The organism is Anaerovirgula multivorans (assembly GCF_900188145.1).
Classification (GTDB): Bacteria; Bacillota; Clostridia; order Peptostreptococcales; family Natronincolaceae; genus Anaerovirgula; species Anaerovirgula multivorans.
In genome coordinates this window covers 1-57,671 of sequence record NZ_FZOJ01000017.1, presented here as the reverse complement: position 1 = coordinate 57,671, position 57,671 = coordinate 1, and the positions used below count along the sequence as shown (strand labels likewise).

Genomic DNA, 57,671 nt, shown 5'->3' with positions numbered 1-57,671 from the left:
GTTTTTCTTTAAGAGTCCCATACCTGCTGCTTTAGCAAGAAAATTTGGAAGTGCACTACTTACCTGTGCTATGAGTAAAAGGCATGAAATAAAGTTTGCATCCTATGACAGATTTTTTCCAAATCAGGATACCATGCCAAAGGGTGGTTTGGGGAACTTAATTGCTTTGCCTTTGCAAAAAGCTGCAAGAGAGAATAATAACAGTGAGTTTATCGATGAAAATTATCAACCGTATCCCGATCAATGGGCATTTTTAGGAGCTATTCCAAAACTCTCTGAAGATAATATTGAAATACTGATATCAAAACTATGTCATGGAAACGAACTTGGCGTATTAATAAAAGATGAAGAAGACCAAAAACCATGGGAAATAAGCAAATCTAAATTATTGAAAAATGATTTCCCTAAGACTGTTGAAATTGTAAAAGCCAATATGATTTTTGTTCCGAAAGCAGGTATTTCTCAAAGAGCGCTAAATTATTTTAAGCGTTTAGCAGCCTTTAAAAATCCCGAATTTTATAAAGCACAAGCCATGAGATTATCAGTAAAAAAGCTACCAAGAATTATCTCGTGTTCTGACGAAACTGCAGAATATTTATGTCTGCCAAGAGGATGCGAAGCTGATTTAAAAGATGTATTTAAAGAACTGAATATAGATGCTGATTTTATAGATAAAACGAACTATGGCAAAAGTATTGACATTGAATTCAATGGGACTTTGAGAGATGAGCAGTTTCTGGCAATGGACAAGCTATTGAAATATGACAACGGAATACTTTCCGGAACAACGGCTTTTGGTAAAACCGTTGTAGCGATAAAGCTGATTGCTGAAAGAAAAGTTAATACACTTATTATCGTTGACAAAATCAATCTGGTCTCACAATGGAAAAAAAGACTAATGGAGTTTCTTACTATAAATGAAACTTTGCCAGATACAGATGCCGGAAAAAAGAGAGGAAGAAAAAAGGCAAAGAGCATCATAGGACAATTAGGTGCAGGGAAAGACAACTTGAGTGGGATCATTGATATAGCTGTAATGCAATCGTTAAATAGAATGGGTGAAGTAAAGGATTGTGTAAAAAATTACGGTATGGTTATTGTAGATGAATGTCATCATGTTTCAGCATTTAGCTTTGAAAAGATACTAAAAAGTGTAAATGCAAGATATGTTTATGGACTAACCGCAACACCAACAAGGAAAGATGGACACCATCCTATTATTTTTATGCAGTGCGGTCCTATACGGTATAGAGATGATGCAAAAAAACAAGCAGAAAAAAGACCTTTTGAGCATTATATTATACCAAGATTTACATCTCTACGAGCTCCCCTGGATAAAGATGAGAAAGATATCTCTATCCAGGAGTTATATGCCGAAATCGTTATGAACGAAATGCGCAATCAGCAGATTATAGATGATGTAGTAAAAAGTTATGAGAATGGTAGGAACTGCATTGTTCTGACAGAAAGAACTGCACATGTCAAATTACTTACAAAGAAACTGAATGAGAGAATTCCTGACGTGATATCCCTTATGGGTGGAATGGGTGCAAAGAATACCAGAGAAATTCTCGAGCGAATAGCAAATACACCTATAGATAGGCAGTTGACTTTAGTGGCTACGGGTAAATATATAGGGGAAGGGTTTGATGAACCACGTCTTGACACATTATTCTTAGCCATGCCCATATCATGGAAAGGTACTTTGCAACAATATGCAGGACGCCTTCACAGACTATTTGAAAATAAAAATGAAGTACAAATCTACGATTATGTAGATATTCATGTAAGGATGCTTGAAAAGATGTATAATAAACGGCTTACCGGATATGCTTCAATTGGATATAAAGCGAAAGGTGAAAGTATTGCAACAGAGTCAGTAGATATTATTTTTGACAAAAGCAACTTTTTACCAGTATATACAAATGATATTGTGAATGCAGCGAGAGAAGTTTTGATTGTAAGTCCTTTTATTACGAAGAAGCGTACTTTACAGATGATGCAATACCTGGGAGTTGTATTAGGAAATAAGGTGAAAGCTATCGTAGTGACCAGACCGCCTGAGGATTTTAAGGACAAAGATATGACTGTTCTGCAATCTATGATTGAATTGTTGCAAGATGCTGGAGTCATTATGGTTTTCAGATCAAATATCCACCAGAAATTCGCAGTTATTGATCAAAGAATCATATGGTATGGTAGTATCAATCTATTAAGTTTTGGTAGTGCAGAAGAAAGCATTATGAGACTTGAAAGTCCTAATATTGCAAATGAGTTGATAAAGAGTATAGAAAAATAATTATTTTCAATGAGCTTACCATTTTCTTTGAGAAGTTTCTTTAAAAATATCAAGCTTTGTTAGTTGACAATAGGGCTTGGAAAGAAGAGAGATGAGAAAAGCAATGAATTATAATGAATTTATGAAAGCAGTTGATGAAAAACTATCGTCTATGTCTGAAATGGAAAAAACTGAATGGATACATAATATGGCTCGAACTACGAAAGAAAATCAGAGAATTATATTTTTAAACTCCTTAACCATAAAACAAGATTATTGTCCGGATACTTCTATAAAAAAGGAGATAAAAGAGCTAGAAGACTGGTGTAGAAAAATAGAAGATGCAGAAATCTATTTTGAGTGCAGCGGTTATGAAGAGTATGGAGAAAGCTATTGGGGTAGCGATTATACTTATGAGTATTCTGATATTTTTGAAATAGGAAAAGAACTTTCTAGAGCATTTCAGATTGCGGAAGACTTATTACACCAAAAAGAATATCAGCAGGCGGCAGCATTATATGATTTACTTTGCAGTATAACTTTTTCGGCATTGGATAGGGATATTGAAGAGTTGAGTGAGCTGGAGCTGGAGGAGCTTGTAGAAGAAAAATTGGTAATTCTAGATTTAAAGCGTATTGCTCTAAATATGATGTATGCAAAATATCAGGTTACTGAAGGGGGAGAAAGAGCAGCTGCACTGTACCGGTATCTTTCATGGAACATGTGTAAAAACATAAAAGTAGAAGAAATGCTTACGATAGGACCGGAAGAACTTAAAGGGATAGACAGATTTATGGAGGATTGGATTTCTTTTCTTAAAAATACAGATGGCGACCTGGCGGGAGGTTTTCTGTCGGAGGCATGTATATATCAGGGGGGTATCAGCCGTCTATGTGAAGCAGCCAGAGAAGTATGGGCGAGGCATCCGGTTTTATATCAACATGCTTGCAAGTATTTGCTAAATGAAAAAAAGGAGTTTGAGTGTGTGAAGCTGGGAATGGAGGCTATCAGTGTATTGCCTGAAAAGCTGATTATTCGGGGAAGCATTGCAGATCTAGCTGCAAAAGCTGCTGCACAGTTGGAAAACACTGATATAATTAATCAATGCTATGAAGCCGCTTTTTATTCTGAATCAACGCTGTACCATTATTTACGGTTATTTGAGCTTTCGGATTACCAGAATATAGCGGATAGAGCGGTGCAGCATGCAAAAACACTACCTGAGAATTCTATGTGGGAAGGATATCATAAAAATAAACAGATGATGTTGAATAGTCTTCCAAAGGAACATAAAGAGCTTCTACGGTTTTTTAATAGAGAATTTGATTATATTTATGAAGATTGTAAAAAAGATAGAACGACATTAGGTTGGAGCAGCAATTTTAAAGGAACTATAGTACCACTTTTTATTTTGTTATTAGACAAGAATAAAAAGCTTACAAAAGCTGGTCAACGATTGATAGATGGAATAGAATACAGACTGCGGTTCACTGAAGAACATACAAAAAGCTTCACGGATCAATTTTTAGACTGGAAAGAAAAAGTAGTTCTAAGAAATGAACAATATGAAAAGTATATTGCGTGGCTGAAAGAAGAAGTAGATAGAAGGACTGAGGCTGTTGTAGGGGGAAATCACCGGAAAAGCTATTATAAGGCAGCTGTACTGATAACAGCATTAGGCGAAACATTGGAGTCAAATGGGAAGTTACATGGAAGAATGCTTACGATAGAACACTATAAAAAAATATATCCCAGAAAAAGGGCATTTAAAGCAGAATTTGAGCAATTAAATGAGGAATAAACGAATAAATGGTTATTCCGCTGCATAAAGGAGAGATTTGAAATGGATAAAACTAACCCAGAAAAAGCAATTAAAGAATTGACTATACTGCTGATGTATTTAACAAGATTTAATGAAGGAGACCGTTTTGGCTTGAGCTTGGATATGGCTTGGAAGGGATATGATTTTGATATTATTAATGAACTGGATAAGGAAGATTATATCCGGCAGGGCAGCCATCGATCCAAGTCTGTAGCAATTACAGAAGAGGGGATGAAATTAGCAAAGGAATTATTACATAAATACAACATATTGGATTGGAAGTAGAAAAAAATATAGAGATTGGTATCGAAACAATAAAAATATGAAAAGTAAAAAATCTCGCTAAAGTGCATCCGCACCAAAGTCATAACGCATGGTCGTCGCGAGTGTTGAGAAGGTGAAAGCTGATGATTAGAGGGTTTGGAGCAATTTGTCAAGAAGAGAATGATAGACAACCCTAAGTACACGGATATCTTATGTTATAATGCTAATAAGGAGTATATGGAAAAGTATCGGATACTTATTGAGACCATAAAAGAGTCTATACAACTGACAAGAGAGCAAGAAGAATTTTATCTAAAAGGTGTGAGGATGAAATAGGGCACAGGGGTAGCTATCATAAAGCAGCAGGATTGCTGATCAATGGGTGAGACCTTAGCAAACAGGAAAAAAAGCAGGAGGGGATGGTTTTAATAGAGATATATAAAAGTAAATATCCGCGGCATACTGCTTTTAAAAGCGGGGTTACCCAGGCATTACAAACGTCCGGATTATTTGCCAAAAGCATACCGCGAAAAGGGGTAAGGTAAAAAAATGAATAACATTAAATTAAAGCAAAAGGTACATTCAGTAGCGTATGATATTCTTAAAGAAAAAATTTATATAGCACCTGTTGATATGCTGATGGGTATCGGTGTATTATCTGCAAAGGATTATGAAAACTGGCAGTTCGGTCGTGTACCGTACCTGGAGAAAGTGTGTAAAACCAGCTTGAGCAAGCTGGCATTAATAATAAAAGGACTTAGAGCATTCGCACGGCAGAATCATTTAAAGCCCTCCTGAACAGCATATAATCGGTGGGGCGTAAAAGGCAAAAATATTCCTTTGCGCTTTAGTAAATCTGGAGTTTCAAGCATAGAAGAGGCGTATGCTACACATTATGTTGTCAGCACCAAAAGAGATATAGAAGTTGATTGCAGCAAGGAAAAACCTGAAGATAAGGGGTATGGACAGATACATGAGGAAAGATAACAAGCTAAAATATTTGAGAGGCTGAAGAAACAATATAGAGATGAATTTGAGGATTATAAAGTTGAAGGAAATATGGGGAAATGAACATGAATATAAAGACGAGTATGACGACATGGAAGAATGGGAAGCTGAGGCTGATTTCTTTGACAAGAGAGATTGGAAGGGTTTGGTAGAATACAGGCGTCAGAAAGCTGAAAATCATTCAGATGCCCCTGATTATCAGTGGAGTCTTGGAGAGGCGTATGTGCGAAATAAAGAATATGAGAAAGCAATAAGCTTTTTAGGTGATTTGCATAAAAAATATCCTGATGATCTGAATATTCAGCACAGTTTGTTGGATGCTTTATTTGCAATTGGAAAAGATGAAACAGTCGTAAACTGGATATTAAGCCTAATATTCTGAGACTTGACAAGGATACTTTAAATTATTGCCATAATTTTTGAAGAAAAAGAGAAAACCAAGAACTGTTCATAGTTATACCTGGAATTTTATATCGAGGGTTACCTGACATTTAATGATAACCAGCTGATGGCTTTATTACATTCTGATAATAGATTTTCGCTTACGGTGAGCAATGTCGACAGCTACGACAGCTTTATAAGTGTTAACAGGAAAAAGTGATAAGCAATGAAAAGAGGTCATTACTATCCATGTGGTGAAAATCGACAATACTGATTAAATGACACGGATGCCGTAGTGGGATATGTGGAAAGACAAAATGCAATTCATCAATTCGAAAAGAAAAAATGATCTACTCTCATGAAACTATATTGTTTTTGCATGATTTACCGAGTCGTGACCTTGTAGCTTATTGTGTGACTGTGCCAATAGGATATAATACAAGTAAATTAAACCAGGATGGATGGATTGTGCATACCATTAAAAAAGAACTTTTTATCTCGGTATCTATACCAGACAGACCGCTTTTAGGAATGACATTAAAATATATGATATGGAGCGTACAATTTGCGATATTTTGAGGGATAGAAATAATCAGGACATTGTGGTAGTATCGAATGCACTCAAAAAATACACTAGCAGACAAGATAAAGTTATAAATAAGCTGATGAAATATGCTGGGCTTTGCAGGGTTGAGAAAATTTTAAAAAACTATCTTGAGGTATTGCTGTGAATATATAAACCATATCGAATTCGATAGGTTTAAAAAGAAGCCGAATATAATGCTTATGTACTATCGAAAAGTCGAATGGAGGTATCCGGCATGAAAGAAAATGATAAAAAAAAGAAGAATTCTTTACAGATAAGGAATAGCACGGCTGAGTTTTTAATATTTACTTCACAAGCCAACGAGAATACAATAGAGGTTCGTGTTGAAGATGAAACGGTTTGGCTTACACAGAAGTTGATTGCCGAGCTTTTTGGTGTGGATGTAAGAACAATAAATGAGCACCTTAAAAATATCTATGCTGAAGGTGAATTAACAGAAGAAGCAACTATCCGGAAAAACCGGATAGTTCAAAAAGAGGGAACCAGAGAAGTAAACAGAGATGTTCTGTTTTATAATCTTGATGCCATCATATCCGTTGGCTACCGTGTGAATTCATTGAGAGCAACGCAGTTTAGACAATGGGCAACAGGCGTGCTGCGAAATTTTGCAATCCGGGGATATGTGCTGGATAAAGAGCGGCTAAAAAACGGTACTTTCTTAAACGAGGATTATTTTGAACATTTGCTTGAAGAAATCAGAGAGATTCGGGCAAGTGAAAGAAGGTTCTATCAGAAGATCACGGATATTTATGCCACCGCTGTTGATTATAATCCGCAAACAGAAATAACAAAGGATTTTTTTAAGACTGTTCAGAATAAGCTACATTTTGCAATTCACGGTAACACAGCTGCGGAGATTATATATAATAGAGCCGACAGTACCAGGGAGCATATGGGACTGACAACATGGAAGAATGCTCCACATGGTAAAATTGTTAAAAGCGATGTTTCTATTGCAAAGAACTATCTGACAGAAAAAGAAATCAAATCCTTAGATCGATTTGTGACGATGTATCTTGATTATGCAGAAAGCCAAGCTGAAAGAAATATCCCTATGACAATGGAAGATTGGGCTAAGAAGCTAAACGCATTCTTGCAATTCAATGAAAAGGATATATTAGAGAACGCAGGAAAGGTGATGGCTGCAATTGCAAAGGAATTTGCAGAGAGTGAGTTTGAAAAATACCGTATCATTCAGGACAGGCTCTTTCAGTCTGATTTTGACAGATTACCAAATAGCATTAAGAATGATGAAGAGTAATAATTGACTATTTATATTATAAAAACATCTGTATAACATATACAACGCATACAGAGATCTGCTGCCTTCTTAAACGTGTATAAAGCGTTGCAAATAAAGGAATTATGGCACATTTACAGTCGCTATAAGTCGTGAGACCCTTGAGGAGATAAAAAAGATGACATAGCTTCTAAACAAAGAGAGACAAACTCATATTTCTAATTATTCATTCGGGAGCTGACGGAACAGATATTGCAGATATGGGAACGGGTGTTCATATCAAAGGTTGCTTCTTCCATTTCCATAGATGTCATTATCTTCAAACTTCATACTTAATTCAAAACCAAGGGGACGTTTTGTTCAAAACCAAGGAAACCAAGGGGACGTTTTGTTTGCCATGCACGATGCCATAACGTCAAAAATGGCAGAACAGGGCATCTTTTTCAAAACCAGTTTAAAAATGAACCACAGTCAATACAGACAAATATTTTCTTGTAGTACTGCAATATATTCATCAAAATCCAATAAATGCAGGAATAGCAAAAGAATAGAAGACTATAGGTGCTTAAAAATATAAAAGAGACAACGGGAGCAAGCAATAGGCAATTATCAAGGGTACTAAAAATAGGAAGAGGCCTATTAGATAAGATCAAATAATCTAAGGCAAACAAAACGTCCCCTTGGCTTCTTGTTGGTAATACCAGCTTACCTTGCTAAAGGATTAGAATTTGATGTGGTGCTTATATATAATGCAGGAGATGAAAATTATGCTTGTGAAGAAGAACGGCTGCTGCTTTATACAGCCTGTACCAGAGCGCTTCATGTTTTATGCATATATTTTTCAGGGGAGATCACACCATTGTTGAAGGAAGTAGAACAAACGGGAATGAAGGATATGTAGAAATTCTGGACTAGAGACGATAGACATTTCTTCTTATACCAAATGTGAAGATTAAAGGCCAATCGTTCAGGGGGATTTCTCATACTGAAAAGAATTGAGGTATTATATTCATGGGAAAAGATAAGAAAACTTTAAATACAAATCTTCTGCTACTATTACTTGGAAGATTTGTATCCGATACAGGGAGCGGCCTGCAAAAGGTAATCATGCCACTGTATATCATCGACGTTGGAGGTTTGGCAGCCACTGTCGGTCTATTTTCTTTCCATCTTTAATGCCAGCGCTAATGGTCTACCCCTTGGTTTTTTGCCTACTATTTCCTTCTTATAATCTTTGGTGAATTTTTTATTATTACTCATGCTGTAACACGTCCTTTCTAAGTTTATAAACTGACGTAGCTAAAGATATAGGTGTTTTTACCCCCATAAGTATTAGAAGATGGATAAAGCACATGGAGAAGAGGGCTTCTCTTTATATAGAAACCCTGGTATAACTCTAAAAGAAGTCATAGTAGTTTAGACTATATGTCACCTATAGAATATGAGCACTATCATAGACAAAAGTAAGCTCTAGAAGTTGGATCTTCGCTTCTAGCAATCCATAGGATTGAATTAAATATGGGACGATTATCTATAGTATTTTTTAACTTCTGCTTTCTTTATCTGGGTTTAATTAAAATGTTCGGCCAAAAATTTCAGTGTTGACTCCCAAGCAATTTTGTTAGCATGTGCAGCATTTTGTGCTGTGACTGATGGAGTATCAATCATAGGGGGTATATTAGGGAGAAAGAAAGCATGCCCCATATTGTTAAAATAAAGGTGTTTTGATTGATAAGGATTGTTATGTGCTTCTAAAGTTTGGATCATATCTCTACACATTTCTGAAGATGGCCAAGTAGCATCTCTTTCTCCAGAAATTAGAAGAATAGGACATTCTATATTCTCGATAGGAATACGAGCACATTCTAATTGTTTAGAAGTAGCTGTATTTAATGCATTATCATGAATTTTACGTATGTCAATGGGATTCATATTTTTTGAGAATTTTGAATCTACTGGGTATTGTACAAAGTCTATTGGGTTGTTTTTATAAGTCCATGATGATTTTATTTGATGTTTTCCCATTGAAATTCCTTCAAATACATGGGAAGAAGGAACGTAAGCAATTATGGAAGTTAAATGCTTAGAAAAATATGAACCAAATAATAATGATAGCTCACCACCTTTAGAAATTCCCATCATACTTATATTATTTTTGTCAATTTCGGATTTGTTTTTAAGCCAATCAAGTGCTTTCTTAAAGTATTCTATTTTAATTTCAATGAGTTCAGTTGGTAAATTGTCATTTTGCATATCAAAATAATTTAAAGCAAGAGCTGCATATCCTTTTGTACTCAGTAAAGCTGCTATTTGTTCTGACCAAAAGAGGCCTCCAGTAGAACCTCCAACAATGATTACAGCTGGTAGATTATTATTTCCTTTAGGTTTAAAGAGTTTTCCTACTATTGAATTTTGAACAACAATTTGTTCAGTATCAGAATTAGTAAAGTTAATTTGTACTTCTCTTTTATCTTTTACTTCATCTTCTATTATCAAATAAAAACTCACCTTATGAGATTGAGTACTCATTTTTAAAAATATTGGAGGAAAAGGATTATTACTGTCCTTTATCTGCATAGACCACAATAAACCATTAGGGTCACAGTTGGTGTAAGAGCCTTCTTGAGGTGCTGTTGTATCTAAATCAATCTTTCCTTCGCAATCAGCTGTGAAGGTTGCACAGGAATGCCATGTTCTTTCTACATCGTCCTGCATTTCTGCTTGTATCTTTACCAGTTGGTTAGGTTTTAATCCTGTAATTTGAAGCTTTAGACTTTGGTCAATTACCTGATTTGTTGATGATAAAGTTATTTTAGGATTCATAGTTTTTTTCTCCTTTTTCTATTTTGTTTAATGGAGGTAAGTGAACCTCAAATGACTCTTTAGATAACAGCTCCTTTATTTCTTTTAAAAATTCTATGTTTACTTCTATATGGGTACAACCATTTTTAAGCAGAGCTTTCATATAATTAGGTAATGTTTTTGATTGTACTTTTTCCTTTGCTTTTTCAGCAGCTTTCCAACTTTTCAACTCTTTTTCCAGATTATTAATATGAACATCAATCGCTTTTTTTGCTTTTTCATAGGGTAATTCTCCTAAAAAAGTGACAGCAGTGTATAAGGAATTAGGAAAATTAAGGTCAACTTCACTAAGAGTATCTTCTAGTTTTCTTTCAAAAAAGTGTTCTCCTTTTTCGGTAATCGAATAAATTGTTCGTGAACGATTTCCAATATTTTCAATAGATTCAACCTTTATTAATTCATTTTCTTCCATTTTATTGAGGGCATAATAGATTGAGCCTATTTTAATACCTGCCCAGCTTTCTGCATGACTTAAGTTCAAATATTGTATTATTTCATAACCCGTTAAATTTCTTTGTTGTAATAAACCTAGTAGCATTAATTTTATCAAGTTTCTCACTCCTTAATAATATTCAAATTTAAATATTCAAATTTGAATAAATTCTATCACGACTAAAATCAAATGTCAATTGTATTTACCAAAATGAAACTTTCTCACGACCTCCCACAGACTTTAGGGGAGTTCCTGCGGTATTGGTACGATAACACACATAAGGGACATTTTATCGCTCCGACGGTGCAATGCTCGTGATTGCAAAGGCTCTATACATATCGTTTTGATTCCTTTCTTGCAAGAGCATTGCAACGATACAAAATAAACACGACGATACCTCCTCGATACCGTCGTGTCCTAAAAAATGGGCGCCTTAATACACCCTCCGGAATTCATTTTTTTTTTCAGAAAAACGGCGGTTTTGATTGTTGATTTCAAAACCGCCGCATGGCCACATTTTGGCCGCAAAACATCATTTGCCACAACTACGTTTTTTTCTATTACCGCAGGGTAGCATTCATTTGTAATTTACATTACTTCTGTAGGATGGATTCTGTATTTTCAATGTCTAAATCGCTTTCGGGACGATTGCAAACCACTTTAACTAGATTTTTTTGATTTTCTATCAAACAAATATTGGTTTTGAATCAAGTCATATCATCCCGAAGCGCGTCAATGATATTTTCTTTTTTTATCTTGCTAATGGCATACAGCATTGTAATAAATACAATAAAGAGTACACCAAACACGCTGATTGCCATACTTCCCCACGGAAACACAAAATCGATATTTTCCGCCCCGCCGACGACCATACCCTTATAAATCAGACAGGAAAGGATTCCTGAGAGGGGCAGACCCCAAAGCATCGTCCGCGCTCCATAAAGAGTGCATTCAAAGCGCATCATCTTATTGAAGTCCCGGTCGGACATCCCTACAGAACGAAGCATAGCAAATTCTCGTCTGCGCAGCTTGATATTGGTGGAAATCGTGTTGAAGACGTTCGCAACCGCGATCAGTGAAATCATCGTGATAAAAACAACCGAGAACAGATTGACAATGAATGTAATATTACGGCTTTGCTCCAGTATCTCATAGAGATTGTACAGATGATAGTCGGCGGTAATGCTGGCTCCATCAATCATCGTCTGCATCGCAGCTGTTGACTGACCGGGATTTTCTGACTCGAAGGTCATGCCCAGCTTAGTAGGCTTTACAGTCGCACCTAGTGCGTCAAACTGCGGCTTTACCTCGTAAGGGGCTATCACCATAAGAGAGTACCCGGGCCAGTCACCCGGCTCCGAGGGCAGCAGGTCTGGGTAGTCTTTTACAAAGGTTGCACGGATTGTTTTCGTCTGGTCTCCGGTCTTGGAGCGGAGCGTAAATTCCATAGGCTGTTCCTGCGTATACCAACGCCCGGGCAGTATTCCTGCCATGATCATTTTTTTGTCCTGTCCGGTGTATTCCTCTGGGGACAGGCCGAGGCCTTCGAGCAGGTTCTGATAGACACTGTCCTCAACAAACTGAATATTGAGCTGCACTTCCACCGTTTTACTTGCCCCATCATAACCGATGAGCTCACCGTACTCATCCAAAAAATGACTTGACAAATCACTTGTATTGAGCACGCAGGAATAGGTCGAAAGTGCCTGATAAGAGCTTTCGGTAACGCCGACGGCGGTTTTCAGCTCATCATAAAGCTGAAACAGCTCACTTTCCTCCATGTCTCGTGTATCGAAAGAGATGTCATATTCTTCAACTACCACAGATGAATTCTCCGCGATCTTATTCAGATAGGTTCCGAAAGAGCTTGACGACACAAACAATACGACGCTTAATGTAAGCGACAGGATAATACTGCGGTAACGCCGCCTGTTTCTCTTAAAGTTTTTTAACGCAAGTGTTTCCTCTAAACCGTAAAGGCGTTCCGACAGCTTTGAGGTTCTCATCGCTTTAGCTTCCACCTTGACCTCGTTTGTCTGGCGGATACACTCCATCACGGGCGTACTGGCGGCCTTCCTTGCCGGAATATAGGCCGAAATCAGAATGGTGATCATACTGATAATCGCCGCAGCAACAAGAGCAGGAACAGACACCACCAAAGTCAACGGTACATTGTCATACATAACATTTGCGAAATTCTTTGCCACAAGAGTAAGCACAAGCTTGATGCTTGGTATCCCGACCAAAATGCCGATCGGAATGCCGATTGTACCGATGCAAAGCCCCTCAAACAGCACAGAATTGCGAAGCTGTTTTTCCGTGGCACCTACCGACATGAGAATTCCGAACTGGTGTGTGCGTTCATTCAATGAGATATTGAATGAATTATAAATCAGAAACACCGAGCCGAGCATAACCAGGGCAATCAAAATGCCGCCAATCGAGTACAGGAGAACTGTAAGCATCTTTTCCCCTGAAAGTCCCATAAAACGCAGTACATAATCGTTCAAAACGTAGCTGTTATTGTCTGATATGCTGTCTGCATAAGAATGAACCTGATATGGGTTTTTCAGCGTGATAAATACGGTAAGACTGTCCACTGCGGCTGTATCCTCTGTTGTGATTAAAGTGTATCCCGGTGCAGCATACTCCTCGATTGCCGGTCGCTGGCAGATGCCGACAACTGTATAGGTTTTCTCTGTCATGGGTACAAGGGTTTCCTCCCCGGAACGATACGAATCGTGCTGGCTCAGCTTCTGATCGCCGCTCATGCGGCTGCCGACCGAGAGAGTAAGTATGTCGCCCACCGAAATTTTCACGCCGCCGTTTGCCGCAATATGAGCCGGTATCACGACCTCACTGTTGTTCTCCGGTAGTCTGCCGGAAAGCAGCTTGATGGGCAGAGCATCCAAGGCTTCCTCGTTCCATCCGGTAATAAAAAGATATGGCTTGTCGGGATTTTGTCCGCCTTCCAGTGGGGCATAGCCGATGTTCTGTAGCACTACAGCATTTCCCACTCGGCTGTCCTCTGCCTGTTCCAGCACAAAGGAGGAATCTGTGTCTGGGATTTCAATATGCCAATCACCATATTTGGCAGCAGCACCGTTTATCATATAGCTTTGCAGGGACACGGCAAAGGTAGCGACTGCCGTAATCATGGCGGCGGACAGAACCACTCCGATCACCGTAACAATTGTTCGGGTACGGCTTTTTTTCAAGCTTTGCAGAGTGACTTTGTTAAAAATGTTCATGGCCGCACCCTCTCGTCTCTCGCTACTTTACCGTCTGATATGCCGATAATGCGGTCTGCTTGCAGGGCGATATTTTCGTCATGGGTGACGAGGATCAGGGTCTGCCCATATTTTTTATTGCTTTCTTTCAGCAGTTTGATGATTTCATGTCCATTTCGGCTGTCCAAGCTGCCCGTGGGTTCGTCGGCAAGCATGACCGCCGGGGCGTTCATCAAAGCACGTCCTATGGAAACGCGCTGTTGCTGACCGCCCGAAAGCTGATTGGGTAAATGGGTTTTGCGGTCTTTTAATCCAATCATTTCGAGCAGGTCATTTAGCCGCTCCTCGTTAACCTTGCGCTTGTCCATCAGGATAGGCAAGGTGATGTTTTCCACCACATTCAGAGTGGGAATGAGGTTGTGAAACTGGTAAATCAGTCCAACCTGCCGCCTGCGGAAAATGGCGAGTTTTTCGTTGCTTTGGCCATATACATCCTGCCCCTCCAAATACACCTTTCCGCTTGTCGGCAAGTCTACGCCGCCGATGCTGTGAAGCAATGTGGATTTGCCCGAGCCAGAGGAACCGATGATTGCGGTAAACTCCCCCTTTTCGATAGTAAGCGAAACATGGTCAAGTGCGGTAACTTGATTTTCACCCTTGCCGTAGATCTTACATAAATTTTCAATTTTTAAAAACTCCATTATGTGAGTCTCCTTTCTTATGTTTTACTCATATAATAGAACTTTAATCTTACATCTCGGTGACTTTTAGGTGAGAGATTCGTCACTTTGGGAAACGAAGGGCAAATATCGCGCCGCCCTGCGGGTGATTTTTTGCGGTAATCGTCCCGCCCTGCCGTGTTATAATCATCTTGCAGAGAGCCAATCCAATCCCGTATCCTGTAGCGTTTGTTTTTTTCCCACGATAAAATCGGTCAAACAGGCAGGGTAAATCTTCTTTTTCAAAACCTACGCCGCTGTCGTGGATGGTAATCTCAGTAAACAGTGGGTTGTCTGTGCAGACAATCTCAATTTTCCCATTATCGCCTGCGCTTTCCATGCAATTCTTGAGGATGTTTTGAATGGCTTCCGAAAGCCAATCAGAATCACCCTGAATGATTATCCCTTTCGGCACGTCTATCTGCACGACAATATCGTGCAGTTCCATTGGGATTAGGAACGGGCGAAGCGCGGCGCAAATCAAAGTGGTTACATCTATCTGCTCCCTTTGGAACACCACAATGCCCGCGTCCAGTCGGGATAATTTTAGTAGGGAAGTAAGCAGCCAATCCATCCGCACAAGCAATTCCTCTGTTTCCCGTACAAATGCTTTCCGCTCATTTTCATCAGGGTTATTCTCTAACAATGACAGAATGAGGTTTGCAGATGTGAGTGGGGTTCGGAGTTGGTGGGCTATGTCGGTCAGCGAATCGGCGAGATGTTCTTTTTCTTTTTTCAGCGCGTCGTTTTGCTCCCGAATACGCAGCAGCATTTTTGATATCTCACTGTGCAGAATGGAAAGCTCGCCCTCGTCCGACTCACCAATATATAGATGGTCAGCATTATGAAGGACAAGGTCTATTTGATGTGAAATCTGTGCAATGCTTTTGTATCGGGCTTTGGTAAACACGAAAAATGCTGTGCCAAATCCGGCGGCAGAAAAAGTGGCAAGGATTCCTGCCACCGCATTGATTGCAAATCCCAGTATTACAGTGGTGGCGGCCAGTAAGGAGAACAAAATGGCAAACTGCCGAATCTCTCTATTCCGAAGCATACTCGCCCCCCAATCTATACCCCGTCCCACGGACGGTCAGAATGATTTGCGGGCTTGCCGGATCATCCTCTATCTTTTCCCGCAGACGTCTGATGTACACGGTCAATGTATTGTCATTGACAAACTCGCCCGCCGCGTCCCACAATTCGTCAAGCAGCCTGCCCCTCGTGATAATACTTTTTGGGTTGCTGATAAACACCAGCAACAAGCGGTATTCTAATGCTGAAAGAAAAACCTCGTTGCCGTTTTTTTTTACAATGCCGCTTGCCGTATTGATATGAAGCCCGCAGATTTCAAAAGCCGATTGAGAACGCCCGCTTTTTCGCAGGGCGGTTCCAATTCGCGCAATCAATTCACGCGGACGAAAAGGCTTGGTGATATAGTCGTCCGCGCCCATGTTCAGCCCGGTAACAACACTCGCCTCATCGCCGGAAGCCGTCAGAAAGATAACGGGAACATCCCCTGTTTCTTTGATTTCCGTGCAAACCGTAAAGCCATTTCCGTCAGGCAAAGAAATATCAATCAACGCCAAGTCAAATTTATTCCCGGCAAGCGCGTCAAGGGCTTCACTCCGCGTAGGGGCGTGAGTGACTGTAAATCCCTCCGAGCGGAGCAGAAGCACAAGGTTTCTGGCGATTGCCTTATCGTCCTCAACTAAAAATATCCGTTTCATTTATTTTCACCATCCTTTACTTTACTGCTCCTATATCGTCTATCAGCCGGTTTTTCAGCGTCAACTGGAACAAGCCATGTATTTCCCATTTTTTTAGCTCCCTTAATCCGTCCAGCAGAGCAATGGTACACTACCATTCTGTCTGTGATTCCCCAATTTTTCGCTGCTTCTTTTGTCGTTATATAATCCATGCTCAATCCCTCCAATGCTCTTATTATATTTCTTTTATCAGAAATATACAACTAATTATTATGACTTATTTCTATCATGTGTATGAGCTGTGTAATCATATCTAAAAGAAAAGGTGAACGGTAAAATGTAGTAGGGTGAATTATTTATGAAAAGAGAAGTTGTAAAATACGATTTTAAGGCTTTCGGCCAAGCCATAAGAACAGCAAGAAAAGCAAAGGGATTATCGAGAAATCAGTTAGCAGACCAAATGGGTATTGCCCCTCGGTATATTGCGTCCATTGAAAACAGCGGATAGCATCCAAGTCTGCAAATCTTTTATGAGCTTGTCACTCTTTTAGACGTATCGGTAGACCAATTCTTTTTTCCACACAAGGAAACAGACAAATCTACGCAGCGCAGACAGCTTGAAAGTCTGCTTGACGATATGAGCGATAAAGGATTGCGAGTAGTCACCGCTACGGCGAAAGAGATTAAGGAAGTCGAAGAAACGGGGGAAGCGTAAGAGTGCGGCCCTCGTTTTTTTCATGGAAACGCACTAGCCGGGGAGGGGAACGCTCCGACAAAACAATGTCGGCAAGCAGGGCAAGGTGGTACACACCTTGCGATTTTGCTCAAAATTCCCTAACGGGATTTTTGGCAAATCTGCTTGTTGGGAAGTATCCCCAATTCCCATCGAACACACAATAAATTGTGTGGCTACGCCTCCTGCGGAGGCTGATGAAATCGCAGGACAGATTATCTCTGCTCCTGTGATTTTTCTTTTTCCCGATGAGCCATATCTTTTCGAGTGTTTTGTGACATGATTTGTTGTAATCGGAGGTGTATGGAATGCAAGATGCTATGATTCGCATAAAAGAAGCTGAACTTTTTAATATAAAAAATGTTGAATATGGAAAAATTGATTTTCCAAATGATAATCCATCATCAAATAAATTAATTCGCTCAGAGATCATTGGAATATACGGTCAGAATGGCTCAGGAAAAACAGCGTTTGTCGATGCTATGTGGCTTATTAAACACCTTATAAGTGGAAAAGAGTTACCTAAAAATGCAGGCGACTATATATTTGAAAATGAAGAGACTGCCACGATAAAACTCGTTTATCATTTCAATCAGGGCGCTCATGAGTATCAGATTTTTTACGAAGTAGAGGTCGAAAGAACAGATGAAAGTAAAGCCAAAGTGATTCGTGAAAATTTGCCGTACAAAGAGCTTGTTGATGGTGCTTGGAAAAGTAAAGCCGGAATTATTGATTATCACGTGAGAAACAAAGAATACGTTTTTAAACCGGTAAAAAACTATCGCTTGCTAACGTCAAATAATGCAGATATTCAAATTGATCTGGGTGTTGCTAAAAAAATGTCCGAAAAAAACGGCACTTCTTTTGTTTTCAGCAGTGAGTTAGAGGAAATTATTAAGAAAAATGATGCCTTTAAAAGCTATACAGGCATCATTCTAACTTTGAAGCATCATGCAAATGTTAATCTATTCATTATAAAGAATCATCATTCAGGAATGATTAACATGAATGTGTTAATCCCCTTTAGTTTCAGGTTGTTGGATGAGAAAAAAGTGACACAGGGGGATTTGCCAATCGGTCTTTTGAAGCCCTCGGTTGTTCCCGAAGAAGTATATAATGTTGTGGTCAAAATCATCGACCAGATGAACATTGTCCTTGAAACCATTGTCCCAGGTCTCAATATTGGTCTGAAAAATCATGGCAAGCAACTTAGAGATGATGGCAATGAAGGCATTCGGATTGAATTAATATCCATAAGGGATGATATAAAAGTGCCTTTAAAGTATGAGTCCGACGGTATCAAGAAAATCATATCCATATTGAGCACTTTGATAACAATGTTTAACAACCCTACAGTCTGTATGGTTGTTGATGAATTGGATGTCGGTATTTTTGAATATTTACTCGGTGAGATTCTTCAGATTGTCAGTGAAAATGGAAAAGGACAACTGATTTTTACTTCTCATAATTTAAGACCGCTAGAAATGCTGGATACAAGTTCGATCATATTTACAACAACAAATCCTAAGAATCGATATATGCGGTTTGCAAATGTGAAGAGCAATAATAATATGAGAAACTTGTATTATCGAAGCATCAATCTTGGAGGACAAAAAGAGGAAATCTACAAAGGGACCAACAGCTTTGATATCAGTCGTGCTTTCAGAATTGCTGGGAGGGTGATTGATGAGAACTAAAAAGGTCATTCTATTTATTGTAGAAGGTGTCACAGATAAAACATCTTTAGGCAGAATTATTGATAAATTGGTTTCATCGAACTTGAACAGAATATTTTGAATTTACTGCCGAATGGCAATGAAGTTGGCATTCTTTATATGGGAGACGCCAGAGAATGCTGCTGTGCCTATATGGCGGAAGCTGAAACCACTGGAAATACACAAGTGGAGGGATATGTTTCTTATACACTCCCACACCATATGAATAATACACTGATTGTTTATTATTCGCTTTTTCAAAACACAGTGAATTTAGCGTTAAAAATAGCAATCCAGACTGGTGGCACTATAAGAGAATTAGTTCCTGATAAGAATTATTCTTTTGATTATAATACTGCCGCTAAAGAAGTAAGGAATCAGATTGCTCGAGGATTTTGCCCCATACTAATATCTGGAAGTGAGTCAATAGAGGATTATCGAACAGTATTTATAGGTACACCTAATTGGTTTAAAACATTAGCCCCACCAGTTATGAGTTTTCTAAGACAACATGATTTCACAGGGAAAACAATAATTCCCTTCTGCACTCATGGAGGAGGTGGATTTTGCCAAATTGAAAATGATATAGCCAGAGAGTGTTCAAAATCCACCATTCTACCTGGTATTACTGTAAATGGGACTGTTTCATCTGAAGAAATCGCAAATTGGCTTGAAATAATTGGATACGAATTATCATAAATTATATTTACTGATAAAATTTCTTAAAAAATTTTAGAAATTTCTTAAGAAGAAAATATTTGACTATACAGATAGGAGATAAGGATTTTGGAATGAAGAAACAATTATTAACCGTTAAAGACATCGTTCAGATAACAGGGATAACTCCAAGAACATTACATTATTACGATAAAATAAATGGATGAAATAAATGAGTCATGTTGAAGCCGTAACACTGCTTACAAAGTAAGTAGATGTACGCCTCATGCAAAATTTTCCCGAGAGTAGCAAAGCTACGATTGGTAGAAAAGGACTGCGGAGTGTGTGGTGTTGATAGAGAAGAAATAGGTTAGTATCAAAGAATCATAAGGATTTGAAGTAAATATTGAAATGTCAATTAGGTTCTCCTAGACGAGTGTTTTGGAGATTTTTCTTTCAAGGGGGAAGAAATTCCGAAGAATAAGTTTATTGTACGAAATCGTAATGGGTTTAAAATTTAAGATAGATTTATCAGTTTTAAATTTTTACATCAGAATAAAAAACTACCTTTTCACGAATAGCATCGCTTTTTACTGTTTTATCCAAGAGCCGGAAGGAATAATAAACAAAATCTCGAATAGATTAACTTAGAGAATAATGGTACTGCGTAGTAGTGGAGTAATTTTATTGGGAGTGATAATATGTCAAAAAAAACACTCATGCTAACTAGTATTGTCGTACTTGTGGTTGCATTTACAGTTACCTCATCCATAGCAAGTTTTCTATTTAAACGAAATGTAGAACAGGAAGTTAAAATGCTTTTTAGCAAGGTGGAAGACAAAGAAAAGATTGTGACTGCGGAGGATATAGAAGGCTTACCCCAAAATGTTCAAAGGTGGCTTGAGTACACTGGGGTTATCGGAAGGGAAAAAATAGTAGCTGTTCGTTTAAAACAAAAAGCAGATATGAGATTGGGAGAGGGTAAACCATGGATGCCAGTGGAAGCAGAACAATACTTTACCTCAGAGGAGCCAGGGTTTATTTGGAGAGCAAATATTAAAGTAGCTCCGTTAATTCACATTGCAGGAAGAGACAAATATCAGGATGGAAAAGGAAACATGCTTATTAAAGCTCTTTCATTATTTTCCGTTGCTGATTCAGAAGGAAAAGAAATCGATCAAGGCACTTTGTTAAGATATCTTGCCGAGACGATGTGGTTTCCATCTGCAGTTTTGAAGGAATATATAACATGGGAAGAAATAGATGAGGATAATGCTAAAGCAACTATGACCTATGGAGGTATAACGGCCTCAGGAATATTCACATTTAATGATAAGGGAGAAGCTATTAAATTCGAGGCTGAACGATATGGCGAATTTAATGGAAAGTTTAGTTTAGAGACATGGTCGGTTCCAGTGAGGGATTATAAAGAATTTGAAGGAATAAGAGTTCCTACAAAAGGAGATATCACTTGGAAATTAGATGATGGAGACTTTAACTGGTTTAATTTTGAAATTACTGAAATCGAATATAATAAACCAATATCATATTAGTTAATAAACCTCATTAAATTATAGTACATCAACTTGCCGAAAATCCTCCTAAGCCCATCGTTACGCTAGAATCAAATGCTGATGATGTTGCAGCAATGATTATATGTAGAAAAAATAATAATAGCAGTTTTATTGACAATAATCTCAATTCTTATGATGATCCATGGAAATATCGGATAAGTTCTATTGATTGATTTTAATATATGCTATGTCGAATATTTATACAGGATATCGACAAAATATGCAAAAATCTATTGCAACCCTCTACAGTCTATGTTATTTTAGAAAGTGTGTATTGAATAGAATAGAATATGACGTATCAATGACAGACCGATGAATTTGCCTGTTGCAAGATATTGTCATATTTCTATAAAAATACATATGGAGCGTGTTGTGTTGATACAGCGGTTTAGAGTATTTTGTATGTTCCCTCAGACTAATAAGTTTGGGGGAATTTTTCTTTAGTAGGACGAATCTTTACACAGAACTAAGGCTATGTACACCCCCCCTAATTCTATTATATCAGCTGTATTTATGTCTGCTATAAATGCTTCAACATGGATCAATGAAAAAATGGAGGCATGGCTAAGTGAAAAAAACGTAGCAGACACCCTTTCTCAATCTGTACAAAACAATATTACTTCAGAAATGGGTCTGGCGCTATTGGACGTTGCGGATGTGATTCGGCCTTATTCAGAAGTAATTGATTATTTACAACATGTAAAAGACGATAACTTTTTGGATGAACTGGTTAAGGAAAGACTTTTGATGTACAATCGGTGGAAGTCGTATCTCCAAAGCTTCATAATATTCGAAACTCAGATAAGAGTAAGCTTAGAAAATATATAAAGGTAGAGGATGATGGATTAACAATTAATACAGAGGCTGGGGGTGCTAAACGAACCGAAAAAGCAGTTCCTATAGAAATAACTCATCATGAATATGAAAATGCTCCCATGGTTTATATGCAGAGAAAAGGAATTATCAGTAAAAGAACCAAGGAAGATGAGAATACTGAAGAGATTCAAATTGACTCACCAGATCAAGTGACCACTGCTGATGTAGGTGGAATAGATCTATTAACAGGGTTAGAGTTTGTGCCAATACAAGAAACGGTGGAAAAGTATGATGGAGATATCAAAGAATTTATTGAGATTTTAAGCGCACTTAACAAGCATTATTCTGATATTTCAGTTAGTTATATCGTTGATAATTTACCGGAAGGATTAAAGGGAAAAAAGTTTTCTAAATTAGATGACGGATTAACGCCTAGAAGATATGTCTTAGCCAAGATAAGTGTATCCGGCAAAGGGATTATTAACGTGATTGAAATAGAAAGGCAAGGGAAGTCTCTTTCAACGCTTGCGCTTACTACTCCAAAGAATTATCTAAGCATACGTTGAGAAAAAGTAATTCAGATGATATTAGTGGGGCTTGTTAATAATAACGGAACATGGGATAATAATGTTATGGAAAAATTGGGCAAACAAGAAATTTACAATTATAGATTAAAGCATACATATGCTATTAGAAGTGTATGGGAATTGGCAGATAGGTTATATGAAAAGATAGTTTGTTTATAAATTTTCCACTTAATTTTCGAAGGTGTTAAATAATAGAGTAAATTTCATAATTTTTAGATATTGATATTACTAGGGTTTAAAAAGGTATAAAAAAATAGTTTACCCCAATCCGATAAATAATCTGTCTAACAATCCATAGAAAGGAATAAAATTTGTACGACTTATGAATCGGCAAATAGCGTATTTTACTTTAGAACAAATTATAAAAATTCAACCGATGACTGAGCTGCAAGCAGTATTAACTTTTATTGATTATTCAATTTTACAGGAAAATGCTGTAGAATGCTTTTTCGGAGAAGGTAAAGAAAACTATGCTTTAAACAATTTACGGGTAACAGGTCTTAATAAAGCAGTTTAATCATTAAATTATCAAAGAACAAGAGGAACATTCATATATTTATTAAACCAAATACTGTGGGTAACTCAATTTCATAGGCATTTTCTACTCTTTTTTCTGTGGATTTTGCTAATCTCAGTGCTTTTTATCCATAATTTGAATTTTTGAATTGTGAAATATCCCTCAAGTAGTAAGTGCTTAGTGTTTGAACATGATTATATTCTTCTTTTTCCTACAGTTAATTAATACTATCGATTGCAGCTTATTCCTTGATTTTTAAAGATAGTGCCAATATACTAGAAAATAGTATAGAATCCAAAAAAGTGTTTAATATTTTAATTCAAACATTTTTTTAACATTTGACTGCTATAATTATTATATTCGCAGTAGAAAGGAGTTTTTTTATGGTTAACATACTTGTTGTAGAAGATGATATAAAGCTCAATCAAATCGTGTGCGCCTATCTACGCAATAACGGATATGCCGCTAAAGGATGTTTGAACCCACGAGAGGCGTATGATTTGATGTATAATAATCCATACGATCTGATAATTTCAGACATCATGATGCCGGAGATTGATGGCTATGAATTTGCTGAAACAGTGCGGGAAATCAACAAAACTATTCCTATCCTTTTCATGACAGCACGCGAAGATATTAAATCCAAACAGAAAGGTTTTCAGGCAGGTATCGACGACTATATGGTCAAACCTATTAATATGGATGAACTGATTCTTCGAGTAGGAGCTCTAATCCGTCGTGCTAACATCATGAATGAGAAGAAGCTGACAGTAGGAAACCTTATCATGGACGCAGATGCCACCACGGTGGCAGTAAATGGTGAGGAAATCCCTGTGACGGTGCGGGAGTTCAATATTTTGTATAAGCTGCTGTCTTATCCAAAGCATACTTTTTCACGTGCGCAGCTCATGGACGAATTCTGGGGAATCGAAAGCGAAACCAGCCTGCGTGCTGTTGATGTTTATATTACAAAGCTTCGAGATAAGCTTTCCGGCTGTGATGGCTTCAAGATCATCACCGTGTATGGCTTGGGTTATAAGGCGGTGCTGCAGTGAAAAAGAAGCAGGTTGAGATGGACAGCAGGGTCAAAGCTAGGCATTACACCTGGAAGGAGTATGTGCTGACATATTTTATATTACTTGTGCTGTCTGCAGGACAGTGGATGATTCTTAACGAGTATGTGCATTTTGGCAGTATCCCGCTAGAATTTATTGTGAGTATGCACGGGTATTGGGCGATTGTTACGGCAATATTTGTCCTTGTTACAAACCGTCAAAAGGTTCGTGCCTTTGATAAGCCCATGAGAAAACTCAGTGAAGCTGCTAAGAAAGTGGCCGAAGGTGATTTTTCGGTATATCTGAAGCCTGTCCATACAGCCGATAAACTGGATTATGTTGATGTTATGTTTGAGGATTTCAATAAGATGGTGGAGGAATTGGGTAGCATCGAAACATTAAAGAACGATTTCATCGCTAACGTGTCCCACGAGATCAAAACGCCACTGTCTGTGATCCAAAGTTATGCTATGGCGCTGCAAGAAGAGGATCTCACAGTCGAACAGCGGAAAGAATACACAAATACTATTATTACAGCATCCCAAAGGCTGACAGCGCTTGTGACAAACATCCTGAAACTCAATAAAATTGAAAATCAGGAGATCAGGCCGGTAGTAGAAGCATACGATCTCTGCCGGCAGCTCTGTGACTGCGCGCTGAATTTTGAAGACTTGTGGGAAAAGAAAAACATCGAATTTGTAGCGGATTTGGAAGAACGGGCTATAATCTGCGCCGACGAGAGTATGTTGGAAATTGTTTGGAATAACCTGCTATCCAATGCGCTCAAATTCACCGAGTCAGGCGGCATTGTCACATTGAGGCAAACATCTGACGATGATATTGTAACAGTGATAGTATCTGATACTGGCTGCGGCATGAGCGAGAAAACCATGCAGCACATCTTTGATAAATTCTACCAGGGGGACACTTCTCATTCGCAAGAAGGAAACGGGTTGGGTCTTCCCCTTGTACTTAAGGTAATTGAGCTGTCGGGCGGTACAATTTCGGTCTCAAGTGGGCTGGGCAAAGGCACTACATTTACGGTTAAGCTCAAAATCAAATAAATACTCGGATACTTTTAATCAGAGGTAGTAATATCATTTTCCTTTTTGTTCAAGAAGTAGAACAGTTTTCCCGAATGGGAAGACTGTTTTTTTGTTTTAATATTTCTCAAACATTTCATAAGCAATTTGTAAACATTTCAACAGTAGAATTGTTACATCAAATGAATCAGAAAAGATCTGCTAAATGAGTTTTTTAACATGAAGGAGCATTCGCCATGAGTGAAATAATGAAAAATGAAAATAATTCTATTGGCTATGAATACAAGGATATTATGGTAAAGCGCAACATGGTGTCGATGTATGCAGACGGTTATCAGAATTTTGGCTGGAAACTTGAGGGAACTGATTCAACGATAAGCAGCTCTTTTTCTATGGTTATGAAGTTCAAACGTGATTGCAAAATTAGAAATAAGGCAGAGCTGACCAGACTTCAGAGTAAATTTGAGGCCTGTGTTGAAGAAATTGAAACACTGAAGCGAGCCAAGGTTAAGGGGGCCTCTGCCGTTGCGTATACCATCGGTATTGTCGGTTCAGCATTTATGGTCGCCTCTGTGTTTGCTTATCTTGCCGGCATGTTACCCTTGTCTATCATTCTATCCATTCCTGCTTTTATTGGCTGGATTATCCCATACTTCTGTTACTCTATCATTCACAATAAAAAGGCCGCCAAGATAGCGCCTTTGATTGACAAAAAGTATGATGAGGTTCATGAGGTGTGTGAGAAGGCTAACAGATTAATGCACAAATAATCACTCGTACTACTAAGTTATTAATTATGCAACCAGGAGGAAGTATTAATGAATGATACGATAGAAAAGAAGTAATACACTTAGAACCAAACCTGATATATGGAGGAGATTAGCGTGAAAAGATACTTCAAAGGCTCTCCGTAGTCACTAAAAAATGGCATAGCAAAATAGAGGTACCATTGTCCCTTGAAAAATTAATATATTAATTTAATGCCAAAGAAATATCGGCAGCTTTAATTAACCCACTTGAAATTAAAAGTTTGGCTGCTTGTTTTAAAGCTTTTTGTTTTTGCTTTTCCATCATTTCTTGTGGCATGTCAATTTTGTAGAGGTCGCTTGGGTTCCACTCTTCACCTGTAATAAACATATGGTATATAGCAGTGAGAATCATCCTTGTGACAGCAATAATAGCTCTTTTTTTGCCCCTCCTTTTGCAAATGCGGTTGTATTTGTTTTTGTAGTAAGGAGACTTATTAGAAGTCACGGAAGCATGGGCAATTTGCATCAGTGCAGGTTTGAGATAGACTCCAGCACGTGTAATTCTAACTGATTTCTTCTTACCGGCAGATTCATTGTTTCCAGGTGTTAATCCCGCCCAGCAGCATAAACGCTTGGAGCTGGCAAATTGAGACATATCCGTACCAATCTCGGAGATGATGGTGATTGCAGATACTCTATCTACTCCGGGAATGGTACAAAGAAGGGTAATAGCAGATTCAAAAGGAGCAACCATCTTATCCAGCTTTCCAATAGATGTCTGGACAAATTCAAGATGAGAGCGAACCATTAACATACGGTCCTTTTGCTCCTTAGTCATTTGGTAACCCTCAATTGACTCAATCACAGAATCAACCTTATCCCTTAAGGAACCTTTAAGAAGTGTTGAACAATGTTCCGGGTCAAAGGAATCGGTTGAAATCAAGTAGTCGGTGATAGAAGAGGCAGATTTGCCAAACATGTCTGAAACGACAGCATCAAGGGCTACATTGCAAACTGTGAATGCATTTTGAAACCGGTTTTTTTCGCTACTCTTACAGGAAACAAGTTTGTAGCGATAATGCGTGTATTCACGAAGAATGCGGATTGGTTTTTCTGGAATATAACTCCCTGGGACTATCCTGAGGCGGAATAAGTCTCCGATCCATTTGGAGTCCTTAACATCATCCTTATTACCTTTTACAGCTTTAACCCATTTGGGGTTAGCAACGGTAATCCGGATTTTGTCCTCCAAAAGATTATAGATGGGGACCCAATATTTCCCGGTGGATTCCATACAAATGTCAAGGCAGTTGTTTTCGATTAACCACTGCTTGAACTGTAAGATGGAATTGTTAAATGTAGAGAATCTCTTTTTTGAATAATGTGGAGTGATTCCCTCGGTTGTAATGAGTGTGGCGACGAGGAAAGTCTTGTGAACATCGACACCACAGCAAGTTGAATAAACAACTTTCATGGCACAGCCTCCTTTCATAGTAGAGGAGGAAGACATTGACTGAATCATCACACATTAGACTAATAGCTAAAGCAATTATTAGCGTGCGGACTTATAGAACCACTTATTTGTGCTTGAAAGACGATTCTTACACTATTTATTATACTGTTTTAGGCTGAGAAAGGCGATCTACGACTCCTCCTACCGTGCTTTGTAGTTTGTCTTCTCCTCTATAAATATTTACCAACGTGGTGGAGGTCGTACCCCACTTTTCATTACTATTTGTGCCGCCAGCGACAGCGGCGGAATGGAGATTTATTATGAAAGCAAATAATAAGGTAATAGTTGTAACAGGTGGAGGCAATGGCGTCGGCAGGGAATTAGTACTACAGCTTTTGGCAAAAGGTGCTTCTGTTGCAGCGGTAGATATTAATAAGCAAGCGTTGGATGAGACCCTACGGATTGCAGGATGCCCCCAAAAACTATCTTTACATGTAGCTGATATCACCAATTATGAAGCAATCCTTAAGTTGGTAGATGAGGTGGTTGCAAAGCATGGCAAGGTTGATGGCATTATAAATAATGCAGGTATTATACAACCCTTTATTAATTTAAGAGAATTGAAGATGGATCAAATAGACCGTGTTATGAATGTTAATTATTTCGGCACGTTAAATATGATCAAAGCTTTTTTGCCTCTGTTGCAGAAAAGACCGGAAGCGCACATTGTTAATATATCTAGTATGGGAGGCTTTTTACCGGTGCCAGGACAAAGCATATACGGAGCTTCCAAAGCAGCAGTTAGAATGTTATCGGAAGCGCTGTACTCAGAACTGCTTAATACCAACGTCCATGTAACTGTAGTTATTCCAGGGGGAATCGCGACAGATATCAAGAAAAACTCGTATGGCAGCAGTAAATCAGCACCTGAGGAACAGAAAAATTCTAATATGCTCCTATCACCTGCCAAAGCTGCTAGTCTTATACTGAAGGGGATGGAAACCGACAAGTATAAGATGATCATAGGAAAAGACGCAAATCTCATGAATCTATTGTATAGTTTCAGCCCAAAAGCAGCTATTTCCTTGATGAATAAAGTCATGGCAGCAAATTCGCATTAATTAAAAAGGGGGACGTTATGAGCCAAACAACAAAAGCAATCAAAAAGGTATGCGTAATCACCAGAGGCGGCAGCGGTATGAGGCTTGCCACCTCCAAATTACTTGGTAAAGAAAATTATTACAATTAACAATTTAAAAGCAATTCTTAAACAAATAGATATTACAATAGCTACATAAATAGATGAGAAATCATCAATTCAAAATAAGGAGGGTATATTTACGAAAAAAGTAATCTTGTAGCAATGATTCTAGGGATCATAATAGATTAACTAAACTATTTATACGAAAGGAAGATATTATGAATAAGAAATTTATGCAACTGATTTGTTTGGCAGCAACTGTATCGCTGCTTTTATACGGCTGTCAAAAAAGCACAGATACTACCGGCGGAAAAAATCTAAAAACAGTTGAAACAATGATTCTCTCTCCATCAAAATATGATGTGAAATTAAGCTATCAAGGCATTGTGAAATCAAGCGAAACAAGAAATTATTTCTTTACATCAAGCGGCAAGGTATCAGAAGTATATATTAAGGAAGGTCAGTACGTAAAAAAAGGTGATATTCTGGCAACGCTTGACACAACACAGCTCAACTTTTTATCCGCCTCTAAGCACAGCAATTTGGTGATTTCTGAAAACACCCTTGAAAAAACAATATCGACCTATGATACAAACATTACAAATGCCGAAGCCGGTATCGAAATCTTAAAACAGACAATTACAGCGGCCGAAAGTAATTTAGATGTACTTAAATCAACTCTTGAAGCAAACGAAACTTTGTATGAAGCCGGAGCTATTTCCCAAAAAAGCATTGAATCACAGAGGGCGCAATATGCAAAAAGTGAGGTTGATTTTACCTCTCTTTGTTCACAGCTTGAAACAGCGCAGGCAAATCTTGAAAAACTAAAAAAAGACAAAGTAAACGATATAAATATAGAGAAGGAAAATGTCGCCGTAGACAGAAATTCTATGGAACAGGCTGAACAGAATATTATTGACGCTACACTCAGGGCGGAGGCTGACGGCTATATAACAAAGCTCGACATATCCGAAGGCGATTCGGTTACGGCGAATTCACCGGTTATTACTGCGAAATCAAACAGCAGCATGGTTTCTATCGGCGTATCGGCAGAGGATTACAACAAGCTTCCCTCTGTAAAACAGGTTATAATAAACAACTCCATAACAGGACAAATTGACAATATATCCATTCACCCCGACGAAACCACAAATACATATGCAGTTGATATCATTTTCTCTTCAGATAACGTTGTAATCGGAGAAATTGTTGTTGCAGACCTTGTTTTAGACAGCGTTGAGGGTGTATTTGTACCTATAGAAAGCGTTATTAATTTAAACGGAGTTAATTATGTTTACAAGCTTAATGATGACAGTACAGTAAGCCGTGTCCGGATAGACATAAAGGAAATCAGTGAAAGCAAAATGCTTGTAAGCAACCTTTTTGATGAAAAAATAATTATAACCGGAATAAAAACGCTTAATGACAATGATGTAGTTTCGGAAATAAATCAAACAGACTCCCACAGTCAGAACGGAGGCTTAGATGATTAAAAGAATTCTAGAATCATTTATCAAGCAGAAGGGTCTAGTAATTATTCTGCTTTGCATGATTAGTATTATCGGTGTTATATCTTATATAGAGATGCCCAGGACCTCATTTCCTAAAGTGACTATTCCAAGTGCTGCTGTTACAGTTATCGCACCTGGACTTACAGCAGAGGAGGTTGAAAAAGAGGTTACAAAAAAACTTGAAAATGCGATTATGGATATAACGGGTTTTAAAGAAAGTTCATCCCAGTCTATGAATAATGCCAGCGCTGTAGTTTTAAGGTTTAAAAATGAACTTTCTGATGAAGAAGTAGATAACAGTTTTACAGAACTTCGTCAGAAAATGGAGGATGTAAAGTCAGAATTACCGGATACGGTTTCCTCCATAACCGTAAATACAAATTTGGTTGATAGTGCTAGTCTTATACTTGCTGTTTCCGGTGATAATGTTTCAAATGATGAACTTTCGCAACGTGCCATAGAATTACAGGATAAACTTAAACAAATTCACGGTGTGTCAAAGGTAAGAGTATTAGGAGATAACAACAGCGAAATTTCTATTGTTGTAAATGCCCGTAAGCTTAATCAGCTTCGTCTGTCATTGGCAGATATTGTACAGATGATAAACTCAAACAATTCCATAATGCCTATAGGAAGTGTCTCACTCGAAGATGACAAGTCTATTTCAGTAAATACTTCGGGGAGATACAGTAGTTTAGACCAGCTTGAGAATATTATTGTTGGTTCTACGGATAGCAATACACTTATAAGGCTTAAAGATATAGCTGACATTGTATATAAGGATGCTGATGATAGTGCATACTACCTTTTTAACGGTAGAAAAAGTGTTACTGTCGCACTGTATTTCCATGAAGGACTGAATGTAGTAAGTTTGGGAGAGGAAACAAGACAGACTGTTGAGGATTTCAGAGCAGGGTTGCCGGAAACAGTAAAAGTAAATGAGGTTTATTTTCAGTCTGATGATGTAAAGAGTGATATAGATAACTTTCTTTTAAACGTTATTGAAGCCATAGTCATTGTTATGCTTGTTGTTATGGTAGGGATGAGTTTCAGGAATGGACTTATTGTATCCTTAGCAATTCCCTTATCGATCTTTGCAAATTTCATTGTAATGAAGTTTGTCGGGGAGCAAATTCATTTTATGTCACTAACAGCATTGATTATGGTACTTGGTATGCTGGTTGATAACTCAGTTGTGGTAAGTGATTCGATACAAACATACATTGATGCAGGTACTGACAGACTTGAAGCCTGTACGAAGGGAACAAAAGATGTTGCTGTATCGGTATTTCTTTCAATGCTTACAGCTGTTCTGACATTTGCATCAATGCTTACACTAGCGGGTATAAACAGACAGGTTATCATTGCGATTCCTATTGTTATTATTTCGTGTCTTGTGCTTTCTTTCATAATATCAATATTTGTAACACCTATGTTTTGCTATATTTTCCTCAAGCCTGTAAATGAAAGCAAAAGGAACAAAGTCGGAATTACCAACCGAGTGTATGATGCAATATCAAAGTATACCTTCGAACATAAAAAAATAACAATTATTACAGCCATAGGTATGATTGTTTTGTTTGGGGTTATCATGGCAAACGCCACAATGGATATGATGCCAAAGGTAAATAAGGAATATGTACTTATTGATATAAAAAATTATCAGGCAGACAATTTTAAGCAAACTGAAAAGTTGGTAATGAAGGTACAGAATATCATTAGTGCACAGCCGGAAACTGTAAGCATTTTTTCTGGTATAGGCATAGGAATACCGAGCTATAGCTTTGCTGTAAACGAGAAAGGTGCATCTGATAGTCTCGGAGACATTTGCGTAAAAATAGATCTGAAAAAGGATGGTAGATTTAAAACAACAGCTGAAATGGTTAGCTTTTTACAGAAGGAGATCAATGCTTCTGTAGTTGATGCATACGTTGTTGTAAATCAAATAGGTATTATCCCCGAAACGGGCACACCTATAGGGATTAACATATATGGTGATGATATGGCGCTGATGAATGAAGCTGCGTCACAAATAGCAGCAAAACTTAAGGGAATTGAAGGTGTTACAGCTGTTTCAAGTGATAGCTACTATTCAACGTATGAATATTTTATAAATATGGATGATAAAAAAATGAACGCTATGGGATTATTAAAAGCATCTGTGCAAAATGAACTTAATATAGCTGTTTCCGGTCGTACAGCTGCAACCGCTTATGATAACGGTAAGGAATACAATATTAATGTTAAATCGGATATTTCAAGTCTTGATGCACTTGAAAATTACAAAATCAAGTCTAACACAGGCGCAAAGTATATGACAAAGCAGTTTGCCGATTTTGATATATCCACAAGCTTAAATACGATTAAACACATAGACGGTCAGAGAGTAATATCAATAGGTGGATATGCACAGTATGGATATAATGCAGGTGCACTTCAAAGCAAATTTGTTGAAGCAATAAAGGATATTGAAGTGCCGGATGGAGTAATTGTAGATACTACACCATCTAAAGATTACGCTGAAGCTATGGATGGTATGATGATGGCAGGATTTCTATCAATGGCTTTAATAATTTTCGTTCTATATCTTCAGTTTAAGAGTGTAAAACAGCTTTTGCTTATATTCTCTTCACTGCCTATAGGAGTTACAAGCGGTATGACGGCAGTATATCTAACAGGCTACAGCCTTTCATTCTTTGTAATGCTGGGCATAATCAGTATGCTTGGTATAATTCTTGCCAATGCCATTGTTCTTGTTGATTATATAAATACAGAAAGAAAAAATGGACTCAGCATAAATGAAGCCTGCCAGAGTGCCGGTGTTAAAAGACTCCGTCCAATACTTATGAGTACCCTGACAACTGTTTTGGGACTTATACCCCTTGCCATGTCCGGACAGGTACTGTTTGTTCCACTTGCAATATTATTGATGGCGGCATTGACGTTCTGTATGATTTTTAATTTGGTTATGGTTCCGTTTTTGTACTCTATAATTGAAAAATAGCTTTATTACGGATTCTGTACATCAGTCAAGTATCTATATAGAACTTAAGAAAGAAGTAAATTTTGATGATAGCAATGTTTTTGAAATTTTTATAAAGTGAGGGGATAAGGATGATAAATAAAATAAAGACCGTAGCAGTGGTCTTCATATTTGTGATGATAACTACGACTTCTATATCAGCAATTACAAGTGATGCAGCAGAAGAAAAGACTTTTACATTACAACAAGCAATTAACTATGCAACTGAAAACAGTCCTCTAATCTCTATTAGTAATACAGCTATTGAAAAAGCAAAAGTTAGTTTTAGAGAAGCAAAAGGTGCATATAAAGAATCTGAAGATTCTCCTACAGGAGCATTTGAAAGCCAATTGCTTAAAGATGGGTATTACAAAAGGATGGCAGAAAAAGCGTTAAAGCTTGCAGAAAAAGGAAAGGTGCAAACGACGAAATTTATAAAGTTTATGGTAGAAAAAAACTATTTTAATCTACTTAATGCACGAGAAAACGTAAATATACAAAACAGTATTTTAGAACTAGCAGAGGAGAATCTAGATATTGCAAAGAAAAAGTACGATTTGGGTATAATATCCGAGCTTGAGCTAATATCGTTTGAAAATTCCTTAGCACAAACAGAAGTGGATTTGAGATCGGCTCAGAGAGCGTCGGAATATGAGCAGATGAATTTTAATAAAGCATTGGCGTTGCCTCTTCAAACAAAAATAAAATTAACTGATGTTGTAGAGGTGAATGCTCCTGAAGACATTGATATTGAAAAAAAAGTGTCTGCGGCGCTCCAAAATAGAATGGAAATCATTTCAGCTAGAGAGCAGTACGAAGTAGATAAATTGTATTTTGACATTACTGCTAAATGGTATCCTTCAATTACGTATAAGCATCAATCAGCCAAGCACGCATTGGAATCCAGTGAGTATAACTATATTAATATACCCATCTGTTGAAATATCAGTAAGAAAAGCATATATGGATATGATAGATGCCTATGAGTCCGTTGTTATGCTGGAGCAAACAGAAAGGCAGCTGCAAAAAGCTTATGACGTAACAAGAGTAAAATATGAAAATGGACTAGGAACTAATATAGAGCTACTTGAGATTGTGAATCAATTAAAAGAGATAAAGCTAAATAAATCTAAAGCACAATTAGGGTATAACTTAGCAAACAAACAATTTGAAATATCCTATGGAGTCGGCTTAAGTTCGACTCCATAAGCAAATAATTAGAATGTTTTTCTGTTGAATATTTGGTTTTATGACTTTGCTTTATGTTGTTTGTGATATTATGGAGATTATTATAAGGAGAGAAAAAATATGAACAATTCTGAGGTGAATGGTTAATTGTCTCTTGTTAAGCCAATTTTACCATAAATCAGTGAAGAGTTGTTTTATTTTGTAGTAAAAAATATCCCATATTTATGCAGGTGCTGGTGTTTTGCAAACGTCTAATTAAAAAAGAAATTGTGCGGATATAATTAATGAAAAGATACTTAAATCCTTAATAGCAATACTAACTATTTTTATTATTACAAATGCCATAAAGTTTGTGGATCATACTCCAATCCTTACTTTTTCACAGGTAAAGACACGATCAATTTATTTGGGATAAGTAGGAATGTACAGTTTGGAAATATTTGCTTTATATCATAAAAAATATATCCCAGACTAATATAAAATAAAAAATGATTTATATAATGATTATCTCCTAATACAGAATGGAGTTTATCGGGGTTTTTACTGATACATATAATACTAGTGTAGTAATTGACTAACGATTAAATGGAATATTCCAGTTTTTTTAAACATGTTCCTGTCAAGTTTCCATTGCAATTTACGATATAAATTAACACAGGATAAATTGATTTAATAAAATTATTACCAATATTAAATATATAAGTTGAACAAACTATATTATAAACCATATTATGTAATAAATGGGTTGGTATATAATGTGGACAATCTTTATTATAAAATTACCTAAAAACTCCAAGGGTTTAATCGAGGTTGTGAGTTTTGTTGCGTACAAACTTTGTTTTAAAGTTACACGTCAGACTGCGTAAAAATGCATTTCCACCGACTCAAGTGTACAATATATAGTATTAAATAAGCTTATCAAAAGCATATATTGTGCATGCAATTAATCAAATAAAAGTTTTTACGCAACCTGACGTGACCGTGGACGGCTCCAAAGGGCTCGTGCTATTGCGTGAATAGTCTTGAAAGCAACAAATAAATTTGACTGCATTTAAATTCTAAATATCATTGAGAGCAAACTTGTATCTAAAGGTGGAGACGCAAAGCCATGGGGGCTAAAGCGCTTCCAAATTCAAATTAGCCCAAATAAAACCTGTCCCACATTATACTAATCTCAAAGCCCGACGATTCGATTTTGTAGAATTATTGGGCTTCCTTTATTGCATGCTGGTTTTACTGCCCTATAATCATAATTCCTATAGAATCATTGATAGTATTCCAATACCTGTTTGTAAATTTGGTAGAGCACGCTTTCATAAAACTTTTAGAGGTTTTGGTGCTACCTATGGCAATTGTCCCTCTAAAAAGGAAACCTATCCAGGATTTAAGCTGCATGGGATATACTTGTGTCTTATCAAGGTATCACTGTTCTTGGAGATAAAGGATATATCAACAAAGATCTTACACCTGTTGCAGATTAGATAAAGGCAAGGTACGAGCGGTCAATACCCATGCAATAAATAGATGCTGCCTGCATTTAAGTCGATGACACATGTGTAGTGTATAGTTTGTCTTAACAGAAAACACAGTTAGAAAGCAGTAATTATAGAGCTTACATTTGTCTAGATAGAGGATGTTGTTTAAGGGAAGATGGTTTTTGATTTGATAGTCCCTACTAATTCTACACAGTAGTTATACGGTAAAAGCATGAATGAAAGTTTTACCATGGAATAAATTTCAGCTAAAATCTATAATGAATATATAGTAGCATTGTCCATAGAGAATAATAGGAAAAGAGGTAAAAACTATGGGCAAAGAGAGGCTATATATGGGAAGTTTTTTTGATTACTTTAGTATAATATATGATCCAAGACAAGAGGGAAAAGTCCAACACAAATTGATAGACATCTTGTTTATTGCTGTGGCAGCAACTGTATGCCGTTGTGATGAATGGCATGAAATGGAAGACTGGGCTTTTGCAAAGGAAGAATGGCTCAAACAGTATCTAGAACTGCCAAATGGAATTCCATGTGGATGGATGCCAAAAATGACTGGGAGAAGCTTACGGGTATAGGAATGGTCATCCGCAGATGTGAAGTAAATGGTAAGAAAACGGAAGAGAGAGCATAGCATATAGGCAGTGTAAAAACAGCAGAAGATTACGCCAAAGGGATTAGACTGCATTGGGGAATTGAAAGTACGCATTGGAGTTTAGATGTAACCTTTAGAGAAGATGCAAACAGAACGAGAACGGGGAATGCACCGAGAAACCTGACACTACTAAAAAGACTTGTACTTAATATGGTCAAAAAGGATGGAGAAAGATATCCGAAAAGAAGCTTGAAGTCAAGGAGGTTCCTGGCTTCTTTGCATGATAAGTATCTTGAATATATATTTTCAACAATTTTAGGTAAATGCAATAAACAGCAAAGGATACTAGATATATCCTTAGCAGGACTACCAGGTTGAAAAAGGGATAAAAGCATAAATAGGGATATTCTGGGTGTTTTTATTACCAGTTCTTATCAATACCGGGATACATTTCATGACAAACAAAATCCTACCACAATACGAATGCTGCAATGGCATTTTAAAAAAATTCTTTCTTGAGGATTTTGGAAAGAAATGTATTCATGCTTTTACCGTGATGGAAAGTCAATGATATATTGACAAAATAGAACACAACAATATCTGACAGATAAACTTAATATTTCTAAGCAGGTTATGAGTAAAATTATAATGGGAGCTAAAGCAATTAATGTTTCTGAAGTTACTCAAATTGCATCTGTATTAGGAGTATCGGTGGAAAAGTTATTAAATGTAAAGGAAGAAGAATCTATAATGCATAAATTTTCATTTATGGGTCGTGTGGAAAATGAGAAAACAAAAGAAAAAATAGAATTATTGAAGACTATCATTGACGAAATTATTATGTTAGAGGAATATGTAGATGAGGAAAATTAATATTAGATAGTAAAACGGTTGATGCAATCAAAGGACTGGCACGTCAAAAGTTAATTGAGTATTCCAAGTTAAATGATGTAATTGGGGGGCAGATATTTAACATACTGGAATTACAGAACAAGGTGTTATATTATCCGATTAAAGATGAAGAAGTATGGAGATTTTCTGAAAAAATAAAAGGAAGATCCTTCGTGTGGATAAATACAGCTATTGCATATAATAAGCAGGTATTTGCTGCAGCTCATGAACTATATCATTTGTGGTTTGAAAATGATGGAGAAATAATACTTAAAACTGATGTGGAGGAAACGGATAGTGCTGATAGCATATCAGAGAGTGAATTGAAAGCAAATAGATTTGCGGCAGAGTTTTTGATTAATGAGGAATTGCTTTTACAAGAAATGAGAACTTACGGTGTGGATAAAAATAAAATTGGCATCAAGGATATTTTAAAATTATCAAATTTATTTGCAGTTCCGTATAAAACCATGGTAAAACGGTTATATGAAAGTAAGCTTATTGGTAAAATGAAATATGATGAATTAATGAAACTATCAAATGAACAGATTAAAATATGTAGAAATAGATTAGGATTATCACTTCCAACACCAAATAATAAGATAGGTTTAAATAGTCTGATTGACAAGGCGATGGAATTATATGAAAGAAAAAAATAACTAGAGAAAAATTAGAATATCTTTTAGATTTTGCCAAGTTAAATATGAAAGAGATGGGAATTAAGGAGGAAAGAACCTTATATACCTTCAACTGATGAAGAATTAGATGCAATTATGGAGGAATAGGGTTATGAAATTAAAACAAATAATTATTGACGCAGATATATACATCAAAATAGGTAGTAGCCAAAAATACAGATATCTAGAGATTCTATTTCCTGCTATAGCAGAGAAGATTTATATGCACAAGGTAGTCTATGATGAAATAATGATACCTGCATGTGCTAAAGAACAGGTTGATGCATTAATTCAAATAGGTATTTTAGAACTAATTAATGAAGCACAGCTAAGTGATATTAAGAAAAGTATTTATAATAGAACCTTTGCAAGTTTAGCAAGTGTCATGATTAATCCTAAACGAGAAAAGAAAAACAGAGGAGAGGTATCCTCCTTAGCCATGGCAAAGACACAGTCTATTTCGCATTTTGGAACGGATGAAAAGGATTTACAGCCAATTATTGACGAAAAACTTAATAGTAGAATAGATAACATACATTGTATTCGAATTATGGATATTATTCAAATGATTTGAGATAGAAAACTTGAAGGTTTGAAACGTAAAGAGGCAAAAGCTTTATGGAGATTAGCAGGAAAGTCTACTGAATGGTTTGACAAAGATATATGGCAAGTTGGATACGAAAATGAATACTAATTCAAAGATTACTAGGGAATAGATGTCTAATAACAAAGAAGAAAACTACTTAGAATCAATTTATGGGAGACAAAATTATTCGTTTTGCTCCTTTTTTGATGGAAGAATTGAATTGAAGCATGATGAAGAATATAAATTATGAGGACATATATAATAATTAAATTTAAAAGGTGCTATTATGAAATTTGAAGAGTGGCTTGAAAAATATCAAATTTATGATATGGTTTTTAGAACAAATATACACCAGAAATTTGCAGTTATTGATCAAAGGATCATATAAATTTATTAAGCTTTGGTAGCGCAGAAGAAAGCATTATGCGGCTTGAAAGTCCCAATATTGCAAAGTTATGTTAAGAAGAGAGCATTTTGGTTTTGGAGGAATACTTTTTAACATAGATACTGGTGATGTCGTTGAGATGGATCGAGAAGCATTTACTGTCATTTCAATCATAAAAGATATTGAAGCTGTTGAGATGAAAGCCTTATTGGAGTTGCCAATAGCCTATAAAGGGAAAAAAATTGATGGGCAAACAATAAAGGGTGTTTTATCAAAGCTTAAGGCTATGGGTGTAGTAAATGTAATGCCAAAGGGAGTGCTATCAGACAATTATAGAAAGAAGCTTATGGAAAAAAGTCTAATAAACTTCAAGTGGCCAACACATCAACACCTAAGTGCGTCAGAAACAGTTCACTGGGCAGTGACCTTTAAATGTAGTGAATCATGTCCTGATTGCTATATTGAACGACATAAAAAAGTGTTTACAAATGAGCTTGATACACAGGAGGCACAGAAACTGATTAATAAAATTGCAAATAATGGAGTTTTTCAGCTTGCAATTGGTGGTGGTGAAGCATTTATGAGAAATGACTTGGAGGTCATTGCCTACAGCGCAGCAGGCTTGATACATTAGCGAAACATATAAAAACCTTACAAATCGGAATAAGAACAGATGAGCTTTTACACAAGGACAACAGTATAGCAGAAAAGCTTAGATCATTGGTAACACAGTTAAGTGAAAGACATATCATTGCCGGTGCAAACTTGATTATGACAAGGTCTTCAATATATGAGTTGGATAGAATAATTGAGACGCTTTTACATTGCCCCTGCGAATTGCAACTACAAGGCATATAGAAACTGTCGCCAAACTATCAAGAATTTAAAAGGCTTTCGCAGATTAAAAAACTTAAAATAGCACTAATATTAAAATATCAGTCAAACTTTGAAGGCCACAAATTGTTTTGTGTAGCCTGTAAAAAATAATCAGAAATGATTGAAGGCAATTCAAGGAAAAAGAGCATGCAGTATACAAGGAGAGACATGGAGACAGAGGCTCTGTCTCTATGTCTCGTGTATCATGGATAGATCTTAGTTTTTTAGAATCATGCAATACTAAACAGAACAGTTTTAACTCCTACCAAAGTTGAACCAGTATTGACAAAATAGAAATTAGACGCTGTGTCTAAAACAAGGGGTCCAGTCCAGGTTATCATATTAAACTGACTGTTGAAAATGCCTGTTGGAGGCACATCGGCTAATGCTGAGGCAACAGTCACATCACCCCGGAACCAGGTACTCACGATATTTGAATATCCAGCCACATTTATGGTACCATCTACCCGGACATCCACCATACGTTGAATTCTAAGACCGGGTTTAATCATATTAGTGATTCGACTGTTGAAAATATACGTATTGAGAATACCCATATGCGGATCAACCGGATCGCCTATAATGTCTCCTACTACTCTAGCGTTCAGAAGCTGAAACTCAATTGTTGTGAAAGGATCAACCGGATCTAGGTTTTGGAAGCTTACATTTCCGCTAATGATGGCCCCGTTAGTATAATTGGTATGGGTACTTACGGATGTGCCGTTATTTAATGTGCCAATAACCGTTACAGGACGTGCCACAAAAGCAGGACCCTGAGTGAGGTAGACGTTTTCTTCTGCCTGACTTGTTTGAATCGTAATATTTCTAGGAACGGATGAATCAAAATTGGCTAGGTCTGCGTTGCCAAGTACCCATGGTCCCAGACCAAGCAGTTGTACGTGTCTTGCAGGAGGTATAACAATATCCTCGTCAAATACTGAATTTCCTGCGATGAGAACGATGCAGCGAGCCCTCATCCCAAAGTCAACAGCTAAGGGACTGTTCACGGCTGCATCAATAGCAGCTTGCAGAGAATTAAACGGATCGAAGGGTGTCCCAGTTCCTGGACCTGGAGCGCTGGAATCTGCCCATATAATACACTCTCCCCATTCAAACTCCCCTGGCCCATTTTCCACTTCCACTGCTAATAAAGATACATCATCAACAAGGATACCAGCAGTACCAGCTTGGGGTAGTTTATTGATAGTTACAAGAGCTTGAGTTGCTCCGACAGGCGCCGGACTAGTAGTTTGATAAACTTCTATCCAATCTCTTTCATTGACATTCGGAAGAAAATCCATTGGAAAGCTTATAATAAGTCCAGTTCCAAGAAAGTTGAAATCTTCATCAAAAAAAGCAATTGAGATGGATACTAGTGGATTAGGTGTCGGTCCAATTTTACCTAGAGAGGCAAGAAACTCATATCTTTCTCCAGGATTAACAGGAACAAATTGTGAAATAAATGCATTTATATTTCCACTTGCAAATTGTGCAGAGAAAAAACCTGAATGACTTAATAGATTTGTTATTGTTACATTAGATGCAATCCATGGAGGAAACGCTCCTGTCTCAAAACCACCATTAATTATTAATTCGTTAAAAGACATTTTTTTCACCTCTTTATAATATGTGAAGAAGGAAACTTCAACCCCAAAATATCCATTTAAAAACCTTAGGATATGAACGATTATCATCAGAGTATCCTAAAATTTCAGTATAGAACAAGCACTTTGCTCCCTCCCCTTAATACTATATGTCCGAATAAATATGATGTTACTTATAGATGAACTTACAATAGCATATAAAAAAAGCATATAAAAAAGCGTATTCATAATCTGTGCTTAAGAGAAATTAATAGCTCTTTTTTTTGATGGCCTTAACAGTGCTTTTGAATTTTATGGTAGCATTCCAATCTTAAGGGTCTAAATTTAAAAACGCATTAGGGTTTAGTTGCTATTAATATGCAAAAGTTAAAGTTAGCTTGATAAATTTTGAAAATGATAATTAAAACCTTGAAATATAGGGGGGACAGTTATGATAATACTCTAGTACTAGCCCATTGAAAGATAATACCATTCTTATGCGAATTCCCACTTGGGTCTAATCCTATTATTTTTGCGAAATAATATCATCTTTCTATCAAAACACATGTGGAAACCGTCGCTAAACTATCTAGTAAATAACAGCGTTTGACGGGTTAGATATCATCAGAATTCATCGTTTTGCCACCCATTTTTACAACTGGGTGGCAAAATTATTTTATTGATGTATGATAAGTAGGGTTATGTAGATGAATAACTAATTTAAATAGGTTGATACCATTCTAAAAGTTTGATACAGTAAAAGTGATAAATAAGTTGTAAAAAAATGACGGAATAGATTATAGCTTAATATCCAGAGGACAGTTACGAGAAGAATTAAGTATAGAGAAGATATAGATGAAGAAAAAAAGAAAATCAAATACTCCAAGACATAAGAGGATGAAAAGAGAGGCTAGATTTCAAACTGCTAAACATTGGATACGTAAATATGAGGGGAAACATATTATAAAAGGTTATAGCAAACATTTTGGTGTCAACAAATTATGTGCTATTAAAGAATTAGAAATGCTTAGATACAACTTCAAACCTGAATATATAAAACAAATAAAAGGAAGATGGGCAACTGAAAGGCTCAATGAATATATGGTTAAAGACTTTACTATGAATGATGAACGATTAAAAGAGATGAAAAACTTAGGACAAGACTATAAAGATGACTTTGATATCTTTGTAGAATAAAGTAAGTTAGCAAGAAAAAAATAAAGTATTAAAGTAAAAACTACATAATAAAGGTGATTTCATGAAAAAAATAATTAATAAATTTTTATATGAATATAAGAAAAAGAACAAAAAAAGATTTGACCTACAGTCATTAGAAAACTACCTAATAGATAGTTATAAAGGAGAGAGTTTCTATTTAGCCAATGGAGGATATACTGAGCTTTATAGCCAAATGACAATGCTTAAAGAAAAACAGTATATCAAGGAAATAAAATCCTCTAGGTACAATGGCTATCATCCACCATTAAAAACAAAGTGGCAGATTATAGCTGCGGAACCTATTTCAAAATGGAATAAATCAAAAATGCTTCAGTCATCGGATTATTTGGATTTCAGCTATTATGTCAATCATCCATCCTATCAAACAGATAGGGAATGGCAATTTATTGAAAATATTTATAAATTTTTAAAATCAAGAGAAAACAAAGAATGGGCCAGTATAGAGGAGCGTTCTTTAGAAATTTTTGATGATGAAAAATTTCTTAAAAATAAACAAGAAACCCCTAAAGGAAAATATGGAATATTAAAGCGGTTGAAGCTTTCAAATGAAGACCTAAAGATGAAGAAATATGGTGAGATGTTTATTTACTGGAATAGAGGTGTAGCAAATATTAAGCATATCATCATTCTTGAAAATCACTCCACCTTTTTTACCTACAAAAGGGCTGCTCAGACCCATGGGGATATATTTGGCTTTAGACCAGATGTCCTTATTTATGGCGAGGGGAAAAAAATAGAGAACAGTTTTTCCTTCATAGAAGAAATTGCAGATCCTTCTAAGGTGGAAATTTTATATTTTGGAGACATAGATTCTGAGGGGTTTGGGATATATTATAGGCTCAAAGAGAAGTATGCTCATGTGAATATGAAGCTGCAATATAAGGCCTATGAACATTTGATTTCTCTATGTAAAAAAGAGTATCCTTTAGATGGACAAAAGAAAAATCAGTTATACTTAGATGCTTTTCTAGAAGAAATGAACCCATACTTAGATAATGATGATTTTAAAAAAATCAAGTTTATTTGGGACAAGGATTTTAGAGTGCCGCAGGAGCTGATAAATTATGAATATTTACTGAAGGTGAGAAGATGATGATAGAAAGTGGTTTTTTTAATAGAATGAAAAAACTCCAGTCCATTCGTATGCTAGGGTCAGGGATGGATCTAGGTGAACTAAATGAATATGCTTATGAAATTTGTTTCCTGCTTATACAAAATATTTTTCTAAGGGAACTTAGAGAGAATGAAAATAGAACCAGAGATGACATGTTATTCATAACTGAAAAAATTCTTAAGGATATGGATTTACAGTGCAATAAAGAGGTGGTTGAAAGAGTTGTAGATGGTACTCTGTGGTACAGGGAGCCCACCAAGCAGGAGGGCTTTAAGACGAGGATTTATAATGAAGCCACTAAAACTAAAGAGGATTATATTTTTAGGTATTTTAAGGTGGATAGAGAGCATAGTCATTGGGAGCAAGGTGGATCCACGGTATATATGTTAACGGAAGAAAGTCAAGAGATGATTTTTATTACAAGGGAAATATTAGAGGAATTTGGATTTGATTTAGAACAATTCTATACCCTTCAATTAATTAAAACCGGGAATTTTGCTAAGGCAAGGAATAGTATAGACAATTTGATGGCTAGAGTTAGAGTTTTAATTAATCGAGAAAAGGAATATAGACGGGATATTATAAGGAATCCTCAAAATATATTTTTTGATAGAAATATTAGAGGTAAGAAATCTGAGGATGAAATAAAGGAACAATTTGAAGATGAGCAGAAGGTCTTTGCAAATATGTTTTCTTGGAGGAATAGATATGATGCTCTTCCAGAGGATAAAAAGCGAGAGGCTGAAATTATGTTTGAAAACCTTGAAAGGGCAAGATTGCTACATGACAGTTTGGCAAAACATGTGATGGAAAACTTGGCTTTGGAGCTAGAGATAAGGGTAAAATATCCAGAGAGTTTTTGGAAAATTTCAAGCTTTAGCTTTAAAAAAGATATCTGGCAAAACCATATTGTTAAAAATGGTTTAAGGAGTATAGATGATTTGGAAGGAATTGTATCTACTTTATTTTCTCCAAAAACAGAATTTATTTATCCCCTTGATTGGGCATGGTCGGAACAAATTGTTAAAAAAAAGAGAAGTGCAAGAAAAGACCTGGATACCACGTTGGATGTAGATTGGAAGTTCAGAGAAACCGACTGGGATCTCTTAGTAGAGCTTTATGAAGAAGTATTTACAGCACTTTTAGAAGATGGAAAATTCTCTATATTGCAATTAAATGAAAAAAATAGAGAGGAAAAGGAAAAATGGTTGAGTCAAAGAGAAAATATAGATATATTTATGATGTTTGTCATTTCGAAGGTCACTTTGGATATAAAACACACCGGTGAAGATGAGAGACTTAAATTATTCAAGGGCTTATGTAATAAAAAACCAATAATTAAAGCACTACATGGTAAAAAAATTCTATCTAAAATAGAGGATACAGAAGAAACTTTTGCTTGGAATGAATTGTTTATTTCACCATATACCATCTATGTAGAGGAGTGAAAGAATGAGCTATACCAATGAAGATATAAAAAAAGCCAGTGAACTATTTTTTCATTTATTAAATAATAAAATTCTTCCTGCCAATGATGTTTTAGCTAGTCAATACTATGAAAATAATGAGATTAGAGAAATTTTGCATAATATGGTGGAGGAAGGAGACTTAAGAATTTTTGGTACTAGACAAAATCTACATTTAGTGTCAAAGGGAGAAGGTTCTATATTTGCCACCACTTACACCCAAATGAAGGAAAAATATAATAAGCTTCTTAGAAAGAAGCATTTTTATCTAGCCAATATCATCATATGCATTTATTTGGCTGAAATCGATAGGGAAAATAATTTTTTCTTTAGAATTGAAGATGCGGGTATATCCTATTATAAACTGGAGGAAATTATTACAAATACCTTAGACTCTTGGAAAAAACGGAATGAAAAAGAAGAGAGCTTTTCTCAGGAGTTTGCTATTGCTATAGAAGATATCCATCACCTTTGGTCCGTTGAGATGTCCCATTCGAAGGAGGCTAAAGATGGTACAGGATTTAGTTTATCTTCTCAAACTAGATTAGGTTTTATTCACGAAGCCCTTAAGCCCTTAGAACAAGAAAATCTGATTATTAACCTGAGTCGAGAAAATAGAATTATCCCCAAAGACGAACTCTACGAAAGGCTTGAAAATCTTTACCATGGTGGAGATCGATATGAAGAAATCATGGAGCTTATTAAATATGAGGGAGGGGAAATGGAAGATGCCAAAGCTATCAAAGATTAGGTTAACAGGATGCAAATATGATGGTTTAAAAAAGGAACATGAGAATTCTATTTTTGATTTAACAAAGGCTGGAAAAGCTGATCACACACTTTTCACCTTATTTAACGGTGGGGGAAAAGGTGTAATGATGCAGTTTATTTTTCAGCTTTTATTACCTGGGACAAAATGGGGAAAAAATAATGGAAATAAAGTTATATCTATGTTTTATGATCAGAGGAATAATTTACATTCCTTTACATTTCATGTTGTTCTGGAATGGTTATTAGACACGATACCAGAAAAAAGACTGATTAACGGAATTGCTGTCAAAGCAACGATAAAAAATACTGGTGGAGAAGAAGAGGAAAAAACAGGTCTCTCCTATTTCTTATATACACATGAACATGAAAATAATGGGTACTATACAATAGAAAATCTACCATTGTATGATAAAGAAGCTGGAAAAGCCATAGATATAGATATATTTGAAAACTTTATAGACGATCATAAAAGAGACTTTATAAAATATAGTCAATCCAGTGTTAGAAGAAAGGATGCACCATATTACAGTTATTTAGAAAGTAGAGGAATCTATAGAAGTGAATGGATGAACTTAAAGGCCATTAATAAATCTGAAGGAGGAGCAGGTGATTATTTTATTGGCGCCAGTGACAATAAATCCATTTTCGATAAGATTATCATTCCTGCCATTAGTGAAAATATTAGAAACTATATCTATGAGGGTGGAAACAGTTTAATTGAGATGTTTAAGAGCAACCTCTCCATCACTAAAGATTTGCCTGTGTTGATGAAACGTGAGAGCGATTATAGAGATCTTCTAGTAGAGATTAAGCCCTTAATTGAAAATGCTGATAGTGGATCAAGGTTTATTGATAGGAAGGATAGATTAATTAGTGAGGGCAATGATATTTACTTTATTTTAAAAGAAGAAGAAAGCTTAGTTACGCAAACCATTGAAAAATGGAGTAATGCATTAAAGCAGGCAGAAGAAGAAAGAAAGGAATTGTCCTTTCAGAGGGATAATCTAAATTATAATCAACAAAGAAGAAAGCTAGAGGCTAAAGAAAAGGAAGTAAAAGAACTAGAAGAAATACTTAATGAAAAATCCAAAGCAATAAAGGAAAAGAAAGAGGCATTACAATTATATCGAATTAATGAGCTTTTATATGCTAAAAAAGAAACGGAACAAAGGATTGATAATAAAGCTCAAGAACGAGAGAGGCTTGTGGAAGCATTAGATATTTCAGATATAAGAGAAAGGGCTAAAGTATTAGATCATGAAATAGTGCTGGGATGGGAGAAGACAACAAAATATTGGAGACATAATGAGAATCAATATGGTGGATATATTAACTACACAGATCAACTTATGGAAGAATGTAAAAGTAAGAAGAAAAAATATGAAGCTAGGGTGAATGAATTACAAAATGAAATTAACAGGTTTCAACTAAAAGAGGAGGACTTAGCTAAGGATAGAAAAAAGCTAGAAGTAGATTATGACCCTATGAGCTTAGTATTTCCTGAAAGAATCGTTGAGGATTTAATAAAAATCCGAAAAGAAGTGGAGGATAAAATAACGGCTTTAGCCCAGCAGGTAGAGGACTATAAAGAAAAAATAGCTACATTGAATGGAGAAATAGACAGACTGGAGTATAGATTAGAGAATAAAACAAAAGAGGTAGGTATTCTACAAGAAGAAATAAAAAAGCAGGAGGAATATGAATTAAACACTGCTAGAAGTGCAACAAAGCAGCTAATGGAAAATTATGACGGTAGTTTATTAAATCATCATTGGTTTAGTAAAAAGCTAGAAGCGTTGGAACATATGGAAGAGCATAAAAAAGAGAAGCTAGAAGAAATCCAAAGGACTATATGGGAGAAAAATATAGATAAGGCATTAAATAAAGAAGATTATTTTATTCCTAATAAAGATATTCTCTTAATAAAAGAAGAGATAGAAAAAATAGGCATTCATGTGGAGACAGGGGCTGAATATTTGAAGGAGCTAGATGACGAAGAAAGGCTTTCTATAGTTAAGCATCATCCTGGCTTTATATATTCAGTTGTAATAGGAAATGAAGGGGAATGGCAGCTTATTGATAAAAATATAGGCAAAGAGTTGTTCTTTAATAATATGGTCCCAATCTATATTCGTTCTGAAATGAAGGAAAGTAGCAATAATTTGTTTAAAACGGTATTTGGTAAGGCCTATGAATTGATAGATGAAAATAAATATATAAAGTGGAAAGAAGACATGGCCAATGGGGTAAAGGGTTTGTCTCAAACGGCAAATAGTATTAAAGAAGATTTGAAAAACATTGTAGAAATTAAACAGAATTTAAACATAATTGCTAAAAATGATACTGCATGGATTTTAAATCAAAAGCTTAAGAAACAGGAGGAAGAAAATGTAGAACTTTCAGAGAAGATTAGCATACAAAAAGAAGAAAAAGCAGGCATAGAGAACAATCTGATTAAGTCAGAGTATATTTTAAAGGAACAAAAGAAGAAGCTGGATGAAAATTATACTTCCCTAGGTCGGCTGGAGGCATACATAGAAAAAGTAGAGGAAATTAATCAGGATAAAATAACGATAGTAAAGACTCAAAAGGAATTAAAGGGGATTCAAGAAAGCATATTGGCTATTCAAGGAGATATAGAAGGTGTACAAAGCAATCAGAACATAGTCAGAAATGCTTATAATCAATGGAAGCTAGAAGTGGGAAAAACAACTCAAGCTATAAAAGAAGTATTCAACGAAGCTATATATGAGTATGAAGCCGATAAGAGTTATTTAAATGATAAGACTCCAGAACTGTCTATTGATAGTGATGGATTAATGACTTTAGTAAAGGAGAGAAAGGTGCTAGAGGAGGATATAGCCACTAAAAATAGTAGCATTGCTTTATTAAATAATGATATTATGCATTTCAGGAGAGAGCTAAAAAGGCATATCCATGACTTGAAAAATTTAAATGAAAACTGGGAAAATTACCCCCATTTAGAAATAGCATTAAATGAGATACTGATAAATATCAAGGAGTTTGATAAAGTTATTAAAACCCTTGAAGTAGAAAAAAGCAATGTAAAATCACACCTAGACACGATTAGAGGAAGTATTGCAACTATGAAGGATCTTTTGGAGGAGAAGGAAAAACAAATACAGAAGGAACATAGAAAAGCACCAGTAGTGCTAGAAATTCAAGATATAAATAGTGATATGGATATGGTAGAAAGGAATATCCAGTCGAATAAAAAATATTTAGGTTTATGTACAGAAGAATTACAAAAAAATCAAGACCATAGAGGAAGCCTAGAGATGAACTTAACAAAAATTAAAACAGGCTATCCTTTGGATGCCATTAAGGGAAAAATGGATAAGATTTTAAAGGAAAAAATTCGAAATAATCCAGATCTTATAGTAGAAGAATGGTTAAGAAACTGTGGAAAAAATAAAGATCAAATTAGAAAAACGGTAGAGGAAGGCGAAGGGTTTAGAGCTAGATTTATTAAAGAAATAATTTTCAAGCTAGAAGAAGAAAAACTAAAGGAGAAGATTATAACCACCATAAAGGAAGCTAATCTTACTAACTTTAAAAGCAATCTTAGCTCCTTTAAAAGTATGGAGGCCCATTTTCAGCAAGAGTTAATAAGGTTATCTAAGGATAAGCGTAAGGCGGAGGATGCCATGAAAAAGTGGACCAATAGAGCATCTATTCATATCATTAGAATGGTGGAAGCTTTAAAGAGTATGGTGAGTAGTATGAATTACACCAATGAACAAGGCTATGCTTTTCCTTTAGTTAAATTAAAGGGGGCAGAGAGACTACCTAAAGAAGAAGGGGAGATCGCCTATTTATTAGATGAATATTTTGTACAGACAATAGACAAAGTTTTAGCAACAAATGAAGACACCTCCAATATAGAAGATAAGGTCTTCAAGGATCTAATGGGGGATACAGTTATATTTTCTAAAGCCCTTCAGGGTAGATATCCTACTTTACTGGTCTATAAAATGTCTGAAAAAAATGAGTTTAGATATGCACGGGCTAGAGATGAATACTATACTACATGGGAGGCCATCAATAAAGGAGAAGGGGATTTGCCGGAAGGATCTGGTGGACAAACTCTTTCTGTAAACACCTTTGTCATCATGATGATTATGAGTTTTAAAAAGAAGCACATTGGTAATGAAAAACCCTCCACAGTATTAGTATTAGACAACCCTTTTGGAAAGGCTTCAGCTAAACATGTATTGGATCCTATATTTGAAATTGCAGATAAGTTAAACTTTCAATTAATCTGTTTTGCAGCTCCTGAAATTATTAAAGTAGAGATAAGTGAAAGATTTCCAGTGTTTTGGGAACTGAAGCTTGAAGATGGTAAAGTTGTACATGGAGGAAGAATAATAAGGTGATGGTTACTTGATTGAGGTTGATATAATGTGCAGTGGATTTTCTTTCATTATTTTGTGTTTTTTCAACTAAAGACAATGAGTATAGGTCTATACAAACTGATGGGTGGCAATGCCACCCATTTGCCACCCATCCAAAAGTTATAGGGAACTATTGAAATAAACGGCTCACGTTGAGACGTGCGTAGTTTTGCCCCACAAAAACCCACAAACATCTCCACCGTCCTTATAAACAGGAAAATTGAACAGAATTGACTTTAGGGGCAACTCTACCTCATCACATGGGAAAATCTCTATTTCTTTGATTAACGAAGAAATAGAGATTTTTTCTCTTCATCGCTGATTTTGTCATATACTTTATCGAAGTTTGCCAATAGGGTGTAGATGCTCTCTAATGCACCATGTTTTTCGATAATCTGAGAAAGCACATTTATGAAATCTTGATATGCTTTGGTCTTTGCATATGGTTCATTAGGTGGAGCAGTTTTAACTGTATTTTCAGATACATTTTTGATATTTTCCATTAGCAATCACCTCCAAGTGTCTTGCTTACATAAATTATAAGCAGTTATTCCATTTATGAAAAGTTTGTCACCACATCAAAAATAGTAAAACCAACCGCACCGCAAACTTATACTGAACAAAAATGCGGTGCGATTAATCTCACCTGTTTGCCGTATTTGCCACGCACCCCGACAAAGGGGATATTTTGAGCTGTCATGGGCATGACATCATAGCCCCACAATACCGTGTTGTGCTTGTTTCAAAGCCACGCATACCGCAGGAACTCCCTCTCAAGTCTGTGGGAGGTTGTGAGAAAGTTTCATTATCCCTTATGTGTGTTGTCGCACCAATCGTGCCACCGATTGGTCTAATGGCTGTATTTCTCGCTCCGACTGCTGTAACGCTCCTGCTTGCAAAGGCTCTATATAAATCGTTTTGTTTCCTCGTTCTGCATGAGCATTACAGCAATCATCATGGCGATGCCCATTATGTCGCTTTTCCTTTCAGCCACATAAGTTTTGTACTCAAAATACCGTGTATGAAGTTGTCAAGGTACATAGGAGAGGATTTTGCACCTCCCTCTATATGCCCTGATTTTTTTAAAGGGTTTGTTGCACCCCTAATAAGTAGTTTTTAAGAATTTTTCGATACTCTTTAATCCCTTGTCAATAGAGCATGATACCTGACTTCTGTTTATGCCCTCGGCTTTGGCAATAGCGGTCTTGCTCATGCCCATAAAGTAATGAGCGTAGATCCGCTTTGCCTGCTTGTCCGGCAGGGAGGCAATGGCAACATGGAGCTATTCGCTTGTGAGCTTACGCTCGTAAATTTCATCAGGAGATAGGGAAACAAACAAGATGTCATGTTCGATCCTATCGCCACGGTCAAGGGAGTAGTGAGCCTTGTAGCGGTATTTCTTTCTCTCGTATGCCGCCTCAGCTCTTGCATACTCCTCAAAGATAGCAAGCAGCTCATCAGGTACTTCCACAAAGGTATCTTGTGTATAGCAAGGGTAATAGTCTTTCAGATTTATAGTTTTCATGGTTTTTCCATCCTTTCGATTTTGGGTTTGCTGAAATCGAAAGGATGGAGGTGGGGAACGGCAGCGAGGCTCTATAAACGCAAAAATGTCCGACTGAGAAAAACTCAATCGGGCATAGATATAATTATTTCTTGTTTGGTACTGCTGTATTTCAACTAGCAGACCATAATGGTTTTGAGCAAGTTCATTGCTTTTTTTAATTGCTTACCACTTGAGAATAACGCAAAATTGAAAAAGGACATAGCGATACCTCCCAAGATTCCGCCGTATCCTTAAAAAAGGGCGAGTTTAATACACCCTCCGTATTTTCAATTTTGAAAAAAGAAAACGGCGGCTTTGATTGTTATTCAAAACCGCCGTTAAGCTACTGTATTTTGTACAGGCGCATAGCTACCCTGTCGCTATAACAACGGTTTTTTTATTACCGTTGTTATAGCGGTAAGTGTGTACTTACTTAATGTTCTATTTGATTTCTTCATTAGCGTCTGTATAGTGGATAGGAAGTCGATTTTATTTACTTCCGCACTGGTCTAATATACTTCCAAAACCGCTCCGGATCATGATAAACGTAAATTATTCTACCGGGGGAAGTATCAAAGCAGTAATCGGTGCCTGCAAAATCAAAAGTTGCCATTACCTTTTCCATCTTTTCCTCCACACTACGATTTTCCTGCTCATAATCGAATGGCCCATGTTCAAAAACAATATACTCGGCTTCGGGAACATCAATCATAAGCATTTGTGGTGGTACTTTGCCTTTATAATCAAAAGGAAGACGTGCACCATAACACTCTGTACGTGGAATACCCCAATCGCAGAGTCTGCCGTCTGGGTCATTCATGTACGCCATAATCTGACCGCTACCGCTGTTAGATTCGCTCCCACCATCGTCATCCAATTTGCCCTTGATACTATCGAGTAAGCCGCAAATTGTTTCGCAGTCCTGTCCCAGAATAAGACTTTGCTTTTGCCAAAAATCCCAATACCCATTACTCTCATAGTTTTTAATGTGCAAAAATTTGTGTGCGGGAATGGTTACAAAATAAATTTTAACATCATCTGTAGATTTCATCATACCAATCTCTCCAAATCCTAAAAAGTAGCGGTCGAAAGGGTTTATTTTTGTACGAAGAACGACAGGATTAGGCTTTTTTCGGTATTCACTTGGAGTTACACCATATGTTCCCTTGAAAGCTCTAGTAAAAGCTTCATGTGATGAAAAACCATAATCAAAAGCAATATCTAAAATGCTTTTTTCACTATCCCTCACCTCTTTTAGTGCAAAGGCTAATTTTCTATGCCGCAGATAATCCCTAAATTGCATACCCGATATTTCTTTGAATTTTCTCGTTGTATAAAATTCGGAATAACCCAGCCTGCGAGAAAGAAAGCGTAGTGTCAAGGCTTCATTATTATAATTTTTAATACATTTGTCAATTTCATCAACGATTATTTGAATTTGTTTCTGCCACTCGTACATTCGTCTATTCACCTCGTTTCAATCACCCTACATTTATTATAAAGAAATAGAGAGATTACTGCTTGATTTTACTTGCTGTTATTTCATTTTCCTCTTTTAAGTTCTACATCTTTTAATTTTTCTGCACCTTTAGGTATCATCCATGCCCGACCAAATTTTTCAATACCCTCAATGCGGTTTTCTTCACATAATTTTTGTATCCGTCGTTCCGATATGCTCCATTTTTCGGAGGCAGCTTTCACAGAAATGTAATCCATATCAATTATCATACTTTCGCTAAAACGATATACATCCAGTATATACGGAATAGCGAATAATCGCAAATTTATTCCTAAAAAACACGAAAACAAACACTACTTAACATAAAATTGTATTTCGTTTTCATATTGTCACCTGAAATGGAAAATGATATGGGGTGATATAAAAATGTACCAAGACGAAAGAAAACTCGACTTCAAGCCTTTGGGACGAGCATTAGAAAAGGCACGAGAGGGTAAGGGATGGACACAGGAATACCTTGCGCAACTTGTAGACCGCACACCACGCTCTATTATGTACATAGAGAACAGAGGGCAACACCCAAGCCTAAACAAATTTTATCTGTTTGTTACCTTGCTTGATATTTCTGTGGATCAATTCTTTTTCCCAAGTGATGAAAGTAGCGGAAGCAATCGCCGCAATCAAGTAGACTTCATGCTCAACGCTATGGACGAAAAGGAGCTTATCGTAATGGAGGCAACGGCTGAAGGCTTGAAAAAGGCACGAGGAACAGAGAAATAATTATCTCTGTTTTTCATCATGCCAAGGAAACCAGAAAAGTACGATACTTATTTTCAGCTATCGTACTTTTTAGGGTGCGTTTTTTTATTGCTCACACATATCATGGAGCTTTTGGCAAAGAAAACAACCTAGTAACGCACCCCTATTTTGCATATTTGAATGATTTCTGCTGGCAGGATGTTATGACGATCGTATCTCCCAACGTTCTCATAGATGGAGACTTTCAGACTGTAAGCGGTATTATTGGGACAGGCCCCTATGTTTATGATAAGATCGTATCTGGCAAATACACCCGTTTTGTAAGAAACGAAGACTATTGGGGCGAGGCTCCTTACTACAACGAACTCATCGTTAAATACATTCCGGACTCTGCTTCCCGACTTAAGGCATTAAAGACGGGAGAGATTGATTTAATTTACGGAAGTGCGCTCCTCACCTATGAGGAATACCAGCAGGCTATGAAAATAGACGGCATTAAAGGTCAGATGGCGGAAAGCGATACCCGTGCCAAGGCTATAACCTTAAACGCATCGAGTGCATTGCTTTCAGACCTGAAGGTTCGTCAGGCCATTGCCTATGCCATTGATAAAAGTGAAATCGCCCATGGCCTTACATACGGCTATGAAGGAATCGCCGATATTCCGTTTACTCTGGATGCTCCTTACTCAGACGTTCCGTTAAACACAACGTTCACCCATGATGCCGAGAAGGCTAATGCTCTGCTGGAAGAAGCGGGTTGGGTCATAAATAAATCCACCAGTATTCGTGAAAAAAACGGTATGTCTTTTAGTATCGTTCTTACAATGGATGTGGGCTTTGATTCTTTGAATAAACCGCTTGCCACACTGCTTAAAAGCCAATTGTCAGAAGTCGGAATTGATTTGAAGATAAAATCACAGGAGCAGATGGAGTGGTATGCCGACTTTGTGGCGGGCAACTTCGATATAACCATATGGCAGCCTCAGTATGCCTATGCTTCTCCGCATTGCTGGTTTACGCCGATGTCTACCATGACGCCACAGACCCCTTCTCTTGCCAATATGAGCGATGCGCAGGAATTTTTTGCCGCAATTGAGGAATTTACAAGAATAAATGATTCCGACAGGCTGACCGAGATCTTTACCTATCTAATTAACTACGACCTCGACAATGTAATTGATATTCTGCTAACTTATTCCAAAGATATGATTGTGTATAATAGCGAGAAGATTGATAGCTATGATTTTCAAGGTGTGCCGTGCTTCTTTGACGTAACACAGCTAAAGGCAAAATAATCAGCATTTCAACAACTGAGGTGGTTCCCTTTAAACGCAAGCCGAATAAAGGACAGCTGCCTCAGTATTTTATTGAAAACAATGCGGCAAGGATGAAATCAGAATTTTAATGAGTAACCTTGAAAAGTATATAAATGAAGATTTTAATGGAATTGACCCATTAATCAAGCTGGCAGTTATCCACTATCAGTTTGAGAGTATTCATCCGTTTTATGAGGAAGATGGCCAATGGTATATGCATTGGGATTGTTATTGATTAACTAGAGAGTGATTTGGGAGCAAAGTGAGAGGGGAAAGAGATTGAAGTTAAGCAAGACACAAAGGGGTGCATTTAGTGAAGGATAATCAGTATGAAGGTTTAATAATAAAATGGAATAAAATGCTACATAAGGTAGTGGCCTTTGGTGGTGAAGTAGGTAAATTGATTATAGAACCACCAGCTTCAGAGGCAGAAGTTTCTGAGATAGAGGATAGCCTTGGTTTTAACTTACCTTTTCACTTTAGGGAAGTTATTTTGAAATTTTCTAAACATTTAGAGTTAAGGTGGCATCTTCCAGAAAATGCAAACTTACCCCAGGAATTTAAAGAGATATCTTCAGGGGAAATAAGAGAACAGAATTTAGAAGTCTTGAAGGGTTATGATAAAAGTCTTGTGTTGAGGAAAGTTTTAGAAAAAGTAGAGGGTGTAGATGATTGCCAAAAAGAGATATTCTATAAAATCATTGGCAATGCACTAGGGGATTCTGCTGTAGATTGGGTTAGAAGTCTATGGGCCAATCCAATTAATGTTAGTCCTATATACAGATCATACCTTACAGCAAAATGTCTTCCCATGGAAGAGGGATTAAGTAAAGTAATCACTTATGTTGAAGGGCAGTTTACAGACGAAGTTAATGATCATATAGCTAAAGAGCATTTATGTCATTTTAGAAGTTATAAAGTTGTTGATTGGATAAAAGGATATATTCCAAGAGGCACAGCAAAGCATAATTGGTATTCTCTTTATGCTTCTTCTGAACCAACCTGGGATCAAATAAAGGAATGGTTAGAGTTGGGTGATAAATATAGAATGGTTACAATAAATGCATTAGAATACATGATACAGTCATGGATGTCTACATATTCATATATTAAAGGACAATACCGAATAACCAATCCTCCCAACAAAGAAGAAATAATATCTACACTAGAAAAAATGAGAAATCAAGAGATTTTAAATACAAAGAAGCGTATATATACTATGATCATTGAAGAAATTGATTGTATTTTGTAGGAAGTAGTGAGGTCATTTGGAGAATATGAGAATAGAACATAACAAGATGAAATGAAGATGTATAAGCTTTTTGATGAATTTTGCCCTGGGATTAATGAAGAAATTGCAGGATTTGCCGATGAATTGAACATACCCACCATACAGGTATTGTATTATGCAATGTCTTATTTACGCCCCGGTTGCAGCCAAATGACGGTATTACCGTCCAAAACTAAGAATGGGCATACACTTCTTGGCCGTAACTATGACTTCGATGATAAGATGGAAGAAATGACATTTTCCACTACCAGAATCAAGGGTAAATATGCACGCATTGGTTCTTCAATTATGCAGTTCGGGCGAGGTGACGGGATGAATGAACATGGGCTGGCCGTGAGTCAGACTTCTGCAGGTTTGCCCGTAGGAAATTTTGAATTCGCAGTTAAACCGGCTATTGTAGGTTTACAGTTTTGGGCGGTTATACGTTCGGTTTTGGAAAACTGCAAAGATGTCGATGAAGCAATACAATGGACAAAACAAATGCCGATTGCTATAATATTAACATGCTGGTAGCGGATAAAAGCGGGTGTGCAGCGTTGATTGAAAGCTTCAATGGCAATTCGGAACCGAAGGAAAAATTAAATACGACACCGTACTTGACAAACACCGAAAATCATAAGCTTCATAAAAATTTATCCGAATCATCGTCCTAATGCATGTTGAGTGTATAATTCTGATGACGCATTGTGTTCAAAAGGACAAATAATGCGATTCGACCACAAGATACTGTGGTTTTGGGGCACTGTCATCAACTTAATAAGCTCCTTGAAAATTGCATAAGAATATAACGAAATCTGGAAGCTCAAAATAAAGAAAAAAGATAAACTACCTTAAT

51 protein-coding genes and 3 pseudogenes (1 of these 54 running past the window's edge) are annotated in these 57,671 nt (G+C 36.7%); 41 read left to right on the top strand and 13 right to left on the bottom strand.

Features of this window, described 5'->3' with window-relative positions:
• From CHB72_RS15930 to CHB72_RS28305, 8 genes and pseudogenes are all read left to right on the top strand, one after another.
• Window positions 1-2,299 carry the 3' portion of a TOTE conflict system archaeo-eukaryotic primase domain-containing protein gene (locus tag CHB72_RS15930; RefSeq protein WP_089283874.1) on the top strand. Its footprint begins 620 nt before the window's first position, so the window shows 2,299 of its 2,919 coding nt (coding positions 621-2,919); its start codon lies beyond the left edge, outside the window; the stop codon is at window positions 2,297-2,299.
• A gap of 103 nt (window positions 2,300-2,402) precedes the next feature.
• A complete protein-coding gene (locus CHB72_RS15925) occupies window positions 2,403-4,079 on the top strand; it encodes a hypothetical protein (RefSeq protein WP_089283906.1) in 1,677 nt (558 codons plus the stop codon).
• A 42-nt stretch (window positions 4,080-4,121) separates the two neighbouring features.
• Entirely contained in the window at window positions 4,122-4,385 is a 264-nt protein-coding gene (locus tag CHB72_RS15920) for a DUF6429 family protein (protein ID WP_089283873.1), read from the top strand.
• 528 nt (window positions 4,386-4,913) lie between these two features.
• On the top strand, window positions 4,914-5,162 hold the full coding sequence (locus tag CHB72_RS15910; protein ID WP_242975159.1) for a hypothetical protein: 249 nt from the start codon (window positions 4,914-4,916) through the stop codon (window positions 5,160-5,162).
• A 250-nt stretch (window positions 5,163-5,412) separates the two neighbouring features.
• On the top strand, window positions 5,413-5,754 hold the full coding sequence (locus CHB72_RS15905; RefSeq protein WP_089283871.1) for a tetratricopeptide repeat protein: 342 nt from the start codon (window positions 5,413-5,415) through the stop codon (window positions 5,752-5,754).
• Between the two features lie 820 nt (window positions 5,755-6,574).
• Complete coding sequence (locus tag CHB72_RS15900) at window positions 6,575-7,621, top strand: virulence RhuM family protein (protein WP_089283870.1); 1,047 nt, start codon at window positions 6,575-6,577, stop codon at window positions 7,619-7,621.
• A gap of 667 nt (window positions 7,622-8,288) precedes the next feature.
• Window positions 8,289-8,501 (top strand): ATP-binding domain-containing protein, encoded by a 213-nt coding sequence (locus CHB72_RS15895; RefSeq protein WP_330397058.1) that lies wholly within the window; start codon window positions 8,289-8,291, stop codon window positions 8,499-8,501.
• A 488-nt stretch (window positions 8,502-8,989) separates the two neighbouring features.
• A pseudogene (locus CHB72_RS28305) lies at window positions 8,990-9,067 on the top strand (hypothetical protein); the annotation flags it as partial.
• Window positions 9,068-9,169: 102 nt separating this feature from the next.
• On the opposite strand, the gene CHB72_RS15890 reads toward CHB72_RS28305, so the two are convergent.
• The 7 genes from CHB72_RS15890 to CHB72_RS15860 all read right to left on the bottom strand — a co-directional run bounded on the left by CHB72_RS15890 (window position 9,170) and on the right by CHB72_RS15860 (window position 16,762).
• Window positions 9,170-10,423 (bottom strand): acyl-CoA thioesterase/bile acid-CoA:amino acid N-acyltransferase family protein, encoded by a 1,254-nt coding sequence (locus CHB72_RS15890; protein WP_089283869.1) that lies wholly within the window; start codon window positions 10,421-10,423, stop codon window positions 9,170-9,172.
• Window positions 10,413-11,012: a PadR family transcriptional regulator gene (locus tag CHB72_RS15885; RefSeq protein ID WP_089283868.1), complete on the bottom strand. Its 600-nt coding sequence runs from the start codon at window positions 11,010-11,012 to the stop codon at window positions 10,413-10,415. Before CHB72_RS15885 ends, CHB72_RS15890 begins: the two co-directional genes overlap by 11 nt.
• A gap of 590 nt (window positions 11,013-11,602) precedes the next feature.
• Window positions 11,603-14,146, bottom strand: a complete 2,544-nt coding sequence (locus tag CHB72_RS15880; protein WP_089283867.1) for an ABC transporter permease — start codon at window positions 14,144-14,146, stop codon at window positions 11,603-11,605.
• The gene (locus CHB72_RS15875; protein ID WP_089283866.1) at window positions 14,143-14,826 is read right to left on the bottom strand and encodes an ABC transporter ATP-binding protein; all 684 of its coding nucleotides are present in this window, start codon (window positions 14,824-14,826) and stop codon (window positions 14,143-14,145) included. The genes CHB72_RS15880 and CHB72_RS15875 overlap by 4 nt, the downstream gene beginning before the upstream one ends.
• Window positions 14,827-14,908: 82 nt before the next feature.
• Window positions 14,909-15,898, bottom strand: a complete 990-nt coding sequence (locus CHB72_RS15870; protein WP_089283865.1) for a sensor histidine kinase — start codon at window positions 15,896-15,898, stop codon at window positions 14,909-14,911.
• Entirely contained in the window at window positions 15,885-16,571 is a 687-nt protein-coding gene (locus CHB72_RS15865; protein WP_089283864.1) for a response regulator transcription factor, read from the bottom strand. The genes CHB72_RS15870 and CHB72_RS15865 overlap by 14 nt, the downstream gene beginning before the upstream one ends.
• The gene (locus CHB72_RS15860; protein WP_089283863.1) at window positions 16,568-16,762 is read right to left on the bottom strand and encodes a DNA-binding protein; all 195 of its coding nucleotides are present in this window, start codon (window positions 16,760-16,762) and stop codon (window positions 16,568-16,570) included. Before CHB72_RS15860 ends, CHB72_RS15865 begins: the two co-directional genes overlap by 4 nt.
• A 146-nt stretch (window positions 16,763-16,908) precedes the next feature.
• Here CHB72_RS15860 and CHB72_RS28470 point away from each other — a divergent pair, with 146 nt between their 5' ends.
• The 12 genes from CHB72_RS28470 (at window position 16,909) to CHB72_RS15800 (ending at window position 26,017) form a co-directional block, all read left to right on the top strand.
• Window positions 16,909-17,058, top strand: a complete 150-nt coding sequence (locus tag CHB72_RS28470; protein WP_456297867.1) for a helix-turn-helix domain-containing protein — start codon at window positions 16,909-16,911, stop codon at window positions 17,056-17,058.
• A gap of 9 nt (window positions 17,059-17,067) precedes the next feature.
• Window positions 17,068-17,265 carry a hypothetical protein gene (locus tag CHB72_RS28465; protein ID WP_456297868.1) on the top strand — a complete coding sequence of 66 codons (198 nt, stop codon included), beginning with the start codon at window positions 17,068-17,070 and terminating at the stop codon, window positions 17,263-17,265.
• 326 nt (window positions 17,266-17,591) lie between these two features.
• Entirely contained in the window at window positions 17,592-18,980 is a 1,389-nt protein-coding gene (locus CHB72_RS15845; protein ID WP_089283861.1) for an AAA family ATPase, read from the top strand.
• Window positions 18,981-19,076: 96 nt separating this feature from the next.
• On the top strand, window positions 19,077-19,697 hold the full coding sequence (locus CHB72_RS15840) for a flavodoxin (protein WP_330397057.1): 621 nt from the start codon (window positions 19,077-19,079) through the stop codon (window positions 19,695-19,697).
• 59 nt (window positions 19,698-19,756) lie between these two features.
• Window positions 19,757-19,882, top strand: coding sequence for a MerR family DNA-binding transcriptional regulator (locus tag CHB72_RS27810; RefSeq protein ID WP_278277853.1), 126 nt, complete (start codon window positions 19,757-19,759; stop codon window positions 19,880-19,882).
• A 474-nt stretch (window positions 19,883-20,356) separates the two neighbouring features.
• Entirely contained in the window at window positions 20,357-21,208 is an 852-nt protein-coding gene (locus CHB72_RS15830; RefSeq protein ID WP_089283860.1) for a DUF6544 family protein, read from the top strand.
• 534 nt (window positions 21,209-21,742) lie between these two features.
• Window positions 21,743-22,057, top strand: coding sequence for a hypothetical protein (locus CHB72_RS15825; RefSeq protein WP_330397056.1), 315 nt, complete (start codon window positions 21,743-21,745; stop codon window positions 22,055-22,057).
• Entirely contained in the window at window positions 21,988-22,611 is a 624-nt protein-coding gene (locus tag CHB72_RS15820) for a hypothetical protein (RefSeq protein ID WP_089283859.1), read from the top strand. The genes CHB72_RS15825 and CHB72_RS15820 overlap by 70 nt, the downstream gene beginning before the upstream one ends.
• A 343-nt stretch (window positions 22,612-22,954) precedes the next feature.
• Window positions 22,955-23,149, top strand: a complete 195-nt coding sequence (locus CHB72_RS15815; protein ID WP_089283858.1) for a hypothetical protein — start codon at window positions 22,955-22,957, stop codon at window positions 23,147-23,149.
• A gap of 383 nt (window positions 23,150-23,532) precedes the next feature.
• Window positions 23,533-24,204 carry a response regulator transcription factor gene (locus CHB72_RS15810; protein ID WP_089283857.1) on the top strand — a complete coding sequence of 224 codons (672 nt, stop codon included), beginning with the start codon at window positions 23,533-23,535 and terminating at the stop codon, window positions 24,202-24,204.
• Window positions 24,201-25,268: a HAMP domain-containing sensor histidine kinase gene (locus CHB72_RS15805; protein WP_242975158.1), complete on the top strand. Its 1,068-nt coding sequence runs from the start codon at window positions 24,201-24,203 to the stop codon at window positions 25,266-25,268. Before CHB72_RS15810 ends, CHB72_RS15805 begins: the two co-directional genes overlap by 4 nt.
• A gap of 215 nt (window positions 25,269-25,483) precedes the next feature.
• Window positions 25,484-26,017, top strand: a complete 534-nt coding sequence (locus tag CHB72_RS15800; RefSeq protein ID WP_089283856.1) for a hypothetical protein — start codon at window positions 25,484-25,486, stop codon at window positions 26,015-26,017.
• 202 nt (window positions 26,018-26,219) lie between these two features.
• Here the strand turns inward: CHB72_RS15800 and CHB72_RS15795 are convergent, their stop codons facing one another.
• Window positions 26,220-27,470, bottom strand: coding sequence for an IS110 family RNA-guided transposase (locus tag CHB72_RS15795; RefSeq protein WP_089283855.1), 1,251 nt, complete (start codon window positions 27,468-27,470; stop codon window positions 26,220-26,222).
• A 299-nt stretch (window positions 27,471-27,769) separates the two neighbouring features.
• Between CHB72_RS15795 and CHB72_RS15790 the strand changes: the two genes are divergently transcribed.
• From CHB72_RS15790 to CHB72_RS15740, 11 genes and pseudogenes are all read left to right on the top strand, one after another.
• Complete coding sequence (locus CHB72_RS15790) at window positions 27,770-28,570, top strand: SDR family NAD(P)-dependent oxidoreductase (protein ID WP_089283854.1); 801 nt, start codon at window positions 27,770-27,772, stop codon at window positions 28,568-28,570.
• A gap of 298 nt (window positions 28,571-28,868) precedes the next feature.
• Window positions 28,869-30,143, top strand: a complete 1,275-nt coding sequence (locus CHB72_RS15785; protein WP_089283853.1) for an efflux RND transporter periplasmic adaptor subunit — start codon at window positions 28,869-28,871, stop codon at window positions 30,141-30,143.
• A complete protein-coding gene (locus tag CHB72_RS15780) occupies window positions 30,136-33,165 on the top strand; it encodes an efflux RND transporter permease subunit (protein WP_089283852.1) in 3,030 nt (1,009 codons plus the stop codon). Before CHB72_RS15785 ends, CHB72_RS15780 begins: the two co-directional genes overlap by 8 nt.
• Before the next feature lie 110 nt (window positions 33,166-33,275).
• Window positions 33,276-34,124, top strand: a complete 849-nt coding sequence (locus CHB72_RS15775; RefSeq protein ID WP_089283851.1) for a TolC family protein — start codon at window positions 33,276-33,278, stop codon at window positions 34,122-34,124.
• Between the two features lie 22 nt (window positions 34,125-34,146).
• Window positions 34,147-34,392, top strand: a complete 246-nt coding sequence (locus CHB72_RS15770; RefSeq protein WP_089283850.1) for a TolC family protein — start codon at window positions 34,147-34,149, stop codon at window positions 34,390-34,392.
• A 1,239-nt stretch (window positions 34,393-35,631) separates the two neighbouring features.
• A pseudogene (locus tag CHB72_RS27415) lies at window positions 35,632-35,772 on the top strand (IS982 family transposase); the annotation flags it as partial.
• A gap of 406 nt (window positions 35,773-36,178) precedes the next feature.
• Complete coding sequence (locus tag CHB72_RS15760; protein ID WP_089283849.1) at window positions 36,179-36,445, top strand: transposase family protein; 267 nt, start codon at window positions 36,179-36,181, stop codon at window positions 36,443-36,445.
• A 608-nt stretch (window positions 36,446-37,053) separates the two neighbouring features.
• Window positions 37,054-37,335: pseudogene (locus CHB72_RS15755) on the top strand (hypothetical protein); the annotation flags it as partial.
• Window positions 37,336-37,457: 122 nt separating this feature from the next.
• Entirely contained in the window at window positions 37,458-38,012 is a 555-nt protein-coding gene (locus CHB72_RS15750; protein ID WP_176431410.1) for an ImmA/IrrE family metallo-endopeptidase, read from the top strand.
• A 130-nt stretch (window positions 38,013-38,142) separates the two neighbouring features.
• The gene (locus tag CHB72_RS15745; RefSeq protein WP_089283846.1) at window positions 38,143-38,604 is read left to right on the top strand and encodes a hypothetical protein; all 462 of its coding nucleotides are present in this window, start codon (window positions 38,143-38,145) and stop codon (window positions 38,602-38,604) included.
• Window positions 38,605-39,071: 467 nt separating this feature from the next.
• A complete protein-coding gene (locus CHB72_RS15740; RefSeq protein WP_089283845.1) occupies window positions 39,072-39,635 on the top strand; it encodes a radical SAM protein in 564 nt (187 codons plus the stop codon).
• Between the two features lie 472 nt (window positions 39,636-40,107).
• Here the strand turns inward: CHB72_RS15740 and CHB72_RS15735 are convergent, their stop codons facing one another.
• Window positions 40,108-41,484, bottom strand: a complete 1,377-nt coding sequence (locus CHB72_RS15735) for an NTTRR-F1 domain (protein ID WP_089283844.1) — start codon at window positions 41,482-41,484, stop codon at window positions 40,108-40,110.
• An 831-nt stretch (window positions 41,485-42,315) separates the two neighbouring features.
• Between CHB72_RS15735 and CHB72_RS15730 the strand changes: the two genes are divergently transcribed.
• From CHB72_RS15730 to CHB72_RS15710, 5 genes are all read left to right on the top strand, one after another.
• On the top strand, window positions 42,316-42,657 hold the full coding sequence (locus CHB72_RS15730; protein WP_089283843.1) for a RhuM family protein: 342 nt from the start codon (window positions 42,316-42,318) through the stop codon (window positions 42,655-42,657).
• 61 nt (window positions 42,658-42,718) lie between these two features.
• Window positions 42,719-43,792, top strand: a complete 1,074-nt coding sequence (locus CHB72_RS15725; protein ID WP_089283842.1) for a Wadjet anti-phage system protein JetD domain-containing protein — start codon at window positions 42,719-42,721, stop codon at window positions 43,790-43,792.
• On the top strand, window positions 43,789-45,261 hold the full coding sequence (locus CHB72_RS15720; protein WP_089283841.1) for a hypothetical protein: 1,473 nt from the start codon (window positions 43,789-43,791) through the stop codon (window positions 45,259-45,261). Before CHB72_RS15725 ends, CHB72_RS15720 begins: the two co-directional genes overlap by 4 nt.
• 4 nt (window positions 45,262-45,265) lie before the next feature.
• On the top strand, window positions 45,266-46,030 hold the full coding sequence (locus CHB72_RS15715; RefSeq protein ID WP_089283840.1) for a DUF6063 family protein: 765 nt from the start codon (window positions 45,266-45,268) through the stop codon (window positions 46,028-46,030).
• Window positions 45,960-50,447 carry a coiled-coil domain-containing protein gene (locus CHB72_RS15710; protein ID WP_176431409.1) on the top strand — a complete coding sequence of 1,496 codons (4,488 nt, stop codon included), beginning with the start codon at window positions 45,960-45,962 and terminating at the stop codon, window positions 50,445-50,447. The genes CHB72_RS15715 and CHB72_RS15710 overlap by 71 nt, the downstream gene beginning before the upstream one ends.
• A gap of 302 nt (window positions 50,448-50,749) precedes the next feature.
• Here the strand turns inward: CHB72_RS15710 and CHB72_RS27065 are convergent, their stop codons facing one another.
• The 4 genes from CHB72_RS27065 to CHB72_RS15685 form a co-directional block, all read right to left on the bottom strand.
• Entirely contained in the window at window positions 50,750-50,968 is a 219-nt protein-coding gene (locus CHB72_RS27065) for a hypothetical protein (protein WP_207652584.1), read from the bottom strand.
• Window positions 50,969-51,747: 779 nt separating this feature from the next.
• A complete protein-coding gene (locus tag CHB72_RS28460; RefSeq protein WP_330397055.1) occupies window positions 51,748-51,990 on the bottom strand; it encodes a hypothetical protein in 243 nt (80 codons plus the stop codon).
• A 514-nt stretch (window positions 51,991-52,504) separates the two neighbouring features.
• On the bottom strand, window positions 52,505-53,470 hold the full coding sequence (locus CHB72_RS15690; RefSeq protein ID WP_089283837.1) for a helix-turn-helix transcriptional regulator: 966 nt from the start codon (window positions 53,468-53,470) through the stop codon (window positions 52,505-52,507).
• Window positions 53,471-53,553: 83 nt separating this feature from the next.
• Window positions 53,554-53,727 carry a DNA-binding protein gene (locus CHB72_RS15685; protein ID WP_089283903.1) on the bottom strand — a complete coding sequence of 58 codons (174 nt, stop codon included), beginning with the start codon at window positions 53,725-53,727 and terminating at the stop codon, window positions 53,554-53,556.
• Between the two features lie 169 nt (window positions 53,728-53,896).
• On the opposite strand from CHB72_RS15685, the gene CHB72_RS15680 reads away from it, so the two are divergent.
• The 5 genes from CHB72_RS15680 (at window position 53,897) to CHB72_RS15660 (ending at window position 57,349) form a co-directional block, all read left to right on the top strand.
• Window positions 53,897-54,250 carry a helix-turn-helix transcriptional regulator gene (locus tag CHB72_RS15680; RefSeq protein WP_089283836.1) on the top strand — a complete coding sequence of 118 codons (354 nt, stop codon included), beginning with the start codon at window positions 53,897-53,899 and terminating at the stop codon, window positions 54,248-54,250.
• A 182-nt stretch (window positions 54,251-54,432) separates the two neighbouring features.
• Window positions 54,433-55,524 carry an ABC transporter substrate-binding protein gene (locus CHB72_RS15675; RefSeq protein ID WP_089283835.1) on the top strand — a complete coding sequence of 364 codons (1,092 nt, stop codon included), beginning with the start codon at window positions 54,433-54,435 and terminating at the stop codon, window positions 55,522-55,524.
• A 97-nt stretch (window positions 55,525-55,621) separates the two neighbouring features.
• Window positions 55,622-55,780, top strand: coding sequence for a Fic family protein (locus CHB72_RS15670; protein WP_330397061.1), 159 nt, complete (start codon window positions 55,622-55,624; stop codon window positions 55,778-55,780).
• A 78-nt stretch (window positions 55,781-55,858) separates the two neighbouring features.
• Window positions 55,859-56,797 carry a hypothetical protein gene (locus CHB72_RS15665; protein ID WP_089283833.1) on the top strand — a complete coding sequence of 313 codons (939 nt, stop codon included), beginning with the start codon at window positions 55,859-55,861 and terminating at the stop codon, window positions 56,795-56,797.
• A 57-nt stretch (window positions 56,798-56,854) separates the two neighbouring features.
• Window positions 56,855-57,349: a C45 family autoproteolytic acyltransferase/hydolase gene (locus tag CHB72_RS15660; protein WP_242975156.1), complete on the top strand. Its 495-nt coding sequence runs from the start codon at window positions 56,855-56,857 to the stop codon at window positions 57,347-57,349.
• The last annotated feature ends 322 nt before the right edge of the window (window positions 57,350-57,671 follow it).

What these genes read in the sequence shown, in the direction of transcription:
- CHB72_RS15925 (WP_089283906.1), top strand. Translation starts at nt 2,403, where the DNA reads ATGAATTATAATGAATTTATGAAAGCAGTTGATGAAAAACTATCGTCT.
- CHB72_RS15920 (WP_089283873.1), top strand. Translation starts at nt 4,122, where the DNA reads ATGGATAAAACTAACCCAGAAAAAGCAATTAAAGAATTGACTATACTG.
- CHB72_RS15910 (WP_242975159.1), top strand. Translation starts at nt 4,914, where the DNA reads ATGAATAACATTAAATTAAAGCAAAAGGTACATTCAGTAGCGTATGAT.
- CHB72_RS15900 (WP_089283870.1), top strand. Translation starts at nt 6,575, where the DNA reads ATGAAAGAAAATGATAAAAAAAAGAAGAATTCTTTACAGATAAGGAAT.
- CHB72_RS15890 (WP_089283869.1), bottom strand. Translation starts at nt 10,423, where the DNA reads ATGAATCCTAAAATAACTTTATCATCAACAAATCAGGTAATTGACCAA.
- CHB72_RS15880 (WP_089283867.1), bottom strand. Translation starts at nt 14,146, where the DNA reads ATGAACATTTTTAACAAAGTCACTCTGCAAAGCTTGAAAAAAAGCCGT.
- CHB72_RS15875 (WP_089283866.1), bottom strand. Translation starts at nt 14,826, where the DNA reads ATGGAGTTTTTAAAAATTGAAAATTTATGTAAGATCTACGGCAAGGGT.
- CHB72_RS15870 (WP_089283865.1), bottom strand. Translation starts at nt 15,898, where the DNA reads ATGCTTCGGAATAGAGAGATTCGGCAGTTTGCCATTTTGTTCTCCTTA.
- CHB72_RS15865 (WP_089283864.1), bottom strand. Translation starts at nt 16,571, where the DNA reads ATGAAACGGATATTTTTAGTTGAGGACGATAAGGCAATCGCCAGAAAC.
- CHB72_RS15860 (WP_089283863.1), bottom strand. Translation starts at nt 16,762, where the DNA reads ATGGATTATATAACGACAAAAGAAGCAGCGAAAAATTGGGGAATCACA.
- CHB72_RS28470 (WP_456297867.1), top strand. Translation starts at nt 16,909, where the DNA reads ATGAAAAGAGAAGTTGTAAAATACGATTTTAAGGCTTTCGGCCAAGCC.
- CHB72_RS15845 (WP_089283861.1), top strand. Translation starts at nt 17,592, where the DNA reads ATGCAAGATGCTATGATTCGCATAAAAGAAGCTGAACTTTTTAATATA.
- CHB72_RS15830 (WP_089283860.1), top strand. Translation starts at nt 20,357, where the DNA reads ATGTCAAAAAAAACACTCATGCTAACTAGTATTGTCGTACTTGTGGTT.
- CHB72_RS15825 (WP_330397056.1), top strand. Translation starts at nt 21,743, where the DNA reads ATGTCTGCTATAAATGCTTCAACATGGATCAATGAAAAAATGGAGGCA.
- CHB72_RS15815 (WP_089283858.1), top strand. Translation starts at nt 22,955, where the DNA reads ATGAATCGGCAAATAGCGTATTTTACTTTAGAACAAATTATAAAAATT.
- CHB72_RS15810 (WP_089283857.1), top strand. Translation starts at nt 23,533, where the DNA reads ATGGTTAACATACTTGTTGTAGAAGATGATATAAAGCTCAATCAAATC.
- CHB72_RS15800 (WP_089283856.1), top strand. Translation starts at nt 25,484, where the DNA reads ATGAGTGAAATAATGAAAAATGAAAATAATTCTATTGGCTATGAATAC.
- CHB72_RS15795 (WP_089283855.1), bottom strand. Translation starts at nt 27,470, where the DNA reads ATGAAAGTTGTTTATTCAACTTGCTGTGGTGTCGATGTTCACAAGACT.
- CHB72_RS15790 (WP_089283854.1), top strand. Translation starts at nt 27,770, where the DNA reads ATGAAAGCAAATAATAAGGTAATAGTTGTAACAGGTGGAGGCAATGGC.
- CHB72_RS15785 (WP_089283853.1), top strand. Translation starts at nt 28,869, where the DNA reads ATGAATAAGAAATTTATGCAACTGATTTGTTTGGCAGCAACTGTATCG.
- CHB72_RS15780 (WP_089283852.1), top strand. Translation starts at nt 30,136, where the DNA reads ATGATTAAAAGAATTCTAGAATCATTTATCAAGCAGAAGGGTCTAGTA.
- CHB72_RS15775 (WP_089283851.1), top strand. Translation starts at nt 33,276, where the DNA reads ATGATAAATAAAATAAAGACCGTAGCAGTGGTCTTCATATTTGTGATG.
- CHB72_RS15770 (WP_089283850.1), top strand. Translation starts at nt 34,147, where the DNA reads ATGGATATGATAGATGCCTATGAGTCCGTTGTTATGCTGGAGCAAACA.
- CHB72_RS15760 (WP_089283849.1), top strand. Translation starts at nt 36,179, where the DNA reads ATGGGCAAAGAGAGGCTATATATGGGAAGTTTTTTTGATTACTTTAGT.
- CHB72_RS15745 (WP_089283846.1), top strand. Translation starts at nt 38,143, where the DNA reads ATGAAATTAAAACAAATAATTATTGACGCAGATATATACATCAAAATA.
- CHB72_RS15740 (WP_089283845.1), top strand. Translation starts at nt 39,072, where the DNA reads ATGTTAAGAAGAGAGCATTTTGGTTTTGGAGGAATACTTTTTAACATA.
- CHB72_RS15735 (WP_089283844.1), bottom strand. Translation starts at nt 41,484, where the DNA reads ATGTCTTTTAACGAATTAATAATTAATGGTGGTTTTGAGACAGGAGCG.
- CHB72_RS15730 (WP_089283843.1), top strand. Translation starts at nt 42,316, where the DNA reads ATGAAGAAAAAAAGAAAATCAAATACTCCAAGACATAAGAGGATGAAA.
- CHB72_RS15725 (WP_089283842.1), top strand. Translation starts at nt 42,719, where the DNA reads ATGAAAAAAATAATTAATAAATTTTTATATGAATATAAGAAAAAGAAC.
- CHB72_RS15720 (WP_089283841.1), top strand. Translation starts at nt 43,789, where the DNA reads ATGATGATAGAAAGTGGTTTTTTTAATAGAATGAAAAAACTCCAGTCC.
- CHB72_RS15715 (WP_089283840.1), top strand. Translation starts at nt 45,266, where the DNA reads ATGAGCTATACCAATGAAGATATAAAAAAAGCCAGTGAACTATTTTTT.
- CHB72_RS15710 (WP_176431409.1), top strand. Translation starts at nt 45,960, where the DNA reads ATGAAGAAATCATGGAGCTTATTAAATATGAGGGAGGGGAAATGGAAG.
- CHB72_RS27065 (WP_207652584.1), bottom strand. Translation starts at nt 50,968, where the DNA reads ATGGAAAATATCAAAAATGTATCTGAAAATACAGTTAAAACTGCTCCA.
- CHB72_RS28460 (WP_330397055.1), bottom strand. Translation starts at nt 51,990, where the DNA reads ATGAAAACTATAAATCTGAAAGACTATTACCCTTGCTATACACAAGAT.
- CHB72_RS15690 (WP_089283837.1), bottom strand. Translation starts at nt 53,470, where the DNA reads ATGTACGAGTGGCAGAAACAAATTCAAATAATCGTTGATGAAATTGAC.
- CHB72_RS15685 (WP_089283903.1), bottom strand. Translation starts at nt 53,727, where the DNA reads ATGGATTACATTTCTGTGAAAGCTGCCTCCGAAAAATGGAGCATATCG.
- CHB72_RS15680 (WP_089283836.1), top strand. Translation starts at nt 53,897, where the DNA reads ATGTACCAAGACGAAAGAAAACTCGACTTCAAGCCTTTGGGACGAGCA.
- CHB72_RS15675 (WP_089283835.1), top strand. Translation starts at nt 54,433, where the DNA reads ATGACGATCGTATCTCCCAACGTTCTCATAGATGGAGACTTTCAGACT.
- CHB72_RS15660 (WP_242975156.1), top strand. Translation starts at nt 56,855, where the DNA reads ATGTATAAGCTTTTTGATGAATTTTGCCCTGGGATTAATGAAGAAATT.